Raw genomic sequence first — 56,974 nt, forward strand, 5'->3', positions numbered from 1 at the left:
TCAAAGAAAACAAGTAATGCGCAAAGTAAATGGATTACAAATTCAATATTTAGTTGCGACTGATTTAGCAGCTAGAGGGATGGATATCAAAGGCGTATCACATGTTATCAATCACTCGTTGCCAAAAGAACTGGAATATTATGTTCATAGAGTGGGGCGGACTGCACGTGCCGGGCAAACAGGAGAAGCTTTTACGTTTATTGAAAAAGAAGAATATCCAGAGTTAAAAAAACTTCAAAATAAGGGCATCACAGGCCAGTTTTTAGATTTGAAAAAGAATGAATGGATAACGGTTGAAAATCCATTAATTAATAAGCAAAATCTGAAATCGGAAAGTAATAAAGGACCAATCATACCCAAGTCTAAACCGAAGAAGGTAAAACCTGGTTATAAAAAGAAAGCTCGCTGGAAAGCAGAAAAGCAGGAGAAACGGCAAAAAAAAATAAATAAAAGAAAAAAGTAATTGGGGGAAATTTAAGATGTTATTAGGTTCACATGTATCAATGAACGGAAAGAAAATGCTGCTTGGTTCAAGTGAGGAAGCTGCATCTTATGGGGCATCCGCGATGATGATTTATACCGGAGCACCACAAAATACACGAAGGAAACCGATCGAAGAGCTGAATATTGAAGCAGGCAAAAATCACATGAAAGAAAATGGAGTAAAAGAGGTAGTGGTTCATGCACCTTATATTATTAATATTGGCAATACAACTAAACCAGAGACCTTTCAATTAGGCGTAGATTTTTTGCGCTCCGAAATCGAACGTACAGAAGCGATTGGGGCAACACAAATAGTGCTGCACCCAGGTGCTCATGTCGGTGCAGGAACAGAGGCCGGAGTGAGTAAAATAATAGAGGGGTTAAATGAAGTGATCGATCCAGATAAAAATGTCCAAATAGCCTTAGAAACAATGGCTGGAAAAGGATCGGAGTGCGGACGCACTTTTGAAGAAATAGCCAGTATAATAGAAGGAGTTACTCATAATGAGAAGCTTTCTGTTTGCTTTGATACTTGTCACATTCATGACGCAGGATATGACATAGCGAGAGATTTTGATGGAGTGTTAAACACATTTGATAAAGTAATTGGTCTAGACCGTTTGAAAGTTCTACATGTTAATGACAGTAAAAATGAATTAGGAGCTGCAAAAGACCGCCATGAAAATATCGGTTTTGGTTATATAGGTTTTGAAGCTCTCAATTACGTGGTTCATCATCCTGCGTTTGAAAATATCCCAAAAATATTAGAAACACCATATGTGGGGACAGATAAAAAGAATAAAAAACCACCATATAAGCATGAAATTAATATGTTTAAGGAAGAAACATTTAATGAAGATCTAAAACAAGAACTTATTTCTTAAATACTACAGACCAGCAGTTTTTCAAAAAGAAAAGCTGCTGGTTTTACATATTATTACACACGATTAATTATCCTATGAAATTTTTGAACAACTGTTTTAAGAGGGCATATGTTTCTGATGAGACGGTTTTTTTTGCCTCTTCTAAAATATTTGTCATGGATTGTTTGTCATCTATCGACCAATGACTAGACTGAACAAGATCCAGCAAATCAGAGGCTTCTTCAAAAGATACAGTAACGCCGTATAAAGCACCGTAGTGAATAAGGTCTTTTGGGTGAAGTTCGGATATCTTATATTTAATCCATTGGTCTTTAAAACGGTTCACATGGATCGCTCCTTATCCAAAATGTCGAAAAGATATTCAATTTTCTTTCTCATCATATGTATTTATGGAAAATAAGTGAGAACGCCAAGGAATAAAGTCTAAAAATATAAGCAAATAAACCTTCAAAAAAAGTATGCATTTTTTGTAATTTTTAGTATAATCAAAAGGGAGGCAGGAAATGGAATAAAAGCAGATTGGATGGATGTTTGTTTAATCATAAATAAAATGCTGAGGACAAGCAGAGATACTTAACGGGGGTTTGGTTAAACAAGGAGGGGTTATATGTACGAATCATTACGTACATTAAATACTATTGATTTTAAAAATGAGTTCGAAGATTTAAGGTCTGATGCAGAGTTAATCCTTAGCAAAGAAGGTCATATCATTTCCTTGAATAGTCTAGCAGAAGAGCTCTTTAACGACAGCCGCTATTTTTTTGATTATTTTACCTCTTATAATGCTGAACAAGCACTTTACTATATAAGAAAAATTTGTGACAAGGGAATATATACTGATTTTTCTCTGCTCCATCGATTTCAAAATAAGGAATCTTATATGCAATATAGTGGCGCTTTAAAAAATGGTTATATTTTGTTGACTGGAAGAGAAATGGTGGCTCCATTGCCTTCCTTAGAATTAAATGATCTTTTATCACAATTTGACCACGCTTATGCCATTGTCAGCCAATCCCTTAATATTGAACAAAGCAATGAAACGTTTCGCCAATATTTCAGTGAAGAAACTAAAAAGAACAGTGGACATAAATTAAATATTCAATTATTAACGGAAAGCAGTGAAGGACTCGCTGTAGCATCCCGATTAGTTAAAGATGTCCTAGAGAAACAAACATCACTTCAATTAGAAGTGAAAAATGACCACAGCGGAGAATGGCTGAACTTAAAAGGGTTATATCTACAAGATATAAATAGTGTACTGTTAATGATTTATGATTTGTCTTATGAGAGAAAATACACTCATCTTCTTACCTATCAAGATCAGATGGAGTCTGTTTCGTATTTATCTGCAGGGGTTGCTCATGAGCTTCGAAATCCTTTATCTGTTATAAAAGGATTTTTACAATTGTCTGCTTTAACAGATAGTTTTGATAAATATTCTGATACCATCCTCTCTGAAACAGAACGAATGAATGAGATTATCGATAACTTTTTATCGGTTGCAAGAAAAAAAGCAAAAAAAGAAACTAGAAATCCTAAATACTTATTAGAAAGCGTAATTGACATTATAAGATCAGAATGTTTAATGCAAGGCATACATTTTCACTATAACGTTGAGCCTATTCTTGATAAGGTAGAGGTTAATGAATCTTCGTTTAAACAAATTATTTTAAATGCACTGAGAAACTCAATTGAAGCTTTCCCAGGGGATAATAAAAACAATGTATTTACGCTTCAAAGTTTCGCAGAAAAAGGGTATTTAATTATCAAGTTGAGAGATAATGGAGGCGGTATTCCAAATGATGTATTAACTAACATTGGAAAACCCTTCTTTACCACAAAAGATAAAGGGACAGGCGTTGGGATCCCTTTGTGTAAAAAAATTATGGAAGAACATAATGGCACTTTTGCTATTGAAAGTAAGGTAAATGAGGGGACAGTAATAACACTCGCTTTTCCATTAAAGAAAAATATGTAGATTGTAAAAACTGCTTGAACTGTAAGGTTCAGGCAGTTTTTTATGCTTTTTTACAAGTGATTTGAAAGTATTGACCCTAGTTCGTTATTTTGATAAAAACATATACTGTGGGTGTTTTTATAAGTAATGAGCAAAAAGTTTCAAGGCGAAGTTATTGGGGTAAATAGCTGATGTTGCTGAAATGCTATGTTCCTTCTTTAAACGTACTTGGGGGTGCCAAAGTGAATTCAATACGATATATTTTAACCACTATTATTTTACCTGCTATATTTTTGATGACGGGGTTTCAAAAAGACCATATAGAAGAGCGTCTTGAAAAGCTTGAAAATAAAAGTGAAGAATTAGATAAAGCGAAAGATTTTGAGAAGAATATCGGATTTTTAAAAGAGACAACAGATATTAAATGGGATGCCAATTATTATGAATGGGCAGAAGCAAGAAAGCAAGCCAAACATTTACATGAAGATAGTAACGGCAGATTTGAACGTGATTGGGGAACGTTTTTAGTTCATCAAGCAAAAAAGAAAAATATTGATCCAGCCATTGTGTTTGAACTTTTGAATGTAGAAACCGGAGGGAAATTTGACCCGGATTTGGTGGGACCTAAAACAAAATATGGAAAAGCTTATGGTATGGCGCAGTTCATGAAAAATACAGGGCCTTGGATTGCAAAGAAAGCGGACATGCCCTACAGCCATTCCTGGTTATTTGATCCATATTATTCCATTCAATTGTCCATTGAGTATTTAGATTATCTTTATGAAAAATATGACAATTGGAATAAGGCATTAACTGCTTACCATCGGGGGATAGGCGGACTAGAAGCTTATGAAGATAAACATGGGAACGCAGAAAGCTGGTATGCTCTTGAAATTCAGGAAAATGCAGAAGAAAAGCAAGATGTATTAGTTAGCTATTAAACATGGTTTCTTTTGATATGCGGCATTAAGCTTTCAGTGCTCAGTAATAGGAGCGCTGAAAGCTTATCTATTATAAGTAGCTTATTAACCTTGGTATTTATTCATCTTCATATTCTTTCCATTGAGAAGCCATTTCAAAAAATGCGAGCTGACTTTCCAACGGTTTTTCTTCCGTATTTCGCGAAACATATCCATAATTGCCTGTTTTATCTTGTACTCGTGCTTTAATATTGTCACTCAATGTGAGGTTCAATACATTTCGCAATCGTTCCTTTAACGTATAATCTAAGATAGGAAACATGATTTCGATACGTTTATCCATGTTACGGGTCATCCAATCAGCAGAAGATAAAAAAAGTTTATCTTTACCATTATTATGGAAGTAAAAAATGCGCGTATGTTCTAGAAAACGACCAACGATGCTTCGTACTTTTATGTTTTCACTTATCCCTTTGATACCTGGCCGAAGACAGCAAATCCCTCTAACAATAAGGTCAATAGAAACACCAGCAATAGAAGCTTCGTACAATTTTAAGATAAGTGGTTTATCAGTTAATGAGTTCATTTTTACAATAATTTTGCCATTTCCATGTTTTTCGTGAAGGGCTATTTCTTCATCTATAAGCTGTAATAAATGTTCACGTATTTCCCCTGGAGATGTGCTGATTTGATTCCAAACCGGTTTTTTTCTATAGCCACTAAGATAATTAAAAAAATTAGTAGCATCTTCTCCAAATTCTTGTTTGCTAGTAAATAACCCCATATCGGTGTAAAGTTTTGCCGTTGAATCATTATAATTTCCAGTCCCCAGATGAACGAAGCGTTTAATTGTTCCATTTTGTTTTTTGACAACCAGGGTGATTTTACTATGCGTTTTTAAACCCGTTATGCCATAAATAACATGAACGCCTGATTTTTCTAATTTTTTAGCCCATTGAATATTGTTTTCCTCATCAAAACGTGCTTTTAGTTCAACCAATACAGTAACTTGTTTTCCATTGCCAGCCGCTTTTTCAAGGGCTTTTATGATAGGGGAATCCCCGCTTACACGATATAATGTTTGTTTAATAGCTAATACTTCTGGATTTCTAGCTGCTTTGCTAATAAACTCAATAACAGGCTGAAATGATTCATATGGATGATGAAGTAATATATCTCTTCTTAAAATAGTTGCAAAGATGTCTTCTTCCCCCATTAAATCTTGGGGCGGCTGAGGGATAATTGATTCATGGACGAGATGATCATATTCACCTGCCAGCTTGTTCCGTAACGGCAGTAAAAACGTGAGATCTAAAGGCCCTCGAAAGTGATATACATCCTTTTCATGTATTTCTAATTCAAACGTGAGATAGTCGAGCATTTCTGCATCCATCAGCCCCTCTTGATACTCAAGGCGAACAGCAGCCCCCCATTTTCTTTTTTTAAGTTCTTTTTCGATTTCGCTGAGTAAATCACGTGCACCTTCTTCATGTATGGTTAAATCAGCATTTCTAGTAATACGAAAAGGAGATACCGACATTACTTCATATCCTTCAAATAGATCACCAATAAATTCACTGATCACTTGTTCAAGCATGATAAAACTCGTTTTGGAATCGGAAGACTCAGGGAGCTCTACGAAACGGTTTAAAACAGAAGGGACTTGTACGATTGCTAAACTTCTTTTTGATTGTGTTTCTTTTTTTTGTAAGAAAACAGCAAGGTTTATAGATTTATTTAGCAGCATCGGAAACGGGCGGTAAGCATCTACAGCCATAGGAGTTAACACAGGGAATACATATTCTTTAAAGTAAAATTTTAAATAACGCATCTGCTCGTCATTTAATTCTTTTACTGTCAAAAAAGAAATGCGTTCACGTGAGAGAAGAGGAAGCAAAGTTTCTACATAATAATTGTCCTGTAAACGTACCAATGCACGGTTTTTCTCAGTAATCGCGCTTAATTGTTGTTTGGGAGTTAATCCAGCTTTATTTTCCGGTTTGTTAAAACCTGCTTTAACTTGATCCTTTAAACCTGCAACCCTAACCATGAAAAATTCATCGAGGTTTGAGCTGAAGATACCTAAAAATTTTAATCGTTCGAGGAGGGGATTTCTTTCGTCTAAGGCTTCTTCGAGAACTCTTTCATTGAAAGCAAGCCAGCTTAGTTCTCGGTTATTATAATAAGCAGCATTATTTAAATTAGGTAATTTGGATCCTAACTTGACAGACATTAATATCTCACCTTTCTAGTACAAAACCTTTTCTGAGTTGCAGAACTATATTACCATTTAAATATTAATTTTTTGTAAATTTTGAGTGAGAAGTAAAATGAAGATGTACTGACCTTTTAATTGCTTTTTCAATGTGCTTTTTATATTTATTGCTTTTTACTTCTTCAAAATAACTATTTATATTTTTTCGGCAGCAAATGTACAAATGAAGAGTTCTTCCGATTTTTTTGGCAGTAAGGTCTTGTACTACTTTTCGCTGCGTCCTGTTTAAAGAATAGGACAGTTTTAAAATACTTCCTAATAGTTCGTATCGTTTATATTCTTCTTTAGTGATTAACGATTTAAACGGACGAATAAAGCGTTTGTACCAGGACTTTGACTTGAATGAAGCAATACAAGCCATAGCGAGCCTGTCTGGATGAGAAATTCCATCGATAGACCTATTCGTTAAAACATAAAACGTATGCTGGCTGCTCGCTTCATGGCTGATAAATTCACCCATATATAAGACTCTTGCACTTTGTTTTAATAAATAAATGTTTTTATCATTTTGAAACACTGCAGGCAGATAAGGTTCCATTGCTCTGTAAAGCTTGTGGGCAATTTTTCCAACTTCCAGGACATAATCTTCATTGATTTCAAATTCCCGGCTTAATTGATAAAAGCTTTCTTCAGAAACGTCTGGAAAGTAATCCATCGAATAATCCCTTAACATCTCCTCGAACAAAAGACCGTCTCTTAACCCTTTATTACTCATTAAAAAATAATCAGCTGCTGTATATTCGACCAGCATAAAGATCACCCTGACAGCAGGAATGATGACATCTGCTCTATCTTTAGATAAACCATCAATATTTTCCCTTTCTTTGAGGGAAGAATTCTCTAACAGTGCCATCGTCGTCTTTATATCATCAGGATCCATTTTATATTGATGCAGACCTGCAAGAGAATAATTAATTTGTGATTGGTGGACAAGAGACATATTACGAGCACTTCCGCCAATTCCAATGATCGGAAGGTTTTTTGTTTGTTTCAGCCAAGGAAGGGTTGAAAATTGTTCCTTAATAAAATGTGTTAGTTTTTGCAGATCATTTTTATCTGGTTCTTTTTTTGGGAAAAATTGTTTTTTTAATGTTAGAGCGCCGAACGGAAAACTGTGTGAGTGAACTAGATTTTTGTTTTGAAATAGTGTAATTTCTGTGCTTCCCCCGCCGATATCGATAGTAATACCATCGGAAAGAAAAGTAGAATTAACAACGGCAAGATATCCATAATAAGCTTCTTCTTCTTCCGTCAGCACGCGTACTTGAAGAGAAGTTTCCTGGTGAATAAATGAAAGAATTGCTTTACGATTACTAGCATTTCGAATAGCAGCTGTTGCTATTGCTTTTATATTTTTTATATTATGAAAATGGATGACTTCCTCTATTTGCTGCAGAGACCTTTTTAATATAGTGAATCCTTCATTTGTTAATCTGTTTTCATGATCAATGTGATTACTTAGCCGTGCTGTTTTTTTAAGGTTATGTATTTCTTTGGACCTCCCTTTTTCATCCACGTCATGTATAACAAGCCGAATAGAGTTTGAACCTATATCAATCACTGCAATTTTTTCTTTATTTTGAGGCATGTTATTTCCTCCCAGTATAAATTTGTTTATTATTCATTATCTTAAATGCTGATTCCTGAAAGAACAAGAAAAGGATAAGCTCTATGATTTACAACAAAATGCAGATCCTGTATACTCAAACAAGTATAAATCGTAATGATTCTTATCAGTTTCCGATTCAAATGAGGTGAGCTTATGTATAAACATACGCAAGAAAGCTTAGCTGTTCAAATAAATAATGTGTCATTTCAGTATGGAAACCAGCCTGTACTAGAAAATATTGACCTTACAATAAAAAAGGGCTCGTTTTTAGGACTAGTAGGGCCTAATGGTTCTGGAAAATCTACATTAATTAAAATTTTGCTTGGATTAAAAAAACCTATGGAAGGTGAAGTGAGTCTGTTTAATACGCCGCTTCAAAAATTTAAACAGTGGGAAAAAATAGGATATGTTTCCCAAAAAGCAAATAGTTTTAACACCGGTTTTCCTGTTACAGTTTATGAAGTAGTTTCCATGGGTCTTTATGGAAAAGTAGGCTTATTAAGATTCTTAAACCGCAAGCATAAAAAACAAATTCATAAAGCATTGCAAAGGGTTGGAATGAGTGATTTTAAAGATCGAAACATTGGAGAGTTATCAGGGGGGCAGCAGCAGCGAGTTTTTATTGCTCGAGCACTCGTTAGCAATCCTGAAATCTTGATTTTAGATGAACCGACAGTAGGTGTGGATTCATCTTCTGTACAGCATTTTTATAAGCTGCTGACACAGTTGAACCAAGAAAAAAACATAACGCTTCTTCTTGTCACCCATGATATAGGAGTCATGACAAGCTATGTATCAGATGTTGCATGCTTAAATAAAACCCTTCATTTTCATGGTTCTTCAAAAGATTTCGAAGAAAGTGATTTATCATCTTTATACGGTCATGATGTACAAGTTATTACTCATGATCATGGAGGTGCACATTAAAATGCTGGACTCCTTTTTTAAATATGAATTTCTTCAAAATGCATTTTTTGTGGGCCTAATGATTGGATTTTTAGCACCTGTTTTAGGTGTATTTATTGTAGTGAGAAAACTAGCTTTAATTACTGATGCATTATCTCATATTACGTTAACAGGCATCGCATTTCATTTGCTGATTGCTCAAAGTGCCGTTTGGCTGCAGCCGGTCAATCCGTTATATATGGGAATGGTTTTTTCAGTGGCAGGTTCCTTGTTTATGGAAAAGCTTCGTAACGTATACACAGCTTATCAAGAATTAGCTATTCCGATCATATTATCTTCAGGAATAGGTCTTGGTGTCGTATTTATTTCTTTAGCAGATGGCTTCAATAACGATCTTTTTAATTATTTATTTGGCAGTGTTATTGCGGTGACACTAAATGATTTATGGACCATTGCTTTTGTAACGGCTGCTATTGCTGGATTATTATTGTTTTTATATAAAGAATTACTTTTTTTATCGTTTGATGAAGAGCAGGCGAAAGTCAGCGGTATTCCAGGAAAATGGATAAATTCTCTTTTTATTATAATGACAGCACTAGTGATTGCTTCATCCATGAGGATTGTCGGCATTCTGCTTGTTTCTTCTTTAATGATACTGCCTGTCGCAGCTGCTATTCAATTAGCTAAAAGTTTTAAGCAAATGTTTTTATATGCAGTCTTAATTGGAGAAACATCAGTCATAACAGGGCTGGTATCTGCTTTCTATTTAAATCTGGCTCCTGGTGGAATGATTGTTATTATCGCTCTAACCCTATTACTAGTTGTTTTATTTGGCAGAAAATTAGCAGGACTGCCGCTTCAGACATTTAGAAAAAAAGTCCAGAGTGTGTAGTTTGTGTAATTAGGTGTGTATCTTGTAAAATATATTGTAACTATAAAAAATGAGATGATAGGAATGGAATTGTCATTTATTGAACGTGGAATAGTTGCAGCGGTACTTATAGGCTTTATTGCACCGATGATAGGATCAATATTAGCTGTACGCCGTGCTTCCATCATTTCTGATTCGCTTTCACATGTGACGTTGACAGGTATTTCGGCAGGAGTCTTGCTTGGACAAACCGTGAACTTTATCGAAATAAATCCGCTATATACTGGATTTGTTTTTTCTCTTATAGGTTCTTTAATCATAGAAAAATTAAGGCAAACGTATTACCATTTTCAAGAACTTGCAGCTCCAATCATTTTATCTGCAGGAGTTGGGATAAGTGCCGTAATTATGAGTGCATCACGTACTGGTTACAGTGATTGGTATGACTATTTGTTTGGCAGTATTGTTTCAGTGACTGGTGAAGATTTAGTTTTTATTATATCAACTGCTTTAGCAGTAATAATCATCTTTCTTTTGCTTTATAAGGAATTCGTTTCTGTGTCATTTGATCAAGAACATGCTAAGGTTTCAGGAATCTCCATAAAATGGATTAACTTTCTATTTTCTCTGCTTGTAGCCTTAGTTATTTCAATGTCGATGAAAGTCGTTGGGGTATTGCTGGTTGGAGCACTTGTATCTCTTCCAGTTGCTGCAGCTTTACAAGTTGCAAAAAGTTTTAAACAATTACTTTTATGGGGAATAATTTTAGGAGAAGCAGCCGTTTTAGCAGGTGTATATTTTTCATATCATTTTGATATTGCAACAGGAGGAATGATTGTTGTCACTTCTTCATTTTTATTACTTATTATTTTAATTCAGAAAAATTTCCGGTATGCGTTTGACGGGAGGAAGAGATGATGAACGTACAACAAGCGTTGAATAGATTAAAAAAAGAAGGATTTAAATTCACTGGCAAGAGAGAAAAACTGCTTCACCTTTTTGCTGAAGAGAAGCGTTATTTATCGGCTAAGGATGTATTAACATTCATGCAAAAATTGTATCCCGGTGTTAGTTTTGACACTGTATATCGAAACTTGGCCTTATTTGAAGAAATGGGAATACTGGAAATGACTGAACTTGAAGGAGAAAAACGTTTCAGGTTCAGCTGCTCGACGACAAAGCACCATCATCATTTAATTTGTTTAGAATGCGGAAAAACAAAACAAATCCATTCTTGTCCGATGGATTGGATTGAAGAAAGTGTAGAAGGCGAATTTGAAGTGACCGGTCATAAATTTGAAATATACGGTTACTGTACAGAATGTCAAACGCTTACTGTGCAAAATTAACACCAATGGAACGGTTGTTTGAAATTGGCAGTTTGAAAGGATAGCCCCGTGGGATAATAAGAATGCTCTTTTTTGTATGGTTTTTAAGAAACTTGAAAAGAGCAGGGAGGGGGCAGCAGCATGGACGAAATGGATAAGCAAAATAATGAGTTGGAAAATGAGGCGAATCTTCTTGCAAACGAAGGAGAATATCCAGAAGATAATCTCGCGGATACAGATTATAATATGGAAACAGCTTCAGAAGTAGCAGCTCCTGGAATTGGCAATCGCTCGAATTTAGCAGAACCTGAACGAGAAGAAGAAGAGCAGGATGCGACAATGGAAGCAAATGTCAATGATGAATCCATGGGAAAAGGACTTGGTATAACAGCATTGATTTTAAGCATCTGTTCTTTATTTTTCTTACCCGTGATAACAGGTGGGGCAGGAATAGTCCTCGGTATTTTTGCAGCACGAAAAGGAGCAAATGCTTTAGGATATTGGTCTATCGGTTTAGGTGCTTTTTCGATTGCTATGACCGTCATTTTTGCACCATTTTTCTAGTTACAAAGCAACCTTTTCCAATTTTATTAGGAAAATGGAAAAAGAAAAGAGCTGTTCCGAAAAATCGGAACAGCTCTTTTAAATAAAAAAGGTGTAAACAGTAATAACTACTCAAAAAAGCCAAGCAAAACTATGACTTCCGCCCTTGGGAGATGGCAATAATCCAAGTTTTTCTAATTAGGTGCTGCAGTTTCTTCTTTTTTATAATGTTCTTCCGCTATTTTATCGACTTCTTTTTTTAATTCCTCTACCATGGTTTCTTCTGGAACCTTCCGTATAATCTCTCCATGACGGAATAAGAGACCTTCTCCGCGAGCACCGGCAATGCCAATGTCAGCTTCTCTTGCTTCTCCTGGCCCGTTAACGGCACAGCCAAGCACCGCCACTTTAATTGGTGCTTTAATAGTGGAAATGTAATCTTCTACTTCATTTGCAATGCTTATAAGGTCAATTTCAATGCGTCCGCAGGTTGGACAAGAAATCAGCGTTGCTGCATTAGAAGCCAGCCCGAATGTTTTTAGTAGTTCTCTGCCAACTTTTACTTCTTCAACCGGATCCGCACTTAAGGAAATACGTAATGTGTTTCCAATGCCTTTACTTAAAATAGCGCCAAGTCCTGCCGAACTTTTCACCGTTCCAGCAAATTGCGTTCCTGATTCCGTAATCCCTAAATGAAGAGGATAAGAAAATGCTTTGGCTGCTTTTTCATATGCTTCAATAGCGAGATTTACATCAGAGGCTTTCATTGAAACAATAATGTCATAAAAATCCAAATCCTCAAGGATTTTAATATGATGCAAAGCACTTTCTACCATACCATCTGCAGTCGGATAACCATATTTATCTAAGATTCGCTTTTCAAGTGAACCGGCATTCACACCAATACGAATAGGTATGTTTTTCTCTTTTGCCGCTTTCACTACGGCTTCTACTTTTTCTCGCTTCCCAATGTTACCAGGATTAATTCGAATCTTGTCTGCTCCGCCTTCGATAGCTTTAAGAGCGAGCCTATAATCAAAGTGTATATCAACCACAAGCGGAATGCTTATCCTTTTTTTTATTTCAGGAATTGCTTCTGCGGCTTTCATATCCGGACACGCAACACGAACGATTTGGCACCCGGCTTCTTCTAAACGTTTTATTTCAGTGACTGTTTTTTCTACATCATGGGTTTTTGTGGTGGTCATACTTTGAACGACCACTTCATCATTTCCGCCAATAACCAGATTCCCTACTTTTACAGGTCTGGTTTCTGTACGGTGAGTGATATGGCTCATGTATCCATTCGCCCCTTTTGTGGTTATTAGTGTGATAATTTTGGTGGCTTTTATGGTTATTTAAAATGATCACGTGGTTATTGTATCAGCGTTTTGAATGATTTGGCAAGCAGAGCTGTTCCTCGTTAGCAGCATTATGAATTCGATTCATAAACTGGAAAGAAATATGACTTGTCCACTTGAATGCTTTCTGGAGACAAACCATTATTTAATTTCTCAAAGTCGCTGCTGATTTGTTCGATTGAAGCTGGAACGGGGCCGTCATGCAGCTTTTCAACAACAGATAATACGGTTTGGCCAGGTTCAACTGTAACTTCTATTTTATTTTGGTCGTCTAAGGTATCAGAAGAAGGGAGGGACGTCGAACTGCTATCTGATTCCATCGGTGGTGTAAATAATGTACCTTCAGTTATATCATAATATATGGAAGTACAAACTAGTAAAAAAAGAAGAAAAAATAACAGTTTTTTCATTTTCCTTAATCCTCCATTACATTCATAAAAGTTATAATGTATACGTATGAGTAATATAGTGTTTTATGCTTCAAAGTTGGACAAGTTGAAAAAAGGAGAGTTGGATTATAAATGAAAATGTGGAATAGGGTATTGCTCGGATTTATAACTTCAGTGATTATAGCTAGTGTTCCTTCTGCTGCGTTTGCAGATGCTGCAGAAGGAGAAGTTACAGTAACTTTAGGTGAAGACCTAAGTGAAAAGCAAAGAAGCAGTTTGCTTGAAGAAATGGATGTGGCTGAGGACGTCGAAGTGGTAACAGTAACAAATGAAGAAGAACACGACTATTTAGGAGATTACATGGATGCTTCTGATATTGGGAGTAAAGCGTTGTCGTCTTCCAAAATTACAGCAGGCAATGAAGGCAAAGGAATTAATGTGGAAACGAATCATATTACGAAAGTGACGGAAGGTATATATGCCAATACGTTAGTCACAGCGGGGGTTGAGGATGCAGATGTTTATATAACCGCTCCTTTTGATGTATCAGGTACCGCAGCTCTTACAGGTATTATTAAAGCGTATGAAATTCAAAACGACATCGATATTCCTGAAGAGCAGAAAAAAGTGGCTAATGAGGAAATGGTAAAAACCTCGGAACTTGGGGAACGTATAGGTATGGAAGAAGCAACAGAGCTCATCACAAGAATTAAAGAAGAAATCGGTGATCAACCAGTTGAATCAGAAGAAGATTTACGCGATTTAATTGAGAGAATTGCGAATGAAATGGGTATTGAGTTAACAGATGAGGAAATGGAAGGACTTGTTTCCTTGTTTAATCGTATGAAAAATTTAAATATCGATTGGAACCAAGTGCAAGATCAAATCACACATATACGAGATAATTTAGACGAATTCTTAAATCGGGAAGATACGCAATCGTTTATCTCCAGCTTTTTAGATTTTATTAATGAATTAATTGATTCACTCAGAAGCTGGTTTGGCGGAGAAAACGAATCAGCTTAACAAAAAATAATTTAAAAAAAGGTTTGCACAGTTTATCGTGCAAGCCTTGTTTTTTTAGGTTTTTAATGTGATTATTAAGCCGACTTTTTCTTTTGGATTTTATATCGTGAAAATCTATGGAAAAAAGGATAAAATAGAAGTGAAACGGTTTAATGCTGCATACGTATACTCAATTGAACTCTATTGAATTTATGCTCAAAAAGGAGCTGAAAAATAATGGAACTGTTAAATTATGCAAGTATTGGGTTTTTAATTGTGTTTTTTGGGACCGTTTTTTTAACAGGGGAAATGTTAGTAAAAGCAAAAGGGTTATTTGCCGTTTTAGGAATAGCTTTTATGAGTTTGTTCTTTTCTGTTCATATTGACTCAGCATCTAGTATGTGGATTCTTATTTTATATGCTGCTGGTCTTGGCTTAATTATATTAGATGGAAAAGTTATCAGTGACGGAACGATAGCTGTATTAGGTGCGCTGCTTATGGGGCTTGGCATAGCTGTTCCGACACCGAACATTACGTATGGTATATTAGTTGTATTTGGATTTATAATAGGCCTTTTTGCTGCAGGACTTTTCTTAAAAGTATTTCCTCGAAGAAAATTATGGTCAAAGATAACGCTTAGAGATCGGTTGAGCGGGGAACAGGGGTATAATTCAATGAGTGACACATACAAAGCACTCGAAGGAAAAGAAGGAAAAACAATCACACCCTTCCGTCCGATAGGAACGATTACTATTGAAGGAGATCAATATAGTGCGACAAGCGGTGGACAATGGATTGAGTCCGGTGAAGAAATAGTCGTCGTATCTGTAGATGGAACAAGAATACTGGTAAAGAGAAAAGAAAATAATAACGAATAAAGAAAGAAACTGGAACAAAAACCAGTTTCTTTTTTATTCTGATACTGCTGCATTTTTTGGTTTTGGTAATTTTTTGTAAACATTGTATAACATGAAAAATGCAATGGCCCAATAGAGTGTGAAAGCAAACGGCAATTGAAATGGCAACACATCAATAAGTGCAGAAATGACAGTAGGCAGTGTCACTGTATAAGCACAAATAATCCAAATTTGACGATAGGTTAAACGAATCGGAGCGGCTTTTCTTATTAATAACCCAAATAGAGTAAGGGCAAATATTCCTATAAATTTTAAGCCAGTTGAAAATAAATAAAGTAATAGCAAAACAACAGGAATCAATATGGGAAACAATCCACTTAAAGTATCCGCAAATGTTAGGATATCATCTTTTGATAATTGAATATTTCCAGCTTGATCATACCGAAACGTTTGTATTGTGCCATCTTCTGCTATTACTACCTCTTCACGCAGTAACGCAGTAGTGTTTTCTTCTTGTTCTATATCTTCTCTAGTTATTTCTCCGGATGCATCAAAAACAATGGTTTCATTCTCATGTTCATATATTTGAGGTTCCTTTTGCTCCGAGTGAAGTTGGCCGTTTTGCAGTTGGAAGTCTGGGATTTCTTCTGAAAGTGCATTTTCTACTTTATTGGCTGTCGAAAAAATAGTGTTTGTAAATAATACGCTAACAGGAATACTAGTAATTAACATTAAGAAAAACACATAACCAATGGTTTTACCAATTCCTTGAAACCGGAAACGGCCGATATACATTGGTGAGTATAAACTTTTTAAAAACTTTTGGAATATGTTCACAACACAATCTCCTTTCTGCCGTTTTATTTTACCTTAATATTTCTAACGAAAAAAGGACTTGTTCGTTGAAAAGACGAAACAAGGGGCAGTGTTTGTTAAATTCTTCTTAAAGTTATGAGCAACAGCAAATCGATACCTTTATAAATGAAAATCTTAATAAAATCTTTACAAAAATTAAATAATTCCTCAATATTGTATAAGTACGATGTAAGAGGTTTGTCGAAAAAGGGGATATAATTTTAATCGAAGGGATGAATAGATGTGGATCTTCAAACAATCTTATTCACATTTTTAGGTGGTCTCGGTGTATTTTTATTTGGAATTAAATTTATGGGAGACGGTCTTCAAAAAATTGCTGGAGACAGGCTGAGAGAAATTTTGGACAAGTTTACAAGCAATCCTTTTATGGGTGTACTGGCCGGGATTTTTGTAACGGTATTGATTCAATCAAGCAGTGGTTCTACAGTTTTGACCGTTGGACTCGTTAATGCTGGTTTTATGACCCTTCAGCAGGCAATTGGGGTTATAATGGGAGCAAATATCGGAACAACAGTAACAGCTTTCATTATTGGTATTAAGATTGAAGATTATGCTTTACCTATTTTATTTTTAGGAACAGTTCTTATCTTTTTCTTTAAAAATAAGAAGGTTAACAATTACGGACAAGTTATTTTCGGGTTCGGCGCTCTTTTCTTTGGTCTTTCCTTAATGGGAGATGGATTAGAGCCTTTAGAAGGTTTAGAAGGCTTTAAAGAATTAACTCTTAATATGAGTGAAAATCCGCTCTTGGGTGTAGTTATAGGTGCTTTATTTACCGTATCTGTTCAAAGTTCTTCTGCCTCCATTGGTTTGCTGCAAGAACTTTATGACCAGGGCTCCCTTATGTTGGATGCTGCTCTTCCAGTGTTATTCGGTGATAATATTGGTACAACAATAACAGCTGTACTGGCTGCTCTAGGTGCTTCCGTAGCAGCAAAACGTGCAGCCCTTACGCATGTTATTTTTAACCTTATCGGGGCAACAATTATTATTATTTTATTAGTTCCGTACACTGCTTTTATTGAGAATCTGCAAGGCTGGCTGAATTTAAATAAGCCGATGACGATTGCTTTTGCACACGGAATTTTTAATGTATCGAATACAATTCTTCAGATTCCATTTGTTGGCTTGCTTGCTCTACTCGTTACAAAATTAATACCTGGTAATGAAACAGAAATTGAATATAAAGCGAAGCACCTTGATACCAGTTTTATACAGCGTTCACCTTCGATTGCGTTAGGACAGGCAAAGTCGGAGACACTTCGTATGGCAGAGTTTGCTGAAAAAGGACTTATAGAAGCTAGAAATTATTTGAAAACAAATCAAAAACGGCATTCCGAATTAACTGTTCAATTTGAAGAAGCGATCAATAATTTAGATAGAAAAATAACCGATTATCTAGTAATGATCTCTGAGCGATCTTTATCAGATGAAAATTCAAGAATGCATTCTTTGTTAATGGATACCGTCCGTGACTTAGAACGTGTCGGTGATCATATGGAAAATTTAGTCGAGCTCGTTGATTATCAGCTCACAAACAAAGTAACACTTTCAGAGGATGCGTATGCTGATTTGGAAGAAATGTTTGATTTAACAATAAACACTTTAAAAAATGCAATAAGCGCGTTAGAAAATGATGATTTAGAAGAAGCAAAAGAAGTAGTAAAACAAGAAGAAGAAATAGACAAGATGGAACGTAAACTTCGGAAGAAGCATATCTTACGACTGAATGAAGGTAAATGTTCTGGTTCGGCAGGGATCATTTTTGTTGATATTGTCAGCAACCTTGAAAGAGTTGGAGATCATTCCGTTAATATTGCAGAAGTAGTATTAGAGGAAGAATAATGTATAATAAGAAGGTGTCCAATAAAAAGGATGCCTTCTTTTCAATTATCCCGTGTTACTAGTCATAACAGGAAGGAATAAATTTTATGTTTGATACCGTATTGTATATTTTAGCGGCAATATGTTATGTCCTTGCAATAATAGGTGTTGTTTACCCAATTGTCCCTAGCGGTTTATTTTATGGAGCAGCTGTACTTATACTAGGATATATTAAAGGGTTTATGAATTTTGATGTGTCTTTTTGGATTATTCAAGGAATAATAGCCTTTTTCTTATTTTTCGTTGACTATGCTGTTAATTATTTTGGTATACAAAAGAGCGGTGGAACAAAAGCTGCAGTATGGGGCAGTTTAATTGGTATTGTTATCGGTCCCTTTATCATCCCGGTTATTGGTATTCTCATTGGTGCAATCGCCGGAGCCATCATAGGGCAGGTGTTTTCAGGAGAAAAATCGTGGAAAAAAATAGGGAAAGTCGGATTTGGATCTGTCGCTGGTTTTATTGTAAGTGTATTATTAAAAGGAATTGTATTAATTTCAAATATGATTTATCTTCTTATTAAAATTATATAAAAAAATTGGATGAAGTTGTTGACTAGGTGTTGCTACCATGATAATATAATTATTGTCGTTGAAAAACGGATTGCTTATCTTCATAATTAAAATTCCACAGTAGCTCAGTGGTAGAGCTATCGGCTGTTAACCGATCGGTCGCAGGTTCGAATCCTGCCTGTGGAGCCATTTTGGCGGTGTAGCTCAGCTGGCTAGAGCGTACGGTTCATACCCGTGAGGTCGGGGGTTCGATCCCCTCCGCCGCTACCATATTATTAAAAATTAAACTAGTTTTAAAAACACATTGGAAAAAAACGGGAAGTTTATTCCTAAATGGCGGTTGTGGCGAAGTGGTTAACGCACCGGATTGTGGCTCCGGCATTCGTGGGTTCGATTCCCATCAACCGCCCCACTATTTGTTCAAAATTTTATAATATGGACCCTTAGCTCAGTTGGTCAGAGCTGACGGCTCATAACCGTCCGGTCGTAGGTTCGAGTCCTACAGGGTCCACCATTTTATAAAAAGCATGATAATCGTGCTTTTTTTGTTTACTGTTTTTACTGAATGATAGGATAATAAGGCAAACGGAGGAATACCCAAGTCCGGCTGAAGGGAGCGGTCTCGAAAACCGCCAGGAGTCTTTACGGGCTCGCGGGGGTTCGAATCCCTCTTCCTCCGCCATACATACGCCACACATAAATTTTTACCTAAACAAGGATGTATATTAAGTATATTATTACTCTTTTACCTCTCTTTTTTATTCTTTAGGAAAGTAATTAAGGATTCCGGCCAAGTCAAATTGTCGGAATCCTTAGTCTTTTCTTATTTAATTTAGCGTTGTTTTACCATAAAAAATTCACTGATCCTTAGTATTTCAATGTTTAACTCCGTAATAACTGGGGTACTGTATATGTGGTGTTTTTTCGAGAAGTTTCATAATTGTTGAAAAGAATTTAAGATTTTGGTAACGTTAAAAATGGCAGACTTATGAAACTGTTATGTTTTGTAGGTGCATCGCTTCTATTCAAGAGTTCTCAGCAAGAAAAACACCAAAAAACAAACCTTTTTAAGGAGGAGATTGAACAATGGCAAACCATCAACTACCTGAATTACCTTATGCACCAAACGCTCTTGAACCACATATCGATGAAGAAACAATGAAAATTCACCATGGGAAACACCATAACACGTATGTAACAAAACTTAATACTGCCCTTGAAGGTCAAGATGAACTTGCTGCAAAAGATGTGAACGAGCTTATCAGTGATTTAAACTCGCTTCCGGATAGCATTCGTACTGCAGTACGAAATAATGGAGGCGGCCACTCTAACCACACTCTTTTCTGGCAGATTCTAAGCCCAAATGGCGGCGGTGAACCTGGTGGAGAACTTGGAGATGCTATTAACAGTAAATGGGGAAGCTTAGATAAATTCAAAGAAGAATTTAAAAATACTGCACTAGGCCGTTTTGGCTCTGGCTGGGCTTGGCTGGTTGTTAATAATGGCGAACTTGAAATTCAAGATACACTTAATCAAGATTCTCCGATTATGGAAGGAAAAACACCTATTCTTGGCATTGATGTTTGGGAGCATGCTTATTACCTTAAATATCAAAACCGTCGTCCTGACTATGTAGAAGCATTCTGGAATGTAGTAAATTGGGACGAAGTATCTAAGCGTTACAGCGAAGCAAAATAAATCAATCAAACCGCCGCCAAATAGCGGCGGTTTTTTGCTGTCTAGAAAATACATTTTTTATTGAGGATTTCTGACTCCGTTTTATTTGATCTTGCATTTAGCTTGCCAATTCAGCGTTGTCACTGGACGACGTTACGTTCTTAGCAGAACTTTCTTTCGAGAAGCCAGTGCTTTTGTTCTGAAGATCAATTTCAGTAGTTCCAGCTCATAGTGCATAGCCGTCTTGACTTTGCGGCACAATATGGTCAAGGCGGGTGGGGCACGATGGCTAAGTCAATTACAAGAATTTTACTCGGAAATGTACAAGTGACGAAAAATTTATTATTATTATTAGTAATCGGCGGTCTTTATGCTATATCTATATCCTTATCCAATACGTTTGTAAATATATATTTATGGAAGCAATCCGGTGAAGTTTCGGATATCGCGTTATATCAACTGGCATCCGTGACAACTCAACCTGTTGCTTTTTTATTGGCCGGCTATATTTCAAAAAAAGCTGATCGCATTATTTCCTTGCGTTTAGGTGTTTTTATACTAACTGCTTTTTATTTAACTGTTTTATTTGCAGGAGAATCAGCTGAAACGATTCTTCTTTTATTAGGGGCATTACTAGGCATGGGATTTGGTTTTTATTGGCTTGGATATAATGTTCTCACATTCGAAATAACAGAACCGGATACTCGTGATTTTTTTAATGGATTTGCAGGTCTGTTAACCTCGTTTGCGGGGATGATCGGTCCGATAAGTGCAGGGGCTATTATTACATGGATGCCTGATACACAAGGATATAAAATGATATTTTTTATATCATTTTTCCTCTTTATTATGGCTGTACTTTTAAGTTTAAAGATGAAACACCGGCATGCTGAGGGGCCATTAAAAATACCAGCAGCTGCCAAAGAAATAAAAAGAAACTTGGCATGGCGAAAAATCCTCTATTCCCATTTTATACAAGGATTAAGAGAAGGTATATTTGTCTTTATCATCGTTCTGTGGGTTTATATGGCAACAAATAGTGAACTTGCTCTTGGTAGTTATGGTTTAGTAACGTCTGCAGTTTCTTTTGCAGGTTATTTTTTGGTAAGCAGGTTCTTAAAACCTTCACGTCGTAAAAAAGCCATTTTTATTGGAGGGATTTTGTTATTTGGTGCTGTTTTTCTTATCGTTTTTAATCCCGCTTATCCTCTCTTAATGACATATGGAGTTATTGTTTCAGCTGCTTATCCCATGCTCCTTGTGCCATATGTCTCTTTAACCTATGATGTGTTAGGAAAAGCTTCAAGTGCAGGCCCCCTTCGGATTGAGTATTTGATTACAAAAGAATGGTTTATTAATGGTGGCAGAGCGGTGTCTATCTTATTATTGTTATTAGGCATTTCTTTATTAGATGAGAAACAAATTATTCCTATCCTTATGGTGATTTGTGGATCTGGTCACTTTTTTATCTATTTTGTTATAAAAGGTATTGACACAAGATTTCTTCAAAATAAAAAAGAAGTGAATAGTGGAATGCCTGAAAACGGAGGAGGAGATTCTCTCACTTGAGAGGTTCTCCTCTTTTTTGTTGTTTCATTTAGTGCTAAAATAAGGAAGGTTGCACTTCACCATTTTTACGATAGCTGGTAAAGGGAGAGGAATAGATGTGGCAAAAAATAAAGTTGGAAAGAATCGAATTCCTTTCCGGTTAAATTTATTATTCTTTGCTGTTTTTATATTGTTTTCGGCATTAATTTTAAGACTTGGTTTTATCCAAATTGTTCAAGGCGATGAATTTGAAAGTGAACTTGAACAAACAAGCAGTGAAACAGCTCGAATTGATGCGCCCCGTGGTCTTATGTATGACAGAAACGGGGAACTCATTGTCGATAATGAACTCGTATTATCGCTTACATATACAAATGAACAAGATGTCCCTGATGACGAAAGGATACGTATTGCGACAGAGCTGAGTAAATTAATTGAAGTTGACAGTGAAGAGATGGAGAATATTCCAGAGCGAGATAAAAAAGACTATTGGCTGGTGACACATCCAGAAGAGGCTGCTGAATTACTTACTCAAGAAGATAGGAACACAATAGAAGATGATGATGAACTGTATGACCTGCAGTTGAAGCGAATTACAGATGAGCAGTTAGATGAATTAAATGAGGAACGAGAAATTATAGCAATTTGGAGAGAAATGACAAGTGGTTATTATGATTCTCCACAGCGAATTAAAAAAGGACTGTCACGAGAAGAAGCCCACAGCATAAGCGAACGGTTGGATAACTTGTCAGGAGTTGACATTTTACGCGATGCAAACCGGAAGTATTTATATGAAGATGCTTTTCCTCGATTTTTTGGACGTACAGGAGCTATTCCGCGAGAAAATCTTGAGGAATATTTGGCCAAAGGGTACGATAGATCCGATGAGGTAGGCACGAGTTTTCTCGAAGAATATTATGAAGAAGCACTTCGAGGTAATAAAGGTGAAATCTTAAGCGCTAATAAATCAAATAATTCTGGGAAAGAAAGTAATGGGAGCCGTGGGAATGACCTTGTTCTGTCGGTTGATATGGCCCTGCAGCAAGAAGTTGAAACCATCATTGATGAAGAAGTAGACAGCTCCACCGGCAGCTTTATTAATGACAAAGAGGCATATGTGGTATTGATGGAGCCGCAAACGGGAGAAATATTGTCCGTTTCCGGGTATTCTGATCACCTTGGCTCTATTTCGAGCTCGTTTGAAATGGGGTCTACCGTAAAACCAGCTACTGTAATGTTGGGCTTACAAACAGGTGTAATTAACCAACATTCAGTCGTGGTCGATAGAACGTTAAATATACCTTACACCCCGCCTATAAGCTCTGTGTCTAATTTGGGGCCAGTCAATTACTTGACGGCGCTTGAAAGGTCTTCAAATGTGTTCATGGCACACATAGCAATGGAATTAGCCGGCTATAATTATGGTGTGAGTCAAACCTGGAATACGACCGAATATAATGAAGCTTATGATACTTTCCGCTACTATTATGATCAATTTGGGTTAGGAGCAGAAACAGGTGTGGACCTTCCATTTGAATCTACAGGCATAAATGGAGGGAATGCAAGTCCAGGTAATCTTTTATATCTTAGCTTTGGTCAGTTTGACACCTACACCCCGATGCAGCTTGCTCAATATGTTTCAACGATTGCAAATGATGGTTATCGTATGAAACCTCATTTTGTTAAACAAATACGCGAAGCTAGTGCAGATAAAACTAAACTTGGAGCAGTTCGCCAGCAGTTTGAGCCTACAATTATGAATAAAGTAGATATAAATAATGAGTATATCAACATGGCTCAAGAAGGGATGTGGCGAGTAACAAATGGGAGCAGAGGAACGGCGCGCTCTTATTTTAATGATACAGAATATGTAGCTGCTGGAAAAACTGGTACAGCAGAAATAAGAATTCGCCAGGATGGATCAAACAGGGTAGTCGAAGGAAATAACCAAGCTTTTATTGGGTATGCTCCATATGACGATCCAGAAGTAGCCATCGCTGTTATTGTGCCATACGTCTATAAAGACTCTGCAGGCGGAACAAGCGGTATTGCTAATGCCATTGCAAGACGATCATTGGATGCTTATTTTGATTTAAGAAAAGACCGTCCGGACATCGAACCAGATGATACAGACGAATAAAAAAAGGCTGATGGCAGTGTTTTTGAGCTGTCATCAGCCTTTTATTAAAGGATCAAAGTATAAGTAAAACTACGTCTACCGCCATAGGACTCGGCGGCAAGCCGAGTTTTTCTAATGCTATTTTGTTATCTTCGTAATAATTTCCTTTTCCGTCATGTCACTATTCACTTTATAAAAACCGGCTTGAATATTTGTAGCTGCTTCACTATTTTGCAGTTCCTTTTTAAAAGTATCTATGTTTTCAATTATATTTAACTGATGAAGCAATGACACAGCATCATTACTATTCATTCCTTCTTCTATATGTAAAACAGCATGAGTAGGAAAATCATTTGAGTCTTCTTTTTGTTGTGGTTCTTTGTTTTGCTCTAGTTTTTCTGCCTCTTTATTATGTAAGACAGTAAATCCTTCTGCCTCTAGAAAAGTAATAATTTCTTGTTCTTCCATCTGCTGAATGGAATGTTTCTCAGCATTTTGATAAGAAGTATTTTTAGGCTCAGCTGATGTATTAGGGGCGAAAATAAAATAATAAATACAAACAATACATGCAGCAAAAAACCAACCAGCAGCAAAAATTTGAACCCCTTTTCTATTCATTTTTAAACCTCCTTATTGCAGACTGGCTAGCAAGTACTTCACTTCATCTTCCTTTAATTGCATAGCAGCAGCAATTTCATGAACGCTCATGTTTTGCTGAAAATATTTATAAGCTTCATTGACCAGCTCTTTATTTGTTTTTGAACGGCTCACAGGCGGGTTAGGTTTTACCGTTGTAAGTAATTCTTCTTCTAACAATTGGAGTCTTTTTTTTATGTGGTATACTTCCCCCATCATATTTAGCGACAATTGCTCCAATTCATTTTTTGTTTGATCTTTGTTTTTTAATAAAAAAGAACAACTAAATAGTATTAAACTTACTAAGAGTAACATAATAATTAACCATTCCATCATTATTCCTCCGATTGTAAAATCCCAAGTTTTTCTAAGAATATTATACATGCTTCTTCATAAAAGGAGAATGGTTTTCGTTAAATGAAGGTGGTTTTGTAATTATAACTTGATAGCTAGTCGTGTATTTGCTATTATTGTTAAGTATGAAAGAAGATGAAAAACGGGGAGGGAATGCGTCATGCGTGTACAAGTAACGTTAGCTTGCACAGAGTCAGGCGACCGTAATTATATTACGTCTAAAAACAAACGTAAAAACCCAGAACGCATTGAACTAAGAAAATTTAGTCCGCGATTGAACAAATACACTGTGCATCGCGAAACAAAATAAGCAGGTGGAGGGAATGCTCCTCTGCTTTTTTTATACTTTGAAACGTTTACTTTTATAAAGGAGTAACGTATAAGAAGACAAAGGCTTCTGCCATTTAGACTTGGCGATTAGCTAAGTTTTTTTACACGGTTAGAAATTTAAGTTTTAATAGTATAAAACAAACCACGATTTTCACCATTTGAACTTGATGAAAATCGTAGTTTTTCTAATTCATATAAAGTTACGCAGCAAGGAGTAACATGATGAATCAAAAAAGAGATTTTCGCTTACATATTAGAAATCAATTTGAAGAATTACCGGTTCATCTAATAAATACAAAAAGTAATAATGTGTATGATCACTTATTTCGTTGGAACATGTGGCAAGAGGCATCCAGGGTTGCTATAACGATGGCTGCCAATAATGAGGTAGAGACAAGACCAATCATCGAAAAGGGCTGGGAACAAGGTAAAATAATGGCGGTGCCAAAAGTAAATCCTAAACGCCGAACATTAGATTTTTATGAAATAAACTCTTTTAATGAAACACGAGAGGATTTTGCCGGCATTTTAGAACCTGATCCATCGTTAACACGACTCATAATTAAAACAAGTTTCGATTTAATTATTGTACCGGGGCTTGCTTTTGATAAACAAAAATTCCGAATTGGTTTTGGCGGGGGCTATTATGATCGTTTTTTAGAGGGTTTAAACGTTACCACGTGCTCTTTGGTGCTAGACTTCCAATTGTTTGATTACGTTCCTAGTGAAGGGCATGACATACCTTTAACTGCATTGATCACAGAAACGGGGATTATTCGCTAGGGTGACATATTATCATAAACGATCGTATGGTAATTGTTTAGATCGTATGGTAATTGTTTAACCAGAAGAGGCAGTTGATCTAAAAAGGTATGGAAACAAATTAAAAAAGACTATCGCTTTTATGTGTATAAAACGCAGCAAATCTGCAAAATATACAGGTAAAAAGAGGGCGAGTCATGTTTAGAAACTGGAAAGTGATTATTACGGTTTTTGTTATAGTTTTTCTAATGATGCAATTCAGAGGACGTTTTCTTCATTTCTTCTTGTTAAACCGTCCTTTACGGCGTGTGGCAGTGACTATTGCTTTACGTATTCCTTTAGTACGAAAGTATATGCTCACCCCATTTTCTACACAATAAAATATGATTTATATGAAAGGTCGCCGTCTAATACAAAGACAGGGGACCTTTTTTTCCTTTTCAAAAACATAATCAAAAGTAAATTATTCGATGTGGAGAAGATGCATTGCTATAATATGGAGATGGGGGAGTTGTAATATGCGATGGAATACAATTTGTTTTGACTTAGATAATACATTATTCAGTCACGAAGAAGCATTTGAACATGCTATCATGCATACGTTTGAAGAGACGTTAAAAGAATTGAATCAAAAATATGACCATCTGCCGTCCATAAATATCAAAGACTGGTTTCGTACGTTTAAATATAATTGCGATTACTATTGGGAGAATTTTGAAAACAATAAATTATCTCATGACGCATATAGAAAAGTTCGATATGAAAAAACGATGGAAACATTCGGACTGCCGGTTGAACCAAATAGTGCAAAAAATTTTCACGAACAGTACGAAGAAGTGGTGGTTGGTTATAGTGTCCCTTATAAAGGGCTTCATGAACTACTGAACACATTAAAAGAAGCAGAAATAAACATGGGTATTATAACGAATGGAAAACGGGAAACGCAAGAACGTAAAGTGATTCAGTTAGACATAGATAAGTATATTCCGTTTGAACATCTCATTGTGTCCGAAGACGCAGGGGCAGAAAAACCCGAACAGGATATTTTTGACCTTGCCTTAAAGAAAATAAACGGTGAGAAGAATAAAGCTTTGTTTATAGGTGATTCGTGGAAGCTTGATGTGCAGGGAGCAATCGCTGCAAAGTGGGACGCAATATTTTTAAATACACGCAATGAAAAAAGAACTCGAGGATGTCCTCCAGCTGCTGAACATTTTTCTCTTGCTGAAACCGCTCAATTTCTCTACTGGTCGCTCCATTTGAAAGGATGACAGTGTGTGAAGCCAAACCATCTTTTTTGGAAATTTATATACCATTTAGTAATAAAAGAAGATTTACGCATTATTGATATTAGTCCTGATAATAAGCAGGTGTGGATAGAAAAAGAACAAAACGGCAAAAAAGCTGCGATACGTATCGTGAAAGTGGAATATGACTGGATGAAAGATTTAGAAATAGATAAAGAAAAAGCAAAACGTATGTTAAATAAAGTAAAAAAAATAATACCAGCTAGAAAATTAATATTTTTTAATATATACGTTTCAACGTATCCTCCAGTGGATCTGAATAGCAAATTGGTACAGCATTGGGAAAACGAAGAGAACATGAAGTCTTTTTTTATAGCATCAGACTCCGCTCAATCTACCGTAGATGAACCGGGGGATGTCTTAAAAACCATGGGATTTGAACAACACTGGGAAAACTCTCATGATTTAATGGCGGAAGAACATCAGTTTTATGCCCGTTATTTTAAAAAAGAAGTTTTTAGAAAGCAAGAACAACTAGAAAAAAAAGATAAAAATTTATTGCTTTTTGGAAAACCTAGATTTACTTATTTACTGCTGGTTTCAATTTTACTCGTATTTTTTGCAGTAGAGCAGGCAGGCGGCAGTACCGATATACTCACTTTAATTGATTTTGGTGCAAAATATAATCCAGCTATCATCGAAGGAGAGTGGTGGAGATTTTTCTCTGCCATGTTTCTTCATATCGGATTTTTTCATTTATTTATGAATTCATTAGCGTTATTTTATTTAGGTGGGGCTGTAGAAAGAATGTATGGCACTACACGGTTTATTATTATTTATTTTATCGCAGGTCTATTTGGTTCTCTAGCAAGTTTTACTTTTAATGAACAAATCTCTGCTGGTGCTTCAGGTGCAATTTTTGGATGTTTTGGGGCATTATTATATTTTGGGTTCATCCATCAAAAATTATTTTTTCGTACTATGGGAATGAATGTTTTAATTATATTAGCCATAAACCTTTCCTTTGGATTTATCGTTCCAGCTGTTGATAATGGTGCACATATTGGCGGTTTAATAGGTGGATTTTTAGCATCGGCATTTGTACACCTTCCAAAACACGGTTGGAAGTTTAGACAAGTTTTTATTTTCTTCTTAACTGCTGTGTTAAGCAGCACACTGTTTTGGTATGGGCATGCAAATGAGAGCAAAGCAGAATCTCCTCTGCTTGACTTGCAAATCGCCCAAGAGCATTTAGAAAGGGACAACGTTGAAGAAGCGGAATATATTTTGGAGTCACTCTTAGAAAATAAAGACAATGCTCAGGCCTATTTTTTAATGGGAAATGTATCGATTCAAAAAGAAGATTATGAAACTTCCGCTCAATACTTTGAGAAGGCTGCAGAACTTGAAAATGAATTTCCACAAGCCCATTACAATCTTTCATTAGTTTATATAGAATTAAATGAATATGAAAAAGCTGAACTAGCTTTGGCTCGTGCTAAAGAAACAAATGAATCGAAAGGTGATGAAAGGCTGAACTTTGAAAAAGTGGAAGAGTTATTAAAAGAAAGAGAGTAAACTTTCCGTTGGGTAAACTTATTTCTTAATAATGGCTGTAATGAATGAATAAAGATAATTTTCTTTGTTTTTCATCCCAGCTAATAAACGGCATTCCTCTTTTATGTTCCGATCGGTATTTGCGGTTTCCTTCTAATAATTTTTTGTAAATACCTCCCCACATTTCTTCTAATTGTTCAAGTGGAAGGTGATTATTTGAAGCAGGATCGGTAATCATTTTCCACTTATTTAAGTCTTCTAATGGGAAAAGCAGCGTATCATGAGGAAGGTTTGCTTCATCGCGAATAATCCTTTCTATGTGATCTTGTTGTTGTTTAATTACAGCGTCCAAAATATTTTTAGCCTTTTTATCTTCTTTTGATTTGGGAGATTTAAAAGAATGCATGTCGGTCATAGGCGTGTCCAAAACATATAATTTATCTTCACTCCAGCCAAAGGAAAATTCAGAATTTTCTTCGGCATAATGAAAAGTTAATAAATGATAACGGCTGCTTTCTTCAGCTTTCGTTTGTTTTGTAATATTTAAATCGTTTTGATGCTCCGACCATGCGGAGGATGTATCTTTTAAGTATCCATCCTCAAATAGCAAGGTAAAGCCTTGTTGAAATGAAACCTCATTATATGTTTCGGAAGATCCTGTCCATTCTAAAAGGTATTCGTCATCATCGCTGATATGAAGAATTTCAACTGTGCTAGTCGAATCAGAAAAAAAATCTTCTGGGTGCTGAAAAGATAATTCAGATTCTTTATTACGTTCATGCGTGGCTAATGATATATGGTTGGAAACAAGGAAAAATAAAAATAAAAGGGAAAATGCTATATAAAATAATTTTGTCATACAAAGAACCCCTGTCCTTTTTGTCTATTTTCATGAGTATGTATAGGAAAAGAATTCATGACATCCATCATTCATAAACTTTTGTCTGCATTTTTTTTGTAATTGCGGAGAAAATGGGAAAGAGGGGTGGATTAGATGGACAAAAATGGTGTGCCAGTAAGTAAAAAATTAGAAGAAAATCAAAAATATCTTTCTGAAGAACTGGCTGTTGATAAAAATTTTGATATTATTGAACTTCCTGTTGAATATAACGGCAGGAAAATGCTCTTTTATATGGTGGACGGTTTTGTAAAAGATTCAGCGATGACACAAATTCAGCGTGAGCTTGCTCATTTAAAGTATTCTCAATATCGTGCTGATACGTTAAAGTTACTTATCACATCAAGAATACCGTATGTTGAATTAGACACAAGTGATGATTTAAATGAAATAGTAGACCAGGTTCTCTCTGGTCCGGCAGCGCTTGTTGTTGAGGGGGAAGAGCAGGTCATTCTCATCGATGTCAGAGAATATCCTGTTCGAAGTCTCGAAGAGCCGCAAACAGAGCAAGTCGTTAGAGGAGCGAAAGACGGTTTTGTTGAAACGATAGTATTTAACACAGCATTAGCAAGAAGAAGAATAAGAGACCGTGGTTTGCGAATGGAATATCTATCTGTTGGCAAGCGCTCCTTGACCGATCTATGTATTGGCTATATTGAAGACATAGCAAATAAAGATATGGTGGAAACCATTAAAGAACGTATAGAAAAGATAAAAGTCGACGGTTTGCCAATGGCTGACAAAACGATTGAAGAATATTTGTATGGACAGTATTTGAATCCGTACCCTCTCGTAAGATATACAGAAAGACCTGATACAGCAGCAGCCCACTTGTTAGAAGGCCATGTATTAATATTTGTAGATGGTTCACCAGCTGTTATTATTACTCCATGTACCTTTTGGCACCATTTACAACATGCAGAAGAATACAGACAAAAACCAGTAATAGGAACAATGCATCGTTTAACAAGACATTTTGCTGTGTTTGCATCATTATTTCTGCTTCCATTGTGGTTTTTGTTTGCTAACGAGGCTATCGACCCGCCGGCTTATATGAGTTATATTGGAGCAGAAGAATCAGGAAAGGTACCGCTTTTAACTCAATTCTTAATTGCAGAACTAGGAATAGAAATGTTACGAATGGCAGCAATTCATACGCCATCCGCTTTAGCAACTGCGCTTGGTTTAGTGGCTGCTATATTAATAGGGGAAATAGCGATTGAAGTGGGTTTGTTTTCATCAGAAGTAGTACTTTACCTTGCAGTAGCCGCTATCGGTTCATATGCCACCCCAAGCTATGAATTGAGTTTAGCGAATAGATTGTGTCGTATAATATTTTTATTGATGGCAGCTTGGTTTGGAGTCACTGGCTTTATAGCGAGTGTAACAGTATGGATATTATTATTAATAGTGCTAAGACCAGCAGGAGTCCCATATCTATGGCCGTTTATCCCTTTTTCTTTTCACGCGCTTGGTGATATTTTAAAAAGAAGGCCTATTCCATTAAAAAATAGAAGGCCTGATGCATTTCAACTTATTGATGAGGATAAATAAAATGAAACTGTCTTTTCCATTTAGTAAATCAGGAAAAGGCAGTTTTTTTATAAAAATACGACATTCAATGTACTTGACGTATGAATGCCGTTCCGCGGGCTCTCAGAAAAAGAAGGGTTGAAATGTTTACATAAGTTTGCAGGTAATGATTTTGCTGGACAAACATAGATTATATTAATCATCTCAACATTGAGGAGGAAGTCATGTTTGCATCTATGATGGAAATTATACTAGCAGCTATGACTGTGGGAGCGGCTTCGGTCTATACAAGAAATAAACAAACAATGTTATCTGTTCTTTTTATTTTATTGTTTGCTTCTTTTGCTTACCTTGGTTTCCTTTTATCAAGCTATCATATCATTTATCTAGAAGAACTGCATTGGACGGTTGATGTGGTCCGGTTTTTAATAGCGCTGACTGTAGGAGCAGCAGCAGTATTTTCGTTTCTTCCTTTCCATGGTTACTTTCATTCGCAGAGTAAACAATTATGGCTCGCTGTTTCCGTATTTTATTTATTTGTTGGGTGGCATGCTGGGCACTGGTTTGGGTCTTGGTATATGTTCACAGGATTAATAATAATGTTTATAATTTTTTATGTAGCAGGAAATATTTGTCAAGGTATGGTACAGATAAAATTGAAACAAAAACAAATGGCATCCTATATCCCTTTTATCATTTTGCTTTTATTTTCAATACTTCTGTTGCTATAATAAAGTTATGTTTAATGAAATGAATTCAATAACTGACATCAGAAAATGGCTTGTGCAGTTTAGAACAATCGTATACACAAAAGACCGCCTAGCGGATCTTGAATTAATGGAAGACGAAATGAGAGAAGCTTATCAAATGGGTATGTTAAATCAAGAAATGTATCAAAAAGCTATGTTGATTTTACTGCAAGAAAAATCGGCACTATCCGATAATAAATAAGTATCAACAAAGGAGCTGTACTGTACATATGGAAGCACAATACGTACTAGGGATCGATGTAGGCGGAACTTCCGTTAAGCTAGCAGTGTTAACCGTAGATGGTAATTTGCTTGAAAAATGGAATGTTCCGACAAATAAAGCAGACAACGGAGCCTATATTCTTAAAGATATATCTTCCTCTGTTAAAGAACATCTTTTAAACCTGAGGTTGGATAAGAATCAATTTATAGGTGCTGGTATTGGAGTGCCAGGTTTTATTAATATGGAAAAAGGTATGGTAGATTTTGCGGTAAACATTGGCTGGAGAGACTATCCGATTGTACGCATTCTTTCAGACTATCTTGATATGCCAGTAGTTGTAGATAATGATGCAAATTTAGCTGCTGCAGGTGAGTACTGGAAAGGCGCGGGAACTGGTGCAGATGATTTAATAATGTTTACTATTGGTACAGGCGTTGGCGGTGGAATCATTGTAAAAGGAGATATTCTTCATGGCGTTGGGGGCATGGGAGGAGAAATAGGACATGTTACCGTTGTTCCTGAAGGAGGGACACCCTGCAATTGCGGAAAAGCAGGATGTCTAGAAACAGTATCGTCTGCTACAGGGATCGTACGTATAGGTAATATAGAAGCTGAAAAAAATAAGGAATCTTCTCTATATAAACAAAAGCAAGAAGGAATACAATTGACGACGAAAAATATTTTTGAAGCTGCAGTTCGAGGCGATCAAACGGCTGATGCTGTTATCGAAAAAGCAATGTATTTCCTAGGATTAGCAGCTGCAAACATAGCTAATGTATTAAACCCTCAAAAAATTGTAATAGGGGGAGGCGTGTCGGCTGCCGGAGAACAATTGCTTTTTCCATTACGGAATCATTACGATAACTTTGCATTAGAAAGAGTAAAGTTGGATTCTGAATTTGCCCTTGCTGAATTAGGAAATGATGCAGGAGTGATGGGTGCTGCATGGCTTGCAAAAACGTATTTAAAAGATTAGAAATATAAAATCGGCTGTCTTATAAAGGCAGTCTTCTTTTATACTTTAGGAAAGTTTAAATTTGTGAAAAGGAATAAAGTATAAGTAAGACTACGACTACCGCCATAAGGACTCGGCGGCAAGCCGAGTTTTTCTAATATTAATAGAAACGTTTTGCCGATATATAGTATCAATAATATAACGATTTTACTCTTAATGGTAAGCGGAGAAGACATACTCAAAAAAACATCAACTTGCCAATTGAATGTCATAAAATATAGAAATAAACTTTTTTATGGAAGGGGAGGCGTACATATGAACCGAAACGTAACAATGATCGGCGTGCCGATGGACCTTGGTCAGAACAGGCGCGGAGTAGATATGGGACCAAGTGCTATCCGTTATGCAGGAGTTTTAGAAAGAATCCGCACTTTAGGATACAATATAGAAGATAAGGGCGACATACAAGTTAAAAAAGAAACACTCGGAAACGAAAACATACACAATTTAAGCAACTTAGACCCTGTAACAGAAACAAATAAATCTTTAGCAAGAACAGTCTCTTCCATTAATAAAGAAGGGCATTTTCCGCTTATCCTTGGCGGTGATCATAGTATTGCTATTGGAACTATTGCTGGAATGTCAGGCTATTTTGATAACCTTGGTGTGATTTGGTATGATGCTCATGGTGATTTGAATACTGCTGACACTTCTCCTTCAGGTAATATTCATGGAATGCCTCTTGCTGTCTCTCTTGGTTTAGGTCATCCTACTTTGACGACAATAAATGGGGATTTTCCAAAAATTAAACCGGAAAACGTAATCATTATAGGAGCAAGAGAGCTTGACGAAGGAGAAAAAGATTATATTCGGCAATCTGGCATGAATGTCTATACAATGCACGAGATAGATCGTTTAGGAATGTCGGAAGTCATGCATCAATCTATTAATTACCTTAAGGATAGGTGTGATGGCGTCCATTTAAGTCTCGATCTTGATGGTCTTGATCCCCATGATGCCCCAGGAGTAGGAACTCCGGTGTTAGGCGGTCTAACTTATAGAGAAAGCCATTTAGCCATGGAGATGCTCGCTGAAGCAAAAATGGTTACTTCAGCAGAATTTGTAGAAGTCAATCCTATACTAGATGAAAAAAATAAAACAGCTGAAGTGGCTGTAGCCTTAATGGGATCGCTATTTGGAGAAAAGCTGAAATAATTGTTGTGAAGGAGAAGATGACATGAGTGAATTTCGTACCGAAAGAGACTTTTTGGGAGAAAAAATGGTGCCCATTGATGCTTATTACGGCATACAAACAATACGTGCAAAAGAAAATTTTCCAATTACCGGTTATCCCCCTCATCCGGAATTGATAAAAGCTTTCGGATATGTGAAAAAAGCAGCTGCAATAGCAAATAGAGAAGTAGGTGTTTTAAATAAAAATATTGCAGCGGCAGTTATACAAGCCGCAGATGAGGTGATTGAAGGAGCCTTTAATGACCAATTTATTGTGGATGCGATTCAAGGCGGCGCGGGTACTTCGTTTAATATGAATGCCAATGAAGTTATTGCAAACCGAGCAATTGAAATATTAGGTGGGACGAAAGGTCATTATTTAACAGTTAGTCCAAATACTCATGTGAATATGGCACAATCGACCAATGATTCTTTTCCTACAGCAATTCATATTGCTGCACTTCGCTTAGCAAAAGTACTATTGAAGTCTTTAGAACAGATTATATCTACATTAAAAGATAAAGAAGCAGAATTTGATAAATTCATAAAAATGGGTCGTACTCATTTACAAGATGCCGTACCAATCAGGCTCGGACAGGAATTTGGAGCTTACCGGCGGGTTTTAACTAGGGATTTAGCAAGAATTAAAGGCTCAGTAAATCATTTATATGAAATAAATATGGGTGCTACGGCTGTTGGAACAGGTTTAAATGCGAAACCTGAATATATTGAAAAGGTAGCAAAATATTTAGCTGAAATAACTGGCTTTCCCTTATACAGTGCAGAAAATTTAGTAGATGCTACACAAAATACAGATGCATATACAGAATTATCTGCGGCTTTAAAGGTACATGCTATAAATTTGTCAAAAATAGCTAATGATTTACGTTTAATGAGTTCAGGACCTCGAACCGGCCTGAATGAAATTAACCTTCCCCCGAGACAGCCAGGCTCCTCGATTATGCCTGGTAAAGTAAATCCAGTAATGTGTGAAGTGATAAATCAAATTTCTTTTCAAGTTATCGGTAACGATCACACGATAAGTATGGCTTCAGAAGCAGGCCAGCTCGAGCTGAATGTAATGGAACCAGTGTTAGTTTTTAATCTCTTGCAATCTTTATCGGTTCTGCATAATGGTTTGCAAGTCTTCAGAGAGCATGCAATTGTGGGGATAAGCGCGAATGTGGACCATTGCAGGGAAATGGTAGAACATAGTGTTGGTATAATCACAGCTATTAATCCACATGTTGGGTATGAAACTGCATCAAGAATTGCAAAGGAAGCAATAGAAACAGGGAGAAGCGTGAGAGAGATTTGCCTTGAAAGGGATATATTAAGCAAAGAAGAGCTCGACGAAATTTTGGATACAAAAGAAATGACAAACCCGGGAATAGCTGGAGCAGATTTTTTATTTAAATCATAAAATAATGCCTGGTTAGAAGGAACCAGGTTGTTTTTTGCATAATATATAACTTATACGTGAAATACAAAGCTGCTTTCGTTTCCCATTTTTCATAAATGAGTGGAGAACAAAATTTTATGCAGCAAACTTTGTTATTTGTTTCACTACATTTTTTTTACACATAGGAAGACGCCCAATAAAAAACAATTTAAACCGATAAATAAGCCTTTTCCACCTATTTTTCTTTGATTGCTGGAGTCAACCAAAATCAATTCCATTTTCCCAAAAGATTGTTTTTTACACACCAGCTGAACTCATTGGTGATAAATCATAGTTTATCTAAAGAAACGACAGTATGGAAAAGCATGAGAAAGGATGGTTAACGTGTTTAATGGGAATAAGCTGGTTGTTATTTTGCCGGTTCTGTTGATGATATTTCTTTTTGCAGGGGGAAGCTATTACATAAATCAAACAGAAGTGGTAAATAACGAAGAACTGGATGAAAAAATAAACTGGGAAACAACTCTTTTGCAGACAGAGGATAGTTCGGTCTTAGAAGCAACTTGGAATTGGAGTGTTACTCCAAGCGATGGAATGGCGGGTGAAGATTATATTGGGGTAACTTTCATTGATGAAAAGGGAGAGGCTTTACCAGCTGAATTAATGGATGATTATCAATTGACGTTAAAGGTTGAAGGGGAAGATATAACAGAAGGTGGTGAGGCAGCAAACAATGGTATTATATTTTCATTTCCTAATGAGATAGAAGAAAATAAAACTTTGGGAGATAAAGGCTCATTGCGAGTAGAAACAACTTCTGCATCTAACCCTGTACGCGCAGTTATTAGTTACTTGCATACTTGGGAAGACCACGGAGGGCTTCAATCAAAAGATGCTAGGTTTTTTAACCGGGAGTTTGCGGGTAAAGGGGACAAAGATGAATCATTTTTCTGGGTGTCAGAACGATTTGTTGATTTAGAAGAGAAAGGCAGTTCGAACGGCTAATGAAAGGTCTCTCTTATCAAAACGGCGTCCTGTTTTTCGGTGAAAAATATATCGGATGGGCCAGCGTAAAGAATAATAAGCCGGTTTCTGAGGTTCTTCCTTTAAGTAGCATGTCTATGTTGAAGATAGCATGCCATGTTTTTAAATTGATGCCTCGCTGGTATAAATTATTATTTTATGTATGGGTTGCTGCTGTGATTTTTTCACCTTTATTTCATTTAATAGGTATAAACTTACCGGCGCTTCCCTTTTATACGTTTATTTATTTTGTTTTTGGTACCCATTTTATTTTTCCAAAACAATTAAAGAAGTTTCATGGTGCTGAGCATAAGGTATTTAGTTTTAAAGGGGTAAAAAAAAGAAGAAACATTTATCGAATAAAAAAGGCAGCTATTACAAATCGCTATTGCTCAACAAATATAGTAGTCATGTATTTTTTAACAGTATTATTTTTTACTCCTGCTGCTTGTTTATGGTACCCGTTTCAACAAGCAATAGCTATTGTGTCTTATAGTGCTGTTTTGTTCGTGCCAATTTTTCACCGTATCATCCAGCAAAAAAAGATGGCTGTATTCAGAAAACCTTTACTTTATCTATCATATGCCGTGCAGCGCCATATCTCTTGTTCTCATCCAGAAAGAATTCATTTGTTAACTGCCGTAGAAGCTTACAGGGCCTTGGCTGAAAATGAATATCCGCATCTGTTAGTGGAAAAGCCTAAAATGAAAAAGGAGGAGAAAAAAATGGCAATTATTGATTTGACAATAGTCCCGGTGGGTACGGAATCAACAAGTATGAGTGAAGATGTGGCAGAAGTTCAAAAAGTGTTAGATCGGCATTCACAGAAAATAGACTATCACTTAACCTCTATGAGCACTATCATTGAAGGCGATCTGAATGATCTATTCCCTATTGTTCAAGAACTGCATGAAATACCGTTTAATCGGGGGGCAAAACGAGTAGCAACAAACATTAGGCTAGACGACCGCAGGGATGGTACCCAGGAAAGTATGAAAGGGAAAGTCAGCTCGGTGGAAAATAAGCTGAGTTAAAGCAAAAGGGAGCCGTTTTGGCTCCCTTTATTGGACTTTAGGAAAGTTTAAACTTTGGTTAAAGAATCAAAGTTTACTGCCATAAGAACTCGACGGCATTCCGTTTTTTTAATGAAAAGTGCGCTTGATTGATGTATGGCTGGGATGGCAGGGTTCGAACCTGCGCATCACGGAATCAAAATCCGTTGCCTTACCACTTGGCTACATCCCATCGACAGTTTTTAGTATAGACAGCATTAATTTTTTTATACTTTAGGAAAGTTTAATTTTGTTAAAGGAACAAAGAGTGAAACTACGACTTCCGCCATAAGGACTCGGAGGTAAGCCAATTTTTCTAATTCGCAAAAAAATTTTATATTTTTGCAGGAGTTTTAGTTATTACAGAGAATTATATATCTGATAATTAGAAAGGATGGTGATTTATTGACGAATATTGAATGGGAAAGCAGAAAGTTAATAGAGCGTGCTTTGTCATTAGATGCAACAGATATTCATCTGCATCCTAACGAACGTAACACTTCTTTGCTTTTCCGGCTTCAAGGAAAACTTCATCACATGCAGTCTTTGAAAAAAAGAGATTCGGAACGTTTAATTGCCCACTTTAAGTTCAGGGCAGGGATGGACATTGGTGAACAAAGACGTCCCCAAGACGGGTCTTTTATGTTAAAGAACACTTCTCCTCCGGTAAACCTTCGTTTTTCCACAATCCCTGCTTACTTTCGTGAAAGTTTGTCTATTCGACTGCTTCCTCAAAACAATTTTTTTCCTTTATCCTCTTTATCTTACTCTCCGGCTGTTACTTCCTTATTTTATCGGTTGCTAACCTATAGAAACGGCATGATTATTCTAACCGGGCCTACAGGTTCAGGAAAAACAACCACTCTTTATGCATTCATGAATGCCTTAAAACAAGCAGATAATTCACGAATCATCAGCATAGAAGATCCTGTAGAAATTAGAAATGAAAAGGTTATTCAAACAGAAATTAATGAAAAAGCAGGTTTAACGTTTACGGAAATGTTAAAAGCTTCGATGCGTCACGATCCAGATGCACTTATGGTTGGAGAAATCAGAGGACATGACACCGCTTATCACGCGATACGTGCGGCGTATACTGGACATTTAGTATTTACAACGATGCACGCTGGTTCCCCGTATGGAGCTATAAAAAGATTAATTGATTTTGGGTTTTCGCCGCTTGATTTACAAGAAACAATATTATGTATTACTTCTCAATTTTTAATGGCAAGATATTGTCCGTTATGTAAAAGCAATGAATGTTCGCCCTATTGTGGTAAGCATGGTATGTCTTCTCGAATTGCTCTGTTTGATATTTTAGCAGAAAAAGAACTCAAAAACGCTATAACTAAAAAAACCTCTCCCATTTTGACTTTTTCACATGAAGATCAATGGAAAAGAGGGATTGCCCTCGGCCTATTTTCTGAAAAAATGAAGATTAAGGAGGTCTGTTACGATGTATGAGAAAGAAATGGAGTAAACATGCAGCAGCAAACTTCTTATTAAAATCTGGAGAACTGTTGGAACAAGGTTATAATCTTGATCAAGTTCTGCAGCTATTGTCCTGGGAACAAACAACAGATATAAAACAAATCATCTATGACATGAGAGTACAATTAAGAATAGGAACACCATTTCATGATGTTCTTGCTCAACAAGCTTTCCCATCTGATATTACTGCATATGTATTTTTTTCGGAACAATGCGGATCTCTATCGCAAGGTTTGCAAGGGGCCGGTGAACTTTATCTAAAAAGGTTAAATGCTTTAACCAATATCCGGAGTTTTATGAGGTATCCCCTTGTCTTGCTGTGGCTGCTTATTCTAATATCTATCGTCATGGTCCACTTCTTATTTCCACAATTTAGTCAGTTATTTAATTCCCTTCACATGGAATTCCCTTTATTAACCTTGGCAATGTTACAAATATTTCAATATGCTCCGTATATGTTTGTTTTCATTTTTCCCACCCTTCTATTATGTTTTCTTTATTATATAAAGGTTTTTCGCCACTACTCTGCTCATAAACAAGTCAAGTTACTGACCCGTGCTCCTTTTTTAGATCCGTTTATTCGCTTATTTCTTACTTATTATTTTTGTCTGCAGTTTAGCAGCATGCTAAAAGGTGGTCTTTCTATTTATGAAGCATGTCTCGTTTTTGAAAAGCAGCACCATTTTGTTTTTTTTCAAACCGAGGGAAAGTTCTTAAAACAACAATTAAAGGACGGACACCAGCTTCACGCAGCTTTAGAAGCGGCAGGATGGTACAGAGACGAAATGAAATATGTTATTCAACACGGGCAGGCTTCTGGAAAACTTGGAGATGATCTTTATTTCTACAGTGAGAAAGTGTTTCAACTGCTTGAAGAAAAAGTGAAAAAGATTGTCATGGCAGTGCAGCCAGTGATGTTTTGTTTCATTGGCATCGTTATTTTAGGAATGTTTTTATCGGTGTTTTTGCCTATGTTTCAGTTGATGACGTCTATTTAAAAACAGGTAAATATTAAGGAGAGTGAACATGAAATTAATCGAAGATAAATGGCAGAGAACTTTAAATGAAAAAGTGAAAAATATGGAAACAAGGATTATAGCACTAGAAGAAACAAAGGAAAAAGATATTATCAGCCTTCTAAAAGTAGTAGCCCGTAAAAAAATATAATGGGGAGAGTTAAATTATGACAAATAAATATTGGAACAAAAAAGGATTTACCATGATAGATATGACATACGAGGAGCCGGATGCTGAAACTCCTAAAGAAGAACCAACATCTGAAGCTCCTAAAGAAGAATCCAAACAAAACGAATTACCATTCGAAGATGACGTGCAATGATCTATAAAATACCGATCCCGGTCTTCTATGTTGTTCTGACAAAAGGCAGCAGAGACCGGGGACGGCTCTTTAAACAGTATGTACAAGGTTATATAAAAATGAATCATCCAGAAATGGAATTTAAGAAAATTGAGGGTATGTATGCCATTTGTGAGAGGAGGGAGTAATTATGCCGGCTAATCCGCAAAAAGAAAACGGCTTTACTGGTATAGCAAATGAAATATTTGATGTTATTGCTCAGTGTAAATTCAACGGAACCCAGTTTAGGTTACTCACAATCATTTGGCGTTACACATACGGTTTTCAGCGGAAAAGCCATCCCTTCTCTCAATCTTTCTTACACGAAAAAACGGGATTAAGTAAAGACTCTATTAAAAGAGGTATTAAAGGGCTTATTGATAAAAAGGTGCTGATCGTTGTGAAAGTAGCTACTTTTTCAAATCCACGAGAGCTTATGTTTAATAAATATTATAACGATTGGTTAATCGAAAAAGATGAACCTAAAACAGCAGAAAGCCCCCAGAGTGATGAAGTGGAGGGAGGGGGACAAACTGCACCCACCCCAGGGGGCAATTTATCCCCCCATATAAATAAAGAACTTAAAGAAAGTAATAAAGAAATACAACTACAACAACACACGCGTGATTATCAAACTTCGTATGAGCTATTTGAAAATACAATAAATGTGATGCCAAACCAGATACAACAAAATCAATTAATCGAATGGATTAAAACTTTAGGAGATGATTTTGTTTACAGAGCGATTGAAGTTGCCTGTTTAAACGCAGAAGGTCCACCAACGTTTAGGTGGCTGAAATATTTGATTGAAGAATGGACCGGTAAAGGAGCTCGCTCTCCTGATGATATCGACCGGTTACAAGAAGAGTTCCAGAAAAAGAAAAGCAGAGGTGATCCAGGCAATGGAAAAGCTGCAATTCCAAGAAATCATGGACAAACTTCGAGCCAGAGCAGAGGAAGTCAGAAACGATCCATCACGGGCGGCCAAGTCGGCTGGATCAAGCCAGGAAGAAGAGCATAACTATGACTGCCCCAAATGCAAAGACAAAACAGGATACCTAGCAGAGAGTAACGGTATGGAAGTTTGGGTGCAGTGCAGTTGCATTGAGTGGAGAAGAGCACAGAAGCTCATTCGATCCAGTGAAATTACAGAAGAGTTTAGGAAGCTAGGATTTCAGAATTTCCGGACTAAGGGAAAGCCGGAGTTGATACGTGGAGCCTATGAATGTGCTCTAAGCTATTTTCAAAGATTCCAAGAAATTAAGGACCTACGGCAAAACAGCATTGCTTTACTTGGGCGACCGGGATCCGGTAAAACGCATTTACTAACTGCTATATCAAATAACCTGATCCGAAAAAAACAGGTGCCAGTCCTATATTTCCCCTATTTAGAGGGATTCAATGACCTAAAAGACGATTTTGACAAGCTGGAAGAAAAAATGGATCGCATGAAAAAAGCTGATGTGCTTTTTGTTGACGATCTTTTCAAGCCTACTGGCAGAGACAAAAAGCCTCGTGCGACTGATTGGCAAATAGAGCAAATGTATGCAGTCATCAATCACCGTTATTTAAATCACTTGCCTGTCCTTGTCTCTTCAGAAATGCCAATTGATCAACTCGTAGAGATAGACGAGGCATTAGCAACTCGCATTTATGAAATGTGCAGGGATTATCTGGTGTTAATCCAAGGTGATAAATTCCAGCTTAATCATAGATTGGAGGGGATGGGTTAATGCTTAAATCTGCAATTTATTTTCCCCCAAGAAAACGACCTGAATATACTAAAGAAACTCGAAGGAAACATTTACTTCGAATGTTGGAAGAGAATGAACAAAAACTCCGTAAATGGGAGAAGAGAGAAGAGGGTGCAGATTATGGAGTTAAGACGGCAGCATTTGATTCAGGAATTACAGAAAAAAGGATTTTATAGATCAAGTGATGGGCGACTATTGAATGAGTTAACCTTGGAAGAATTGGAAAAAGAGAGAATCCGTTTACCAAAAATTTTTAAAAAGCCTAAATAGGAATAAGTGGGGAGCCCTATGAGAGAAAACAAATTATTCAAAGTTAACTATACTTTCCAGGGAAACAGAACTTACACAATCAAACAGGCAAAAAGTAAAGAACAAGCAGAAGAAATGGTTGCTTGCATGGTATTAAAAGCCAGAAACATAAATGCCGAAGAAATTGACGGCATGAAAGAAATGTAAGGGAAATTATTTAATGACAAAGGTGATTGGTTTAATCCAAGAAAAATACAAATGAAATTATATAAATCCTTGAAGGAGTGAAGCAAAATGAATAAGCAAATACAGTGGCAGAAGAAAGTGATTAGAGAAGAATTCGTTGTAAGAGATACAAAAGAATCCAATAAGACTGTTAAGAAAACAGCAAAATAAAAAGCCGCCCCTCTCAGGACGACTTACACGCTAATACGAGTATACCACAGGGAGGGGCTCTCATGAAAAGATTACAAAATATCGACATAAACCCTAGGACAGGAGAACTAAACATTGGTATAATGGATAAAAATTCCTCTTTTGCTATTGTGGTGTGTAATGGACGAGCTAGATTAACAGAGTTACCGGATCACGGGGAGACAAAAATAGTGACGCACCAGGGGAAGGTAAAGCGTATTAAGTACGATGAGGGGGGAGGAATTTTAGTGAGTATGGAGTCAGTTTTAACTCCTAGACATGTAATTAATAACAAACAACTCGTGTCTATTTTTAAGTGCTCTCCACAGGGTGGTATGCGACGATCTAAGGATACTAATACATTAGTGATAGTTTCCAATAATGTGGAGTCTCTGTATGAGAATAAATGGCTAGGTGGTACCTTGCATTATACAGGTATGGGAAGAGTTGGCGATCAAAGTTTGGAGTTCATGCAGAATAAAACTTTAAATCAATCAAGGGTCAATGGAGTGGAGGTTCATTTATTCGAGGTGTTTAAAGAGCAAGAATATACATATCGGGGAGTGGTCGAACTAGCTGGTGATCCTTATCAAGAACGACAATTAGATGAGGAAGGTTATCTAAGGCTAGTTTGGATTTTTCCGTTATCCTTAATCAATGAATCCACTCAGAGAATTAATAAGGAAACAGTTAAAAATGCGGAAGGTAACAGAAGACATAAGGCAAGACGTATGAGTGATGATGAATTGTCCAAAAGAGCTCATTCCAGCACTGGGCAAGCGGGAATAAGGAATACTAATACAGTTTACTATCAAAGAGATCCTTATGTTGCTGAATATGCGAAGCGTTGGGCAAAAGGAATTTGTCAGCTTTGCGAAAATTCTGCTCCATTCGTAAATAAAAAAGGAGAGCCCTTTTTACATACTCATCATATTCAATGGCTTTCACGTGGTGGGGAGGACACAGTAGAAAATACAATTGCTCTATGCCCTAATTGTCATGAACGTATGCATGTTTTAAATGGTAAGGGCGACGTTGAAAAGTTAAAAACAAAAGTTCAACAACATTTTACATCGTGTAATTAATTTAACAGTAAAGTTAAAAGGATAAGGTTATGAGGGTGGTATTTTGAGTACGGAACAAATTTCTAAAGTTTTTAATAATATTATAAAATCAGAAAGACTTCCAATTATTTTTGCTGGTTCAGGATTATCTAAGAGGTACACAACTAATAGTTTCGATTGGAAGGAATTGTTGATTGAGTGTATTAGTAAATATAGTGAGGATCCCATCAATAAATATAAAGAATATAAAGAGGAAGTAGAACATGCATTGTATAAAAATATAAACAAGTTCTCAGTAAATGAAAGAATTGGATCATATATTTGCTAGGGAGGGGTTTTTTTGAATAAATATGGTTTTGTTTTTAAGAAAAGTAAATTTATTATTACAATAATGTTAAGGTTGTAAAAAATCTACGAAGGTGTTTAAAAATACAAAGAATTGTTTTAATATTAATTACTGACGTTAGAATAATGGGAGGAAATATTTGACATGGGTTTGGATGATTTATCTCCTTCTGTTCTTTTGGAAGCTTACCATAAGGCGAAGGAAATGGAGCTTGATGAAGATTTTATCAATATCTTAAAAAAAACATTAGAAGCCCATCTTGTACATCAGTAAAATTTGTTATTTTAGTTTAAGCAACGTAAAATTCGTTGCTATTTTTTTTTATCTTTCGTAGGACTTTTGTAATAATTGTTGAATTATACAGATGGAGGTGATAAACGTTGGAAAAAGAGGTTGTTATTAACCAAGATTTTCATACGATAACAGCTAGAAGTACTGACCAATTACAAACACAATTATACAAGGTCCTTGATCTGTATCGGAATAATAGGAAGGAATTTGCGTTAATAAGCCAAGTACAACCAGTAAATGATAAGGAATTTATTGTTATTATAGAAACAATCATAGAGCAGCAAAATTAATCTGCTGCCCTGCGAATGTCTGAAAAGCTTTCAAAGGAAATAGTGAAAACACAATAGAAAAAAGCCACCGTTGTAAACGGTAGCTGTAAGAGGTTATCCAATGGGATGGTAATGCTGTTGTCTTGTTCATTTGGCTCATTATTGTAGGTGTAGTTTAATATATGACTTAAAATAAAAAAAGTACTAGAAAAGGACATATCAATTCAAAAAAACACGTTTTCACTAGATTACTGATCTATTTTAATATTCTCCCTGCCATGATAAGTTGTTTGCTGACTCTCTTATTCCAAAATATCCCTCATATGAAGGAGGCAAAAGACGACGTCCTTTGCCTGAAAAAGTTATTTAATATTTCACAAAGCTAACACCTACAATAATTAAAAGAATAAACAAGACGACAATAAGCGCAAAATTACTCCCGCGTCCGAATCCACCACCAAATCCGTCAGACATATATACCCTCCTCTCTTTTCATGTAATTTTAAGCTGTAAAAAAATACAGCATAGTTGGCTATTCAAATTTAATATTTCATTTGTATTTGGACCAACATCTAAACTAAATAATTTTTTATTTTAGCTGACAGTAATTGTATATGTTAAAAAACTGATAAAGTTTGGACGAATAATCAATATTAAGGCACAAATCTTCAAAGTGCGTTTTATTCCAACAAATGTGCTAGAATAATAGCATAATTTGTAATTGGAGGGATTCTATGAAAATCGGAAAGTACATACTTTCGTTGGTGCTTGTTTTTACTTTGATAGCCCCCGTTGTATCGGCCGATTCTCAACAATTCACGGATGTATCGTCCGATTTTTGGGCTGAGAAGGAAATTGAATATTTAGCTGAAGAAGGCATCATTTTAGGTTATGAGGATGGAACATTTAGACCTAATGAGACGGTAAAGCGTAGTCAAGCAGCTTCGATGATTGTTGAAGCATTGGACTTAGACACCACAAATCGTCCTGCAGCTGATTTTAAAGATATTGATAATAGTTTTCATGCCTATGATGTAGCTGCAACTGTACAAGATGAAGGTATCATCGGTGGGCGGGATGGTCATTTTATGCCAAACAATGCTTTGACACGTGGTCAAATGGCAGCAGTGTTGAATCGTTCTTTTGATTTTGAACAGCCAGAAGGTACATATAATTTTGCTGATGTTGATGAAGAGGATACGTTTTATAATGATATTTCTACCATTGCAGAAGTCGGTGTGACAACAGGCTACTCTGAAGATAACACTTTCCGTCCAAATAATGAGACTACACGTGCCCAGTTTTCCGTATTCTTGGCAAGAGTTCTTGATTCAGAAAAGTTCGTTGAAGATGATGTCGCTTACCCGGCAGTTAACCTTGATGTCCATTTCATTGATGTTGGACAGGGAGACAGCATTCTACTAGAACCTAACGGCAGTGGTGGAAATATACTCATTGATGGAGGCAGAAAAGGAGAAGGCGAAACAGTCGTTCAATATTTAGAGGACCAGGGAATCAATGAATTAGAATGGGTTGTCGCTACACATCCTGATGCTGATCACATTGGTGGTTTGATTGATGTATTTAATGAAATTGAAGTTAAAAATGTATTAGATAGTGGAAAAGAACACACCACTGATACTTACTTTGAATATCTAGAAACTATTGATGAAAAAAATATTAATTTTGAAGTAGTAGAAGAAGGAGATTATTTAGATACAGTAACAGCAGAAATACAAATTCTTAATGGATATAATGACAGCAGTGATTTAAACGAGTCATCTATTGTTTTGCATACGACTTATGGCGAAACTACCGCCCTATTTACTGGTGATGCTACTGTAGATAACGAGGCAGAAATGATCGAGGAATATAATGTGGAAGCAGATGTTCTAAAGGTTGGACATCATGGGGCTGCAACTTCTACAAGTGCAGAATTCGTTGAGGCAGTAGATCCTAAAATGGCTATTCTTTCGTACGGAGAAAATAGCTATGGACATCCAGACGTAGATGTAGTGGATCGTCTTAGAAATGCAGATGTTGAACTATATAGTACTTATGATTCAGGAGATATTGAAGTTTCATTAAGTCATCAACGTCCAATTATCCAAGAAGAACAGTGGACAGGTGATGGTGAAGGAGAGGTATCAGAACCAGAACCTACGCCAGAGCCGGATCCTGAACCTGCACCAGGTTTAATTAATATCAATACTGCTGGTTACGAAGAACTTCAAGAAATTACCGGTGTAGGTCCAACTATTGCTGAACGTATCATTGAATACCGTGAATCTTATGGTGACTTTGACAGCATAGAAGAGATCATGAATGTTAAAGGTATTGCAGAAGGACGTTTCGAAGATATGAAAGACGAGATCACAGTATAGGAGTGATATCGTGGAAAAGTATACAATTGACCGGTTTGAAGGGGAACTTGCGGTTCTCCTTCATTCAGGTGATGAAACCGTTCAAAAGGATGTATTGAAATCACAACTTCCAGATGGTGTAAAGCAAGGCGATGTGTTGGAGATCATTTTTAAAGATAATGACACGGTTAAAAAGGCTGTTATTAAAGAGGATGAAACTGAATCTAAGAAAGCAAAAGCTAAATCGCTTCTGGAAAAATTGAAGAACAAAAAGTGAGAGTAAGGCCCTTCAGACCTTGCTCTTTTTTACATGGACTAGAATTTTTTCTTCTTCTGTTAAAGGGACCATATTGTTGAAGAACAAGAGAATTCAAAATAAGTCTTCTTTGTTAGATTAACTAAGAGCATTAATTATTTATTTTTTTTATTAACAGACCGATTACTACTCCCGGTATCACGGATAACATGGGTAACCATACAGGGCCCAATAATATCCCCATCATCTTGAATGTTGGCGAAAAAATTAGACCAACTGTTACAGAATAGGAGGCAAATGCAAATGGTAAAAATGCAAACGGCGATTTTCCTCCGCCAACATCTTTGTATGCGTCCCATACCGCAAAAAAGTACAAACAAGGGTAAAACATTAACCATTGATAATTCGCTTGTTGAATTGCTTTTTCTATCTCCCCATGAATACTTAAAAGGATCACTTTGTTAAAGTTGGATTGGACATTAATCAAAAATTCCAATGCTATAAAAAGAAATCCTTTGAAAAACTTTCTGTTTAAAATTTGGCCAAAACCTGGAAATGCAACACTCCAAAGTAATATTTCATACTTGTTATTTCGATTCATGTTATCCATCCATGTGATTGTAGACGTTATTAAATTATTTTCGAGCTTTCTTTCCTCAACTCACAATTTAGTGTTGCTTAACTTTAATTTTTTCCTTAGTATAAAAAAGGTAGAGTTACATTGACATCCGCTCCATTTGTAGGAAGAAAATTGTTATTTACCTTTTGCAATCTTTTTACGATTTGGGGCAAGTGGTGGCTGCTCTAACCATTTATATTTTGTCATCAAGTCGAACCAATCTTTTGTAACCAATAAGTTTTTTAATATGATTTTTTCATAATTCATTGCAAGATCGGTTCGCATAGCGACCGCAAGTCCTGTACCATGATAAGCTTGTGCGGTTTGTAATAAAAAACCAATATGATATAGCATTAGCTTGTCTGAAAAGGGAGCGTCTTGAGAAGTTGTTATTTCTGATTCCCAAGACATGGGTACAGGTAGATCATCGTCATGTAGTATTTTACTCAATGACTGAATTTGTTGGTCAGAGGTTTTTTGTGTATTCATTAAAAATTTTCTAACCTCATTTGACTGCGTCACCTGACTAAATGCAATAGAAAGAGTTTTTTCCATTATTTTTTTCTTGACGTTTAATGAAAGAGTAACCATTTCTGTTGCAGTTAAAGGGCGTTTGTCACTAAAAAAACCGTCTAAAAATTGTTGGCCTGAAATAAATTCGGGGCTTGTTTCAGGATAAAAATAGGGATCTCTTTGAAAGTGTCCTTTTTCTAATAATAATTCAATAGTATGATGATACATCCTCTTTCCGTCATTATCACAAGAATCATAAAAACTCCGTAAATCTTCTCTTACAGAAGAACTAAGTGATCCTATATGTCCTAATAAACCATGTAGTGTCATAATGTGTAAATAGTGTAAACAGAATATGTCCGAAAATAATCTTTTTGTTCCTTTATTAAGATCTGATTCATTAAACCCAATTGGAACTGGAAATCCTTCGTTTTCAAGGAATGTTGTTATCTGTTTCTTTTGTTTTTCAAAAGTCTGTAAAGCATCCTCAAAAACAGCTCTTATCTTTTCATCCTCTATAATGGATAGCATATACTTATTTACTATTTCAATCGCCGTTCCATTTATATATTCTGCCCACAATGTTCCAATTTCCGAAGATGTGAGTTTTAAATCCTGTTTGTCCATAAAATCACCTCTATACTAAAGGGTTTCCAGAATATTATTTTTTATATGTCCAAGATTATTGAAAAAAACTCTTCGGTAATCGGCCGCTTTAATGGAATATGAATAAAGCCAGTAAACCAATAAAATCAGTGGTTTACTGGCTTTATTTATAACGTCAGTTCCGCGTTAACAACTTTTTTAAGCTTCAAAACTTTTAAGATTTTAATATGTGTTCGCCCCATTTTATTGAGATGACTTTGTGTATCGAGCGATTGAAGTAGCTTGCTTAAATGCAAACGGTCCTCCAACATTCAAATGGCTGAAGTATTTGATTGAGGATTGGACCAGCAAAGGCGCGCGTTCTCCAGATGACATAGACCGTTTAGAAAGTGATTTTAAAAAGAAAAAGGTGAGAGGTGTTTCTGCCAATGGAAAAGCTAGCTTTCCAGGAAATGATGGACAGGCTAAGAGCCAGAGCAGAGGAAGTCAGGAACGATCCATCACGGGCGGCCAAGTCGGGTGGATTAAACCAGGAAAACGAGCGTGATTATGACTGCCCCAAATGCAAGGACAAAACCGGATACATTGCCGTACGGGATGGAATGGAAGTCTGGGTCCAGTGCAGTTGTATTGAGTGGAGAAGAGCTCAAAGATTGTTGCGTTCGAGCGAAATAACTAATGACTTTAAAAAGCTAGGCTTCCAAAATTTTAGGACGGAAGGAAAGCCAGAATTGATAAAGGGAGCTTATGAGTGTGCCTTAAGTTATTTTAGGAATTTCGAAGTCGTTGAAGGAAAACGTCAAAATAGTATTGCATTGTTAGGCCAACCAGGAGTCGGTAAAACACATTTACTAACAGCTATAGCAAATAATTTGATTCGAAAAAGACAAGTACCAGTACTGTACTTCCCTTATGTAGAAGGTTTTAATAACCTAAAAGACAATTTCGACAAGCTGGAAGAAAAAATGGAGCGCATGAAAAAAGCTGATGTCCTCTTTATCGATGATTTGTTCAAGCCTACCGGCAAGGATAAAAAGCCCCGTGCAACTGAATGGCAAATCGAACAGACTTACGCTGTCATTAACCATCGTTACTTGAACCACATGCCGGTTTTAATCTCATCAGAATTGCCGATTGATCAACTTGTTGAGGTTGATGAAGCATTAGCAACTCGCATTTATGAAATGTGTAAGGATTATTTGGTACTAATCCAGGGCGATAGATTCCAGCTAAATCACAGATTAGAGGGAAAGGTGTAATGCTTAAAACCGCAATCTATTTTCTTCCGTACCGACGACCGTTTATACAACGAAGCCCGACAACAACATTTAATACAAATGCTAAAAGCGAATTAAAGAAAGCGGTGTGAATGTTGGAATCTAATTAAGTCAAAAACAAATAAAAAATTTAAAGATTAAATGCCAACTGGTTGGATCAATATGATTAAACATTGTTGAGGTGGTACAATGAATGGTAGAAAAAGAGTTTCACAGGTTGAACTAGCTTATAAGGCAAGGTTCGTCAAGACATTTGAAAATGAAAGGTATGAGCTGAAAGGTTCCATTGCGGTGGAACGAAACAGTGGTGAAATTGCTCAGGTGGCAGATATATACTACCGGGTACGTTCTGCTCAAAATAAGAACAAAAAGCTCATTGCTAAACGTAAAAATCGTTCCGATGAATTGTGTTTATATTTGCCTTAGGTTCATAAAAGACGAAGGGTTGTAATTCTAGCAAGAGTATTAAAAAATCATCTCTGTTGAAAACCATTGACAACTGAATATGGGTGCCTCTGGCGTGCTTGAGCGATATGCCGGAGGTCAACATAGAACGGTTAGCTAAGTTCGATTCCTAAAACTTGCCACCATTCGTGAAACGCTCTTTATTTCTGGTTCTTCGTACCTTGCCTAAAACGACGTGCTTTGGGAAGCTACTAAAACGTAACGTATGTTTTAGTAAGCATGTTTCCATAGGGTTCTTGCTTCCAGCCAGAAAGCAATCATCGAACTTTTTTGATAGAGGGAGATGAGAAAATGTCTTTGCAAAGGTTGTGAACATATGAAAAGATTCGTATGCCTTTTACTACTTGTAGTGGGGATTTTTACTGCTTGTGGAAGTGGGGGTGAGACACTACAAGAGTATGAATATGAAGACTTTCGAGATATGGTGAATGCTGATGATTTCACTGGTTTTTCCTATATGTTGACCGATTATCAAACTCATGAAGAAGGTTATATAACCATGATTGAGGATGTCTTCGAACGAACAGGAGAGCAATTGATCTATACAAATGTTCAGGAATACGATGATGACGTACATGAATTTTTTAACGAAGAAAGTAGAGATCCTGATTTAATTTTACCTGGTGATAAAGTTGTTTATGTGAAAGAGGGAACGGTCATTAGTGAATTTCCCATAGAAAATAGTGTGCTCCAGACAGATGAGTACAATCAAGAGCTGCAACATTTTATTGAAACCCATCAGTAAAGGAGTCAGTAATAGTATGGCAGGAAATGCGAAAGAACGAAAGCAGAAGAAAGAAATTGCTCAGAAGATGATGGAAACGAAAGGGATGAAATATAACGATTGGTTACATGAAAAGCATCAAGAGTATATTGACGATAACCTTATCGATTACATGAATATGCAAGAAGAAAAACAGGAGGAGAAGAACGACGTTCAAAGTAATGAACCAACTTCTAGTACAAAACCAAAATTTCAAGAAATCCGTTAATAGAAAGGGGCAAGGTTGAGGATGTTTGACATGATGATGTCTACCGTTGTTTTCAGCGTTGCTAACGGGATGGACAATTTAATCTCAACAGGAGAAGGAATTCTCCAATGGGCGCAGCGTCTAGGGTTAATAGGCGCTGCGATTGCTTTTTGTATTGGGGGTTACTACCTCATGTTCGGTGGAGATCGAGGGCGGACCAAAGCAATTGGCTGGTTCTTAGGTGGCGCCGTTGGTTTGATCATTGTTATGGGTGCCTATGGTATTGCAACAGGCATTAATGACAATATTACTTTTAACTAGAAACCTATACAAATTCTTATAGTTTTTTTACCCTAACATTGTCGCCTGCTTTTTCCATATATATTTTCTAAGGATTTATATAAAATGCATGGATAACGCAGCATTTCATGTCCATCGTATTTTCACAACGAAAGGCAAAATGTTTATCATTCATGTTTTTTTCATGTACATTTGTCATAACAGTGAAAAATGAACGGGAGGTTTCAAACATGAACCAATTATTTCGTAACAGAATAGGTATCCCTACGGAAGAAACCATTACGTTTCAACATTTACCTAATGTCCTTCTGAAAACGGCAAAAACCATTCCTTTTGAAAATTTACGCATCATAGAAAATACAACACGTTCGATCACAAAAGAGAATGTAATAGACAAAATGCTAGTCAAACAGGAAGGGGGGCTTTGTTATGAGTTAAATACACTTCTCTATTTTTTCTTCGTAGAAAATGGTTTTAACGCAGAGTTAGTTCGTGGAGTGGTCTACAATAACGATAAGAAAGAATGGCTAACCCTTGGGAGAACCCATGTCGCTGTTCTTTTACGTCACGATGGGCAAACGTATCTTGTTGATACTGGATTTGGAAGCAATTTACCATTAAAACCTGTTCCGTTAAATGGTGAGGTTATCATATCTTCTAATGGAGAATTTCGGATAAAACAATCGGATAACGACCATGGAAACTATGTTTTGGAATTAAAGCTGGCACATAAGGATAAAGACTGGAGAATAGGATATACGTTCGATTCAAAACGACCTATTAAGAATGTAGCAGATTTTAATGAGATACAAACCATTCTTATAGAAGACGAAGCCTCTCCTTTTAACAATAATCCTTTAATGACTAAATTTACCGACAATGGAACGATCACTCTAACCGATACCTCCCTTACCCAATGGATAAACGGAGAATATAGTAAAGAAAAAATTAATCATAAACAATTCAACGAATTAGCTAAACAACACTTTGGTATAGCAGCATTGAAATAAATAGCTAAACTTGATTTTTAAAAAACGCCTTCTTTATTTAAGATGGTGCTTTTTTTATCTATTTTTTCTTAATCAGGTTTACACAGAAGAACCATCGATAGAAGGAAAAAAAGATAAAAAGAACGATAATATTTGCTGCGCTGCATAAAACCCTGATCCATAAAAAAGCTCCCACCACGACATTAGTGTCAAGGTCAAAAAATAATATGGTTATTTTAAAAAATACTATCCCAACTTGAGGATTTACTATCCGACATCGTCAGAACACTATCCGAAAACAGCAATTTACTATCCAAATTGTAATTAAAAGAGCCGTATTCCTTATGGCTATTTTATTTATTAAAGAAGGAGGAGAATCTGTGCTGTATGTGAACTTTACCCGTGGGAAGCACCCGAAAATTCGGAAGCATGAACGAATTCCATTTGCTGAAGCTGTGGCGCTTTCACAAGAAATGGAAATGGAAATGCGGGAAAAAGAAGAGAAAGTCGAGAGTTATTTTTATGTGATTGATACCGAATTTGAGGAAGAAATGTATGAGGGGGCATTCGTTTTCGGTTCCTTACAAGCGCCAAACTTATTTATTCATATAAAGAACCACTTACCTAAAATTCGAATGAATAAAGAGAAAGAAAAAATTCGATTAGCCTTCATTACGGAAATGGAAGAACTTATTGATGATCAGTATAAGGTTCAGGAACACATCGAAAAACAGGAAAATGTGGATGGAGATAAAGTTTCTCATTTGAAAAAGTGGCAAAGACGTTGCATTTACGGATTAGCAGGTTTATTCGCTGTCACCACCGTTGCCGTCTTTGCTTTCTTTTTTACTCAAGTGGGATCGATTAATCAAGAGTATCAAACTCTTGCTAATCAGGTTGATGAGAGGGAACGATTGATTGAGTACTATGAGGAAGCTCTGTTAGACGATACTGATCCAATAAAGGAATATTACAGCACACAAAACTCTAACGAGTTATCTACCAATGAACGGAACATCTATGCTGGTTATTTAGCAGATGAGGAAGATTTTGAAGCGCTGAATACGTTATTTAGTGATGATCATGGGCTAGTGGTGGATTTTCTATCCATGCACAAAGATGAGGATGTATTGCAAGCTTATCATGAAGCGTATCCGACCAATGAAGGGGAGTTTGATCTTGCTTTTGCGGATGAAGATTATGAAACAGTTGTTAGCTTAGAGAATGTTGAAGTGACGAACCGTCGAAGTGAAATGCGGTCGTATGCGTTCTTAAAATTAGGAAATGTTGAACGAGCGCAAGAAGAACTGGAGCGCAGTGAATCGGCCGAATTGGAAGAGCTAGTCGAACGTTATGTACAGTTAGAATCTGAAATAGAGGCATTAGATCAAGAAATAGACGGTCTCGATAAGGACGACGAGGAGGAGATTGAATCCTTGGAGGAAGAAAAAGCTGAACGACAAGAAAAACTCGAGAGCTTGTGACAGACACTTACAGAAAAGTGTCTTTTATTTTTTGGAAGGGGAGAAGAATCCTTGAAAATGCTCAAAAAAACACTTCAAAAACGGAAGACGCACGTTGCCATGGCGTTCATAGGTACGGGGTTGTTCTTCCTTTTTGTGAACGGCTTGTTGAACTTTATGATCATCAACATACAGGGGCTTTTAAGTAGTGATAATTTCTTTGAAATGTCGGCTATAGTGTTTGATGTTACGTTGTTTCTTTTTTCCTTCAATCCATTGCCGATCCTTGTCTACTATTTCCTAGGAGCGTTGTCGCTGGTTGCATTTGGTTTACTTCTCTATAAGTTACGAACGAATTTTCGAGAACTGGAAGAAGAACACGCAAAAGGGTCCAGTCGTTTCACCACGTTAGAAGAAATGAAACAGCAGTACCGATCCGTACCAGAGAAAAAAACCTTCTATAAAGGGGGAGGTGGTGTTCCGATTTCACGTTACAAAGATCAAATTTTTATTGATGATTCACCCGTAAATAACTTATGGGTTGGTACCACCCGATCAGGTAAAGGGGAGATGGGGATGTTTCCCATGATCGATATTTATTCCAGAGCTGAGAAGAAGGCCTCCATGGTGCTGAATGACCCTAAAGGAGAGCTGTTTGCAGCTTCGAAAGAAACGTTGGAAGACCGAGGATACCATGTGGAAGTGCTGAATTTGGATAATCCGTTACAATCCATGTCGTATCAAATCTTACAGATTGTTATCAATGCGTATGAAGAAGGAGACATGGCAAAAGCTGAACAATATGCCAAAACCATTTCCACTATGTTGTACGCAGACCCTTCCGCAAAGGATAAATTTTGGCAAGATAGTGCAAGCGCCCTATGTACAGCCTTGATACTTGGTCTATGTGAGAAAAATATTCCACACGACAAGGAAAAAATCACAATGTACACCGTGGCAACGACGCTTAATGAACTGGCCGCCGAAAAAGATATGGATGAAGTAACCGGAGATACAACAACAGGGCTTGATCGTTTCTTCGATAGTCTACCTGAAAACCATCCAGCAAAATTACAATACGCTACCGTGAAATTTGCTTCTGGTGCTGGGCAAACAGTAGCCGGAATCTTTGCCAATGCCTTCGACAAACTGAATATCTTTACGCTAACACCGATTGCGAAAATGACTTCGATGAACTCTTTTGATATGAAGAAGATTGGTTTTGGAAAAGTCATCGCTGGAAAGGCAAAGCCGTTGTCCAGAGTGCGAATACGGTTTGCCAAAGGTTCTACATCCATTCGCACGGATGCCAACGGATTATTCCACATTACACATAATGAAGCAGTCAAGCAGGGAGACCGCATGACGATTGAAGTGATAAACACGGATATTTCCCAAACGTTACATGTGGATGACATTCAAGAAAAGGATGGAACCGTCTTATATACGGTGGAGAATGATCGGCAGGAAGAAAGAGTCGGTATTTCGTTACGAACGTTTGAACAATTTGCGAAACCAACGGCCCTGTTTATGATCACGCCGGATTATGATACGTCCTTACATGTGATTGCTTCTTTATACATTAAGCAGTTGTACACGGAACTGGCCCGTACCGCAAGCAATACATCGGGTGGGAAATGTATTCGAGAAGTGATCTTCATATTAGATGAATTTGGGAACATGCCAGCTATTCAAGACATGGGAACGATTGTCACGGTCTGCTTAGGACGTAACATTCGTTTTAATCTCGTTATTCAGGCATACGCCCAATTGGAACGTAAATACGACAAAGACTGGAAGACCATTGATGGAAACTGTGCCAATACGATTTACATCTTAACCACTTCGAATGATACCGCCGAAGAAATCAGCAAGAAATTAGGCGATAAAACCATCACTTCCCATAGTCGCTCCGGTGGAACCATCTCGTTCAACAAAAATAAAACCGAAGGGACAGA

65 protein-coding genes and 6 tRNA genes (2 of these 71 cut by a window edge) are annotated in these 56,974 nt (G+C 36.6%); 58 read left to right on the forward strand and 13 right to left on the reverse strand.

The genetic code is table 11. The annotated features are described in order from the left end of the window. Positions 1 to 463, forward strand: partial view of a DEAD/DEAH box helicase gene (locus CEF16_RS01850; protein ID WP_091587173.1) — the end only. The gene continues 839 nt to the left of window position 1, outside the view; 463 of the gene's 1,302 nt are visible here — the last part of the coding sequence; its start codon lies beyond the left edge, outside the window; its stop codon occupies positions 461 to 463. A gap of 16 nt (positions 464 to 479) precedes the next feature. Continuing rightward, positions 480 to 1,367 (forward strand): deoxyribonuclease IV, encoded by an 888-nt coding sequence (locus CEF16_RS01855; RefSeq protein ID WP_091587174.1) that lies wholly within the window; start codon positions 480 to 482, stop codon positions 1,365 to 1,367. Positions 1,368 to 1,434: 67 nt separating this feature from the next. On the opposite strand, the gene CEF16_RS01860 is transcribed toward CEF16_RS01855, so the two are convergent. Beyond that, entirely contained in the window at positions 1,435 to 1,692 is a 258-nt protein-coding gene (locus tag CEF16_RS01860; protein ID WP_170031501.1) for a DUF2624 family protein, read from the reverse strand. 282 nt (positions 1,693 to 1,974) lie between these two features. Between CEF16_RS01860 and CEF16_RS01865 the strand changes: the two genes are divergently transcribed. After that, complete coding sequence (locus tag CEF16_RS01865) at positions 1,975 to 3,345, forward strand: ATP-binding protein (RefSeq protein WP_091587176.1); 1,371 nt, start codon at positions 1,975 to 1,977, stop codon at positions 3,343 to 3,345. A gap of 221 nt (positions 3,346 to 3,566) precedes the next feature. Beyond that, positions 3,567 to 4,265 carry a lytic transglycosylase domain-containing protein gene (locus tag CEF16_RS01870; protein WP_245917736.1) on the forward strand — a complete coding sequence of 233 codons (699 nt, stop codon included), beginning with the start codon at positions 3,567 to 3,569 and terminating at the stop codon, positions 4,263 to 4,265. 97 nt (positions 4,266 to 4,362) lie between these two features. Here CEF16_RS01870 and CEF16_RS01875 read toward each other — a convergent pair whose 3' ends face one another. After that, positions 4,363 to 6,477, reverse strand: coding sequence for an RNA degradosome polyphosphate kinase (locus tag CEF16_RS01875; protein ID WP_091587177.1), 2,115 nt, complete (start codon positions 6,475 to 6,477; stop codon positions 4,363 to 4,365). Positions 6,478 to 6,541: 64 nt separating this feature from the next. Continuing rightward, positions 6,542 to 8,107 carry a Ppx/GppA family phosphatase gene (locus CEF16_RS01880; RefSeq protein ID WP_091587178.1) on the reverse strand — a complete coding sequence of 522 codons (1,566 nt, stop codon included), beginning with the start codon at positions 8,105 to 8,107 and terminating at the stop codon, positions 6,542 to 6,544. 174 nt (positions 8,108 to 8,281) lie between these two features. Between CEF16_RS01880 and CEF16_RS01885 the strand changes: the two genes are divergently transcribed. The 5 genes from CEF16_RS01885 to CEF16_RS01905 all read left to right on the forward strand — a co-directional run bounded on the left by CEF16_RS01885 (position 8,282) and on the right by CEF16_RS01905 (position 11,797). After that, positions 8,282 to 9,055, forward strand: coding sequence for a metal ABC transporter ATP-binding protein (locus tag CEF16_RS01885; RefSeq protein WP_091587179.1), 774 nt, complete (start codon positions 8,282 to 8,284; stop codon positions 9,053 to 9,055). 1 nt (position 9,056) lies between these two features. Further along, entirely contained in the window at positions 9,057 to 9,926 is an 870-nt protein-coding gene (locus CEF16_RS01890) for a metal ABC transporter permease (protein ID WP_091587180.1), read from the forward strand. Between the two features lie 63 nt (positions 9,927 to 9,989). Further along, on the forward strand, positions 9,990 to 10,823 hold the full coding sequence (locus tag CEF16_RS01895; protein ID WP_091587181.1) for a metal ABC transporter permease: 834 nt from the start codon (positions 9,990 to 9,992) through the stop codon (positions 10,821 to 10,823). Continuing rightward, positions 10,823 to 11,254: a Fur family transcriptional regulator gene (locus tag CEF16_RS01900; protein ID WP_091587182.1), complete on the forward strand. Its 432-nt coding sequence runs from the start codon at positions 10,823 to 10,825 to the stop codon at positions 11,252 to 11,254. The genes CEF16_RS01895 and CEF16_RS01900 overlap by 1 nt, the downstream gene beginning before the upstream one ends. 120 nt (positions 11,255 to 11,374) lie before the next feature. Next, entirely contained in the window at positions 11,375 to 11,797 is a 423-nt protein-coding gene (locus CEF16_RS01905) for a DUF4190 domain-containing protein (RefSeq protein WP_233269385.1), read from the forward strand. A gap of 173 nt (positions 11,798 to 11,970) precedes the next feature. Here the strand turns inward: CEF16_RS01905 and ispG are convergent, their stop codons facing one another. Together ispG and CEF16_RS01915 are read right to left on the reverse strand one after the other, a co-directional pair. After that, positions 11,971 to 13,074: a flavodoxin-dependent (E)-4-hydroxy-3-methylbut-2-enyl-diphosphate synthase gene (gene ispG / locus CEF16_RS01910; protein WP_091587183.1), complete on the reverse strand. Its 1,104-nt coding sequence runs from the start codon at positions 13,072 to 13,074 to the stop codon at positions 11,971 to 11,973. Positions 13,075 to 13,208: 134 nt separating this feature from the next. After that, positions 13,209 to 13,547, reverse strand: coding sequence for a hypothetical protein (locus CEF16_RS01915; protein WP_091587184.1), 339 nt, complete (start codon positions 13,545 to 13,547; stop codon positions 13,209 to 13,211). A gap of 111 nt (positions 13,548 to 13,658) precedes the next feature. Between CEF16_RS01915 and CEF16_RS01920 the strand changes: the two genes are divergently transcribed. Then, positions 13,659 to 14,552, forward strand: a complete 894-nt coding sequence (locus tag CEF16_RS01920) for a DUF1002 domain-containing protein (protein ID WP_245917737.1) — start codon at positions 13,659 to 13,661, stop codon at positions 14,550 to 14,552. A 216-nt stretch (positions 14,553 to 14,768) separates the two neighbouring features. Further along, positions 14,769 to 15,410 carry an NfeD family protein gene (locus tag CEF16_RS01925; protein WP_091587185.1) on the forward strand — a complete coding sequence of 214 codons (642 nt, stop codon included), beginning with the start codon at positions 14,769 to 14,771 and terminating at the stop codon, positions 15,408 to 15,410. Between the two features lie 33 nt (positions 15,411 to 15,443). Here CEF16_RS01925 and CEF16_RS01930 read toward each other — a convergent pair whose 3' ends face one another. Continuing rightward, complete coding sequence (locus CEF16_RS01930; protein WP_091587186.1) at positions 15,444 to 16,226, reverse strand: DUF1189 domain-containing protein; 783 nt, start codon at positions 16,224 to 16,226, stop codon at positions 15,444 to 15,446. 261 nt (positions 16,227 to 16,487) lie between these two features. Between CEF16_RS01930 and CEF16_RS01935 the strand changes: the two genes are divergently transcribed. The 10 genes from CEF16_RS01935 (at position 16,488) to CEF16_RS01980 (ending at position 24,026) form a co-directional block, all read left to right on the forward strand. Next, entirely contained in the window at positions 16,488 to 18,110 is a 1,623-nt protein-coding gene (locus CEF16_RS01935; protein ID WP_091587187.1) for a Na/Pi cotransporter family protein, read from the forward strand. An 86-nt stretch (positions 18,111 to 18,196) separates the two neighbouring features. Further along, positions 18,197 to 18,682 carry a DUF456 domain-containing protein gene (locus tag CEF16_RS01940; RefSeq protein WP_091587188.1) on the forward strand — a complete coding sequence of 162 codons (486 nt, stop codon included), beginning with the start codon at positions 18,197 to 18,199 and terminating at the stop codon, positions 18,680 to 18,682. 93 nt (positions 18,683 to 18,775) lie between these two features. Beyond that, positions 18,776 to 18,850: transfer RNA gene (locus tag CEF16_RS01945), tRNA-Asn, on the forward strand. Between the two features lie 4 nt (positions 18,851 to 18,854). Further along, positions 18,855 to 18,931: transfer RNA gene (locus CEF16_RS01950), tRNA-Met, on the forward strand. Positions 18,932 to 18,997: 66 nt separating this feature from the next. Next, positions 18,998 to 19,073: transfer RNA gene (locus CEF16_RS01955), tRNA-His, on the forward strand. A 25-nt stretch (positions 19,074 to 19,098) separates the two neighbouring features. Beyond that, a tRNA-Ile gene (locus CEF16_RS01960) sits at positions 19,099 to 19,175 on the forward strand. 73 nt (positions 19,176 to 19,248) lie between these two features. After that, a tRNA-Ser gene (locus CEF16_RS01965) sits at positions 19,249 to 19,343 on the forward strand. Positions 19,344 to 19,747: 404 nt separating this feature from the next. Then, positions 19,748 to 20,359: a superoxide dismutase gene (locus CEF16_RS01970; protein ID WP_091587189.1), complete on the forward strand. Its 612-nt coding sequence runs from the start codon at positions 19,748 to 19,750 to the stop codon at positions 20,357 to 20,359. Between the two features lie 264 nt (positions 20,360 to 20,623). Beyond that, positions 20,624 to 21,907, forward strand: a complete 1,284-nt coding sequence (locus tag CEF16_RS01975) for an MFS transporter (protein WP_091587190.1) — start codon at positions 20,624 to 20,626, stop codon at positions 21,905 to 21,907. Positions 21,908 to 22,004: 97 nt separating this feature from the next. Then, complete coding sequence (locus CEF16_RS01980) at positions 22,005 to 24,026, forward strand: peptidoglycan D,D-transpeptidase FtsI family protein (protein ID WP_091587191.1); 2,022 nt, start codon at positions 22,005 to 22,007, stop codon at positions 24,024 to 24,026. A gap of 117 nt (positions 24,027 to 24,143) precedes the next feature. On the opposite strand, the gene CEF16_RS01985 is transcribed toward CEF16_RS01980, so the two are convergent. Continuing rightward, positions 24,144 to 24,623 (reverse strand): hypothetical protein, encoded by a 480-nt coding sequence (locus CEF16_RS01985; protein WP_091587192.1) that lies wholly within the window; start codon positions 24,621 to 24,623, stop codon positions 24,144 to 24,146. A gap of 12 nt (positions 24,624 to 24,635) precedes the next feature. Then, positions 24,636 to 24,977, reverse strand: coding sequence for a hypothetical protein (locus tag CEF16_RS01990; RefSeq protein WP_170031503.1), 342 nt, complete (start codon positions 24,975 to 24,977; stop codon positions 24,636 to 24,638). Positions 24,978 to 25,155: 178 nt separating this feature from the next. On the opposite strand from CEF16_RS01990, the gene rpmG reads away from it, so the two are divergent. The 5 genes from rpmG (at position 25,156) to CEF16_RS02015 (ending at position 28,912) form a co-directional block, all read left to right on the forward strand. Beyond that, positions 25,156 to 25,305: a 50S ribosomal protein L33 gene (gene rpmG / locus CEF16_RS01995; protein ID WP_091587194.1), complete on the forward strand. Its 150-nt coding sequence runs from the start codon at positions 25,156 to 25,158 to the stop codon at positions 25,303 to 25,305. Between the two features lie 239 nt (positions 25,306 to 25,544). Then, on the forward strand, positions 25,545 to 26,108 hold the full coding sequence (locus CEF16_RS02000; protein ID WP_091587195.1) for a 5-formyltetrahydrofolate cyclo-ligase: 564 nt from the start codon (positions 25,545 to 25,547) through the stop codon (positions 26,106 to 26,108). 176 nt (positions 26,109 to 26,284) lie between these two features. Then, the gene (locus tag CEF16_RS02005; RefSeq protein ID WP_091587196.1) at positions 26,285 to 26,467 is read left to right on the forward strand and encodes a hypothetical protein; all 183 of its coding nucleotides are present in this window, start codon (positions 26,285 to 26,287) and stop codon (positions 26,465 to 26,467) included. A 138-nt stretch (positions 26,468 to 26,605) separates the two neighbouring features. Then, a complete protein-coding gene (locus CEF16_RS02010) occupies positions 26,606 to 27,358 on the forward strand; it encodes an HAD family hydrolase (RefSeq protein ID WP_170031506.1) in 753 nt (250 codons plus the stop codon). 6 nt (positions 27,359 to 27,364) lie between these two features. After that, positions 27,365 to 28,912 (forward strand): rhomboid family protein, encoded by a 1,548-nt coding sequence (locus CEF16_RS02015; protein ID WP_091587198.1) that lies wholly within the window; start codon positions 27,365 to 27,367, stop codon positions 28,910 to 28,912. Between the two features lie 25 nt (positions 28,913 to 28,937). On the opposite strand, the gene CEF16_RS02020 is transcribed toward CEF16_RS02015, so the two are convergent. Then, positions 28,938 to 29,750: a hypothetical protein gene (locus CEF16_RS02020; protein WP_091587199.1), complete on the reverse strand. Its 813-nt coding sequence runs from the start codon at positions 29,748 to 29,750 to the stop codon at positions 28,938 to 28,940. Between the two features lie 135 nt (positions 29,751 to 29,885). Between CEF16_RS02020 and CEF16_RS02025 the strand changes: the two genes are divergently transcribed. The 8 genes from CEF16_RS02025 to CEF16_RS25075 all read left to right on the forward strand — a co-directional run bounded on the left by CEF16_RS02025 (position 29,886) and on the right by CEF16_RS25075 (position 37,941). Beyond that, positions 29,886 to 31,343, forward strand: a complete 1,458-nt coding sequence (locus tag CEF16_RS02025; RefSeq protein WP_091587200.1) for a spore germination protein — start codon at positions 29,886 to 29,888, stop codon at positions 31,341 to 31,343. 203 nt (positions 31,344 to 31,546) lie between these two features. After that, positions 31,547 to 32,053, forward strand: coding sequence for a hypothetical protein (locus CEF16_RS02030; protein WP_091587201.1), 507 nt, complete (start codon positions 31,547 to 31,549; stop codon positions 32,051 to 32,053). A gap of 19 nt (positions 32,054 to 32,072) precedes the next feature. Beyond that, positions 32,073 to 32,273 (forward strand): YqgQ family protein, encoded by a 201-nt coding sequence (locus CEF16_RS02035; protein WP_091587202.1) that lies wholly within the window; start codon positions 32,073 to 32,075, stop codon positions 32,271 to 32,273. 28 nt (positions 32,274 to 32,301) lie between these two features. Then, positions 32,302 to 33,270 (forward strand): ROK family glucokinase, encoded by a 969-nt coding sequence (locus CEF16_RS02040; RefSeq protein ID WP_091587203.1) that lies wholly within the window; start codon positions 32,302 to 32,304, stop codon positions 33,268 to 33,270. 294 nt (positions 33,271 to 33,564) lie between these two features. Further along, a complete protein-coding gene (rocF, locus tag CEF16_RS02045) occupies positions 33,565 to 34,464 on the forward strand; it encodes an arginase (protein WP_091587204.1) in 900 nt (299 codons plus the stop codon). 22 nt (positions 34,465 to 34,486) lie between these two features. Then, a complete protein-coding gene (aspA, locus tag CEF16_RS02050; protein ID WP_091587205.1) occupies positions 34,487 to 35,905 on the forward strand; it encodes an aspartate ammonia-lyase in 1,419 nt (472 codons plus the stop codon). A 363-nt stretch (positions 35,906 to 36,268) separates the two neighbouring features. Continuing rightward, entirely contained in the window at positions 36,269 to 36,889 is a 621-nt protein-coding gene (locus CEF16_RS02055) for a hypothetical protein (protein WP_091587206.1), read from the forward strand. Next, complete coding sequence (locus CEF16_RS25075; RefSeq protein ID WP_091587207.1) at positions 36,889 to 37,941, forward strand: MTH1187 family thiamine-binding protein; 1,053 nt, start codon at positions 36,889 to 36,891, stop codon at positions 37,939 to 37,941. Before CEF16_RS02055 ends, CEF16_RS25075 begins: the two co-directional genes overlap by 1 nt. Positions 37,942 to 38,077: 136 nt before the next feature. Here the strand turns inward: CEF16_RS25075 and CEF16_RS02065 are convergent. After that, a tRNA-Gln gene (locus tag CEF16_RS02065) sits at positions 38,078 to 38,152 on the reverse strand. Between the two features lie 212 nt (positions 38,153 to 38,364). Between CEF16_RS02065 and comGA the strand changes: the two genes are divergently transcribed. The 13 genes from comGA to CEF16_RS02110 all read left to right on the forward strand — a co-directional run bounded on the left by comGA (position 38,365) and on the right by CEF16_RS02110 (position 45,215). Then, the gene (comGA, locus tag CEF16_RS02070; RefSeq protein WP_170031509.1) at positions 38,365 to 39,423 is read left to right on the forward strand and encodes a competence type IV pilus ATPase ComGA; all 1,059 of its coding nucleotides are present in this window, start codon (positions 38,365 to 38,367) and stop codon (positions 39,421 to 39,423) included. Further along, a complete protein-coding gene (gene comGB / locus CEF16_RS02075) occupies positions 39,420 to 40,448 on the forward strand; it encodes a competence type IV pilus assembly protein ComGB (RefSeq protein ID WP_091587209.1) in 1,029 nt (342 codons plus the stop codon). Before comGA ends, comGB begins: the two co-directional genes overlap by 4 nt. A 28-nt stretch (positions 40,449 to 40,476) precedes the next feature. After that, the gene (locus CEF16_RS23520; RefSeq protein WP_170031512.1) at positions 40,477 to 40,617 is read left to right on the forward strand and encodes a hypothetical protein; all 141 of its coding nucleotides are present in this window, start codon (positions 40,477 to 40,479) and stop codon (positions 40,615 to 40,617) included. 16 nt (positions 40,618 to 40,633) lie between these two features. Beyond that, positions 40,634 to 40,789, forward strand: a complete 156-nt coding sequence (locus tag CEF16_RS23525) for a hypothetical protein (RefSeq protein ID WP_170031515.1) — start codon at positions 40,634 to 40,636, stop codon at positions 40,787 to 40,789. A 169-nt stretch (positions 40,790 to 40,958) separates the two neighbouring features. Further along, positions 40,959 to 41,828: a replication protein gene (locus CEF16_RS02080; protein WP_091587210.1), complete on the forward strand. Its 870-nt coding sequence runs from the start codon at positions 40,959 to 40,961 to the stop codon at positions 41,826 to 41,828. Continuing rightward, the gene (locus CEF16_RS02085; protein WP_091587211.1) at positions 41,710 to 42,540 is read left to right on the forward strand and encodes an ATP-binding protein; all 831 of its coding nucleotides are present in this window, start codon (positions 41,710 to 41,712) and stop codon (positions 42,538 to 42,540) included. Before CEF16_RS02080 ends, CEF16_RS02085 begins: the two co-directional genes overlap by 119 nt. Further along, positions 42,540 to 42,737, forward strand: coding sequence for a hypothetical protein (locus CEF16_RS23530; protein WP_170031395.1), 198 nt, complete (start codon positions 42,540 to 42,542; stop codon positions 42,735 to 42,737). Before CEF16_RS02085 ends, CEF16_RS23530 begins: the two co-directional genes overlap by 1 nt. Next, entirely contained in the window at positions 42,682 to 42,831 is a 150-nt protein-coding gene (gene fbpA, locus CEF16_RS02090) for a Fur-regulated basic protein FbpA (protein WP_102776554.1), read from the forward strand. Before CEF16_RS23530 ends, fbpA begins: the two co-directional genes overlap by 56 nt. 18 nt (positions 42,832 to 42,849) lie before the next feature. After that, positions 42,850 to 43,017, forward strand: a complete 168-nt coding sequence (locus CEF16_RS23535; protein WP_170031518.1) for a hypothetical protein — start codon at positions 42,850 to 42,852, stop codon at positions 43,015 to 43,017. 251 nt (positions 43,018 to 43,268) lie between these two features. Continuing rightward, positions 43,269 to 44,309 (forward strand): XtrA/YqaO family protein, encoded by a 1,041-nt coding sequence (locus CEF16_RS25080; RefSeq protein WP_342750459.1) that lies wholly within the window; start codon positions 43,269 to 43,271, stop codon positions 44,307 to 44,309. 43 nt (positions 44,310 to 44,352) lie between these two features. Next, the gene (locus CEF16_RS02100) at positions 44,353 to 44,616 is read left to right on the forward strand and encodes a hypothetical protein (protein WP_091587213.1); all 264 of its coding nucleotides are present in this window, start codon (positions 44,353 to 44,355) and stop codon (positions 44,614 to 44,616) included. A 162-nt stretch (positions 44,617 to 44,778) separates the two neighbouring features. Next, positions 44,779 to 44,907: a sporulation histidine kinase inhibitor Sda gene (gene sda / locus CEF16_RS02105; protein ID WP_091587214.1), complete on the forward strand. Its 129-nt coding sequence runs from the start codon at positions 44,779 to 44,781 to the stop codon at positions 44,905 to 44,907. A 107-nt stretch (positions 44,908 to 45,014) separates the two neighbouring features. Beyond that, the gene (locus CEF16_RS02110; RefSeq protein ID WP_091587215.1) at positions 45,015 to 45,215 is read left to right on the forward strand and encodes a hypothetical protein; all 201 of its coding nucleotides are present in this window, start codon (positions 45,015 to 45,017) and stop codon (positions 45,213 to 45,215) included. A gap of 345 nt (positions 45,216 to 45,560) precedes the next feature. On the opposite strand, the gene CEF16_RS02115 is transcribed toward CEF16_RS02110, so the two are convergent. Continuing rightward, complete coding sequence (locus CEF16_RS02115; RefSeq protein ID WP_091587216.1) at positions 45,561 to 45,668, reverse strand: YjcZ family sporulation protein; 108 nt, start codon at positions 45,666 to 45,668, stop codon at positions 45,561 to 45,563. Between the two features lie 260 nt (positions 45,669 to 45,928). Here CEF16_RS02115 and CEF16_RS02120 point away from each other — a divergent pair, with 260 nt between their 5' ends. Continuing rightward, positions 45,929 to 47,578, forward strand: coding sequence for an S-layer homology domain-containing protein (locus CEF16_RS02120; protein ID WP_096241732.1), 1,650 nt, complete (start codon positions 45,929 to 45,931; stop codon positions 47,576 to 47,578). A gap of 10 nt (positions 47,579 to 47,588) precedes the next feature. Then, positions 47,589 to 47,834, forward strand: coding sequence for a DUF3006 domain-containing protein (locus CEF16_RS02125; RefSeq protein ID WP_091588511.1), 246 nt, complete (start codon positions 47,589 to 47,591; stop codon positions 47,832 to 47,834). A 130-nt stretch (positions 47,835 to 47,964) separates the two neighbouring features. Here the strand turns inward: CEF16_RS02125 and CEF16_RS02130 are convergent, their stop codons facing one another. Both CEF16_RS02130 and CEF16_RS02135 read right to left on the reverse strand, forming a co-directional pair. After that, entirely contained in the window at positions 47,965 to 48,414 is a 450-nt protein-coding gene (locus CEF16_RS02130) for a hypothetical protein (protein ID WP_091588513.1), read from the reverse strand. A 153-nt stretch (positions 48,415 to 48,567) separates the two neighbouring features. Further along, on the reverse strand, positions 48,568 to 49,572 hold the full coding sequence (locus CEF16_RS02135; protein ID WP_096241733.1) for a DUF3231 family protein: 1,005 nt from the start codon (positions 49,570 to 49,572) through the stop codon (positions 48,568 to 48,570). A 238-nt stretch (positions 49,573 to 49,810) separates the two neighbouring features. Here CEF16_RS02135 and CEF16_RS23545 point away from each other — a divergent pair, with 238 nt between their 5' ends. From CEF16_RS23545 to CEF16_RS02175, 9 genes are all read left to right on the forward strand, one after another. Then, positions 49,811 to 50,098 (forward strand): hypothetical protein, encoded by a 288-nt coding sequence (locus CEF16_RS23545; RefSeq protein ID WP_139186010.1) that lies wholly within the window; start codon positions 49,811 to 49,813, stop codon positions 50,096 to 50,098. After that, positions 49,980 to 50,810 carry an ATP-binding protein gene (locus CEF16_RS02140; protein ID WP_091587645.1) on the forward strand — a complete coding sequence of 277 codons (831 nt, stop codon included), beginning with the start codon at positions 49,980 to 49,982 and terminating at the stop codon, positions 50,808 to 50,810. The genes CEF16_RS23545 and CEF16_RS02140 overlap by 119 nt, the downstream gene beginning before the upstream one ends. Before the next feature lie 207 nt (positions 50,811 to 51,017). Continuing rightward, positions 51,018 to 51,254 (forward strand): hypothetical protein, encoded by a 237-nt coding sequence (locus CEF16_RS02145; RefSeq protein WP_091587647.1) that lies wholly within the window; start codon positions 51,018 to 51,020, stop codon positions 51,252 to 51,254. 355 nt (positions 51,255 to 51,609) lie between these two features. Then, on the forward strand, positions 51,610 to 52,038 hold the full coding sequence (locus tag CEF16_RS02150) for a hypothetical protein (RefSeq protein WP_091587649.1): 429 nt from the start codon (positions 51,610 to 51,612) through the stop codon (positions 52,036 to 52,038). Between the two features lie 16 nt (positions 52,039 to 52,054). Further along, positions 52,055 to 52,285, forward strand: coding sequence for a hypothetical protein (locus tag CEF16_RS02155; RefSeq protein WP_091587650.1), 231 nt, complete (start codon positions 52,055 to 52,057; stop codon positions 52,283 to 52,285). A gap of 30 nt (positions 52,286 to 52,315) precedes the next feature. After that, positions 52,316 to 52,585, forward strand: coding sequence for a hypothetical protein (locus CEF16_RS02160; RefSeq protein ID WP_091587709.1), 270 nt, complete (start codon positions 52,316 to 52,318; stop codon positions 52,583 to 52,585). A 209-nt stretch (positions 52,586 to 52,794) separates the two neighbouring features. Beyond that, on the forward strand, positions 52,795 to 53,574 hold the full coding sequence (locus CEF16_RS02165) for an arylamine N-acetyltransferase family protein (RefSeq protein ID WP_245917739.1): 780 nt from the start codon (positions 52,795 to 52,797) through the stop codon (positions 53,572 to 53,574). Positions 53,575 to 53,933: 359 nt separating this feature from the next. Then, the gene (locus CEF16_RS02170; protein WP_139186011.1) at positions 53,934 to 55,037 is read left to right on the forward strand and encodes a hypothetical protein; all 1,104 of its coding nucleotides are present in this window, start codon (positions 53,934 to 53,936) and stop codon (positions 55,035 to 55,037) included. Positions 55,038 to 55,094: 57 nt separating this feature from the next. After that, positions 55,095 to 56,974, forward strand: partial view of a VirD4-like conjugal transfer protein, CD1115 family gene (locus CEF16_RS02175; RefSeq protein ID WP_245917962.1) — the 5' portion only. The gene runs 613 nt beyond the window's last position; 1,880 of the gene's 2,493 nt are visible here — the first part of the coding sequence; it begins with the start codon at positions 55,095 to 55,097; the stop codon falls past the right edge of the window.

It is taken from the genome of Alteribacillus bidgolensis, assembly GCF_002886255.1.
Taxonomy (GTDB): Bacteria; Bacillota; Bacilli; order Bacillales; family Marinococcaceae; genus Alteribacillus; species Alteribacillus bidgolensis.

Bases quoted from the DNA above. Each gene is read 5' to 3' on its own strand.
- CEF16_RS01855 (WP_091587174.1), top strand. From the start codon at position 480: ATGTTATTAGGTTCACATGTATCAATGAACGGAAAGAAAATGCTGCTT.
- CEF16_RS01865 (WP_091587176.1), top strand. From the start codon at position 1,975: ATGTACGAATCATTACGTACATTAAATACTATTGATTTTAAAAATGAG.
- CEF16_RS01875 (WP_091587177.1), bottom strand. From the start codon at position 6,477: ATGTCTGTCAAGTTAGGATCCAAATTACCTAATTTAAATAATGCTGCT.
- CEF16_RS01880 (WP_091587178.1), bottom strand. From the start codon at position 8,107: ATGCCTCAAAATAAAGAAAAAATTGCAGTGATTGATATAGGTTCAAAC.
- CEF16_RS01885 (WP_091587179.1), top strand. From the start codon at position 8,282: ATGTATAAACATACGCAAGAAAGCTTAGCTGTTCAAATAAATAATGTG.
- CEF16_RS01890 (WP_091587180.1), top strand. From the start codon at position 9,057: ATGCTGGACTCCTTTTTTAAATATGAATTTCTTCAAAATGCATTTTTT.
- CEF16_RS01895 (WP_091587181.1), top strand. From the start codon at position 9,990: ATGGAATTGTCATTTATTGAACGTGGAATAGTTGCAGCGGTACTTATA.
- CEF16_RS01900 (WP_091587182.1), top strand. From the start codon at position 10,823: ATGAACGTACAACAAGCGTTGAATAGATTAAAAAAAGAAGGATTTAAA.
- CEF16_RS01905 (WP_233269385.1), top strand. From the start codon at position 11,375: ATGGACGAAATGGATAAGCAAAATAATGAGTTGGAAAATGAGGCGAAT.
- ispG (WP_091587183.1), bottom strand. From the start codon at position 13,074: ATGAGCCATATCACTCACCGTACAGAAACCAGACCTGTAAAAGTAGGG.
- CEF16_RS01915 (WP_091587184.1), bottom strand. From the start codon at position 13,547: ATGAAAAAACTGTTATTTTTTCTTCTTTTTTTACTAGTTTGTACTTCC.
- CEF16_RS01920 (WP_245917737.1), top strand. From the start codon at position 13,659: ATGAAAATGTGGAATAGGGTATTGCTCGGATTTATAACTTCAGTGATT.
- CEF16_RS01925 (WP_091587185.1), top strand. From the start codon at position 14,769: ATGGAACTGTTAAATTATGCAAGTATTGGGTTTTTAATTGTGTTTTTT.
- CEF16_RS01940 (WP_091587188.1), top strand. From the start codon at position 18,197: ATGTTTGATACCGTATTGTATATTTTAGCGGCAATATGTTATGTCCTT.
- CEF16_RS01970 (WP_091587189.1), top strand. From the start codon at position 19,748: ATGGCAAACCATCAACTACCTGAATTACCTTATGCACCAAACGCTCTT.
- CEF16_RS01975 (WP_091587190.1), top strand. From the start codon at position 20,624: ATGGCTAAGTCAATTACAAGAATTTTACTCGGAAATGTACAAGTGACG.
- CEF16_RS01985 (WP_091587192.1), bottom strand. From the start codon at position 24,623: ATGAATAGAAAAGGGGTTCAAATTTTTGCTGCTGGTTGGTTTTTTGCT.
- CEF16_RS01990 (WP_170031503.1), bottom strand. From the start codon at position 24,977: ATGATGGAATGGTTAATTATTATGTTACTCTTAGTAAGTTTAATACTA.
- rpmG (WP_091587194.1), top strand. From the start codon at position 25,156: ATGCGTGTACAAGTAACGTTAGCTTGCACAGAGTCAGGCGACCGTAAT.
- CEF16_RS02000 (WP_091587195.1), top strand. From the start codon at position 25,545: ATGATGAATCAAAAAAGAGATTTTCGCTTACATATTAGAAATCAATTT.
- CEF16_RS02005 (WP_091587196.1), top strand. From the start codon at position 26,285: ATGTTTAGAAACTGGAAAGTGATTATTACGGTTTTTGTTATAGTTTTT.
- CEF16_RS02010 (WP_170031506.1), top strand. From the start codon at position 26,606: ATGCGATGGAATACAATTTGTTTTGACTTAGATAATACATTATTCAGT.
- CEF16_RS02020 (WP_091587199.1), bottom strand. From the start codon at position 29,750: ATGACAAAATTATTTTATATAGCATTTTCCCTTTTATTTTTATTTTTC.
- CEF16_RS02025 (WP_091587200.1), top strand. From the start codon at position 29,886: ATGGACAAAAATGGTGTGCCAGTAAGTAAAAAATTAGAAGAAAATCAA.
- CEF16_RS02030 (WP_091587201.1), top strand. From the start codon at position 31,547: ATGTTTGCATCTATGATGGAAATTATACTAGCAGCTATGACTGTGGGA.
- CEF16_RS02035 (WP_091587202.1), top strand. From the start codon at position 32,073: ATGAATTCAATAACTGACATCAGAAAATGGCTTGTGCAGTTTAGAACA.
- CEF16_RS02040 (WP_091587203.1), top strand. From the start codon at position 32,302: ATGGAAGCACAATACGTACTAGGGATCGATGTAGGCGGAACTTCCGTT.
- rocF (WP_091587204.1), top strand. From the start codon at position 33,565: ATGAACCGAAACGTAACAATGATCGGCGTGCCGATGGACCTTGGTCAG.
- aspA (WP_091587205.1), top strand. From the start codon at position 34,487: ATGAGTGAATTTCGTACCGAAAGAGACTTTTTGGGAGAAAAAATGGTG.
- CEF16_RS25075 (WP_091587207.1), top strand. From the start codon at position 36,889: ATGAAAGGTCTCTCTTATCAAAACGGCGTCCTGTTTTTCGGTGAAAAA.
- comGB (WP_091587209.1), top strand. From the start codon at position 39,420: ATGAGAAAGAAATGGAGTAAACATGCAGCAGCAAACTTCTTATTAAAA.
- CEF16_RS23520 (WP_170031512.1), top strand. From the start codon at position 40,477: ATGAAATTAATCGAAGATAAATGGCAGAGAACTTTAAATGAAAAAGTG.
- CEF16_RS23525 (WP_170031515.1), top strand. From the start codon at position 40,634: ATGACAAATAAATATTGGAACAAAAAAGGATTTACCATGATAGATATG.
- CEF16_RS02080 (WP_091587210.1), top strand. From the start codon at position 40,959: ATGCCGGCTAATCCGCAAAAAGAAAACGGCTTTACTGGTATAGCAAAT.
- CEF16_RS02085 (WP_091587211.1), top strand. From the start codon at position 41,710: ATGGAAAAGCTGCAATTCCAAGAAATCATGGACAAACTTCGAGCCAGA.
- CEF16_RS23530 (WP_170031395.1), top strand. From the start codon at position 42,540: ATGCTTAAATCTGCAATTTATTTTCCCCCAAGAAAACGACCTGAATAT.
- fbpA (WP_102776554.1), top strand. From the start codon at position 42,682: ATGGAGTTAAGACGGCAGCATTTGATTCAGGAATTACAGAAAAAAGGA.
- CEF16_RS23535 (WP_170031518.1), top strand. From the start codon at position 42,850: ATGAGAGAAAACAAATTATTCAAAGTTAACTATACTTTCCAGGGAAAC.
- CEF16_RS25080 (WP_342750459.1), top strand. From the start codon at position 43,269: ATGAAAAGATTACAAAATATCGACATAAACCCTAGGACAGGAGAACTA.
- sda (WP_091587214.1), top strand. From the start codon at position 44,779: ATGGGTTTGGATGATTTATCTCCTTCTGTTCTTTTGGAAGCTTACCAT.
- CEF16_RS02115 (WP_091587216.1), bottom strand. From the start codon at position 45,668: ATGTCTGACGGATTTGGTGGTGGATTCGGACGCGGGAGTAATTTTGCG.
- CEF16_RS02120 (WP_096241732.1), top strand. From the start codon at position 45,929: ATGAAAATCGGAAAGTACATACTTTCGTTGGTGCTTGTTTTTACTTTG.
- CEF16_RS02130 (WP_091588513.1), bottom strand. From the start codon at position 48,414: ATGAATCGAAATAACAAGTATGAAATATTACTTTGGAGTGTTGCATTT.
- CEF16_RS02135 (WP_096241733.1), bottom strand. From the start codon at position 49,572: ATGGACAAACAGGATTTAAAACTCACATCTTCGGAAATTGGAACATTG.
- CEF16_RS02140 (WP_091587645.1), top strand. From the start codon at position 49,980: ATGGAAAAGCTAGCTTTCCAGGAAATGATGGACAGGCTAAGAGCCAGA.
- CEF16_RS02145 (WP_091587647.1), top strand. From the start codon at position 51,018: ATGAATGGTAGAAAAAGAGTTTCACAGGTTGAACTAGCTTATAAGGCA.
- CEF16_RS02150 (WP_091587649.1), top strand. From the start codon at position 51,610: ATGAAAAGATTCGTATGCCTTTTACTACTTGTAGTGGGGATTTTTACT.
- CEF16_RS02155 (WP_091587650.1), top strand. From the start codon at position 52,055: ATGGCAGGAAATGCGAAAGAACGAAAGCAGAAGAAAGAAATTGCTCAG.
- CEF16_RS02160 (WP_091587709.1), top strand. From the start codon at position 52,316: ATGATGATGTCTACCGTTGTTTTCAGCGTTGCTAACGGGATGGACAAT.
- CEF16_RS02165 (WP_245917739.1), top strand. From the start codon at position 52,795: ATGAACCAATTATTTCGTAACAGAATAGGTATCCCTACGGAAGAAACC.